At 63.2% G+C, this 56,101-nt stretch carries 56 protein-coding genes and 1 pseudogene; 25 read left to right on the top strand and 32 right to left on the bottom strand.

Annotated features, from left to right (window positions below; translation table 11 throughout):
• The first annotated feature begins 99 nt into the window (after positions 1–99).
• Positions 100–1,110: an Lrp/AsnC family transcriptional regulator gene (locus J2X98_RS11110; RefSeq protein ID WP_307307913.1), complete on the top strand. Its 1,011-nt coding sequence runs from the start codon at positions 100–102 to the stop codon at positions 1,108–1,110.
• Between the two features lie 265 nt (positions 1,111–1,375).
• On the opposite strand, the gene J2X98_RS11105 is transcribed toward J2X98_RS11110, so the two are convergent.
• Positions 1,376–4,300: an NACHT domain-containing protein gene (locus J2X98_RS11105; protein ID WP_307307911.1), complete on the bottom strand. Its 2,925-nt coding sequence runs from the start codon at positions 4,298–4,300 to the stop codon at positions 1,376–1,378.
• Positions 4,301–4,637: 337 nt separating this feature from the next.
• Between J2X98_RS11105 and J2X98_RS11100 the strand changes: the two genes are divergently transcribed.
• The gene (locus J2X98_RS11100; protein ID WP_307307908.1) at positions 4,638–5,021 is read left to right on the top strand and encodes a hypothetical protein; all 384 of its coding nucleotides are present in this window, start codon (positions 4,638–4,640) and stop codon (positions 5,019–5,021) included.
• An 83-nt stretch (positions 5,022–5,104) separates the two neighbouring features.
• The gene (locus J2X98_RS11095; RefSeq protein WP_373460869.1) at positions 5,105–5,782 is read left to right on the top strand and encodes a hypothetical protein; all 678 of its coding nucleotides are present in this window, start codon (positions 5,105–5,107) and stop codon (positions 5,780–5,782) included.
• A gap of 40 nt (positions 5,783–5,822) precedes the next feature.
• Here the strand turns inward: J2X98_RS11095 and J2X98_RS11090 are convergent, their stop codons facing one another.
• Both J2X98_RS11090 and J2X98_RS11085 read right to left on the bottom strand, forming a co-directional pair.
• Complete coding sequence (locus tag J2X98_RS11090; RefSeq protein WP_307307903.1) at positions 5,823–6,047, bottom strand: hypothetical protein; 225 nt, start codon at positions 6,045–6,047, stop codon at positions 5,823–5,825.
• Between the two features lie 119 nt (positions 6,048–6,166).
• Positions 6,167–7,366, bottom strand: a complete 1,200-nt coding sequence (locus J2X98_RS11085; protein ID WP_307307900.1) for a hypothetical protein — start codon at positions 7,364–7,366, stop codon at positions 6,167–6,169.
• 242 nt (positions 7,367–7,608) lie between these two features.
• Between J2X98_RS11085 and J2X98_RS11080 the strand changes: the two genes are divergently transcribed.
• Positions 7,609–8,811 carry an IS110 family transposase gene (locus J2X98_RS11080; protein WP_307307897.1) on the top strand — a complete coding sequence of 401 codons (1,203 nt, stop codon included), beginning with the start codon at positions 7,609–7,611 and terminating at the stop codon, positions 8,809–8,811.
• Positions 8,812–8,851: 40 nt separating this feature from the next.
• On the opposite strand, the gene J2X98_RS11075 is transcribed toward J2X98_RS11080, so the two are convergent.
• Positions 8,852–10,489, bottom strand: a complete 1,638-nt coding sequence (locus J2X98_RS11075) for a relaxase/mobilization nuclease domain-containing protein (RefSeq protein ID WP_307307894.1) — start codon at positions 10,487–10,489, stop codon at positions 8,852–8,854.
• A 2-nt stretch (positions 10,490–10,491) separates the two neighbouring features.
• On the bottom strand, positions 10,492–10,881 hold the full coding sequence (locus J2X98_RS11070) for a MobC family plasmid mobilization relaxosome protein (protein WP_307307890.1): 390 nt from the start codon (positions 10,879–10,881) through the stop codon (positions 10,492–10,494).
• 238 nt (positions 10,882–11,119) lie between these two features.
• Here J2X98_RS11070 and J2X98_RS11065 point away from each other — a divergent pair, with 238 nt between their 5' ends.
• Positions 11,120–11,437, top strand: coding sequence for a hypothetical protein (locus tag J2X98_RS11065; RefSeq protein ID WP_236803188.1), 318 nt, complete (start codon positions 11,120–11,122; stop codon positions 11,435–11,437).
• Between the two features lie 195 nt (positions 11,438–11,632).
• Positions 11,633–12,514, top strand: coding sequence for a hypothetical protein (locus J2X98_RS11060; RefSeq protein WP_236803187.1), 882 nt, complete (start codon positions 11,633–11,635; stop codon positions 12,512–12,514).
• A 121-nt stretch (positions 12,515–12,635) separates the two neighbouring features.
• Here the strand turns inward: J2X98_RS11060 and J2X98_RS11055 are convergent, their stop codons facing one another.
• From J2X98_RS11055 to J2X98_RS11040, 4 genes are all read right to left on the bottom strand, one after another.
• On the bottom strand, positions 12,636–13,715 hold the full coding sequence (locus tag J2X98_RS11055; protein WP_236803186.1) for a hypothetical protein: 1,080 nt from the start codon (positions 13,713–13,715) through the stop codon (positions 12,636–12,638).
• A 142-nt stretch (positions 13,716–13,857) separates the two neighbouring features.
• Positions 13,858–14,748 (bottom strand): hypothetical protein, encoded by an 891-nt coding sequence (locus tag J2X98_RS11050; protein ID WP_307307886.1) that lies wholly within the window; start codon positions 14,746–14,748, stop codon positions 13,858–13,860.
• A 414-nt stretch (positions 14,749–15,162) separates the two neighbouring features.
• Complete coding sequence (locus J2X98_RS11045) at positions 15,163–16,176, bottom strand: zeta toxin family protein (protein ID WP_236803184.1); 1,014 nt, start codon at positions 16,174–16,176, stop codon at positions 15,163–15,165.
• 17 nt (positions 16,177–16,193) lie between these two features.
• The gene (locus tag J2X98_RS11040; RefSeq protein WP_236803183.1) at positions 16,194–16,676 is read right to left on the bottom strand and encodes a helix-turn-helix domain-containing protein; all 483 of its coding nucleotides are present in this window, start codon (positions 16,674–16,676) and stop codon (positions 16,194–16,196) included.
• 71 nt (positions 16,677–16,747) lie between these two features.
• Here J2X98_RS11040 and J2X98_RS11035 point away from each other — a divergent pair, with 71 nt between their 5' ends.
• Positions 16,748–16,897: a hypothetical protein gene (locus tag J2X98_RS11035; RefSeq protein WP_307307879.1), complete on the top strand. Its 150-nt coding sequence runs from the start codon at positions 16,748–16,750 to the stop codon at positions 16,895–16,897.
• A 470-nt stretch (positions 16,898–17,367) separates the two neighbouring features.
• Here the strand turns inward: J2X98_RS11035 and J2X98_RS11030 are convergent, their stop codons facing one another.
• From J2X98_RS11030 to J2X98_RS11000, 7 genes are all read right to left on the bottom strand, one after another.
• Positions 17,368–17,805, bottom strand: coding sequence for a GNAT family N-acetyltransferase (locus tag J2X98_RS11030; protein ID WP_336885653.1), 438 nt, complete (start codon positions 17,803–17,805; stop codon positions 17,368–17,370).
• 151 nt (positions 17,806–17,956) lie between these two features.
• Positions 17,957–18,547: a recombinase family protein gene (locus tag J2X98_RS11025; RefSeq protein WP_307308152.1), complete on the bottom strand. Its 591-nt coding sequence runs from the start codon at positions 18,545–18,547 to the stop codon at positions 17,957–17,959.
• Between the two features lie 121 nt (positions 18,548–18,668).
• Positions 18,669–19,250: a recombinase family protein gene (locus tag J2X98_RS11020; protein WP_236803180.1), complete on the bottom strand. Its 582-nt coding sequence runs from the start codon at positions 19,248–19,250 to the stop codon at positions 18,669–18,671.
• Between the two features lie 137 nt (positions 19,251–19,387).
• Positions 19,388–20,200 (bottom strand): AAA family ATPase, encoded by an 813-nt coding sequence (locus tag J2X98_RS11015; protein WP_307307874.1) that lies wholly within the window; start codon positions 20,198–20,200, stop codon positions 19,388–19,390.
• Complete coding sequence (locus J2X98_RS11010; protein ID WP_307307869.1) at positions 20,197–21,669, bottom strand: Mu transposase C-terminal domain-containing protein; 1,473 nt, start codon at positions 21,667–21,669, stop codon at positions 20,197–20,199. Before J2X98_RS11010 ends, J2X98_RS11015 begins: the two co-directional genes overlap by 4 nt.
• Positions 21,666–22,277 (bottom strand): recombinase family protein, encoded by a 612-nt coding sequence (locus J2X98_RS11005; protein WP_307307866.1) that lies wholly within the window; start codon positions 22,275–22,277, stop codon positions 21,666–21,668. Before J2X98_RS11005 ends, J2X98_RS11010 begins: the two co-directional genes overlap by 4 nt.
• Positions 22,278–24,025: 1,748 nt before the next feature.
• Positions 24,026–24,214, bottom strand: coding sequence for a hypothetical protein (locus tag J2X98_RS11000; RefSeq protein WP_307307863.1), 189 nt, complete (start codon positions 24,212–24,214; stop codon positions 24,026–24,028).
• Between the two features lie 403 nt (positions 24,215–24,617).
• Between J2X98_RS11000 and J2X98_RS10995 the strand changes: the two genes are divergently transcribed.
• Positions 24,618–25,079 carry a cysteine hydrolase family protein gene (locus J2X98_RS10995; RefSeq protein WP_307307859.1) on the top strand — a complete coding sequence of 154 codons (462 nt, stop codon included), beginning with the start codon at positions 24,618–24,620 and terminating at the stop codon, positions 25,077–25,079.
• Positions 25,080–26,003: 924 nt separating this feature from the next.
• Here the strand turns inward: J2X98_RS10995 and J2X98_RS10990 are convergent.
• The gene (locus J2X98_RS10990; protein WP_307307857.1) at positions 26,004–26,738 is read right to left on the bottom strand and encodes an IclR family transcriptional regulator domain-containing protein; all 735 of its coding nucleotides are present in this window, start codon (positions 26,736–26,738) and stop codon (positions 26,004–26,006) included.
• A gap of 129 nt (positions 26,739–26,867) precedes the next feature.
• Between J2X98_RS10990 and J2X98_RS10985 the strand changes: the two genes are divergently transcribed.
• From J2X98_RS10985 to J2X98_RS10955, 7 genes are all read left to right on the top strand, one after another.
• Positions 26,868–28,160, top strand: a complete 1,293-nt coding sequence (locus tag J2X98_RS10985; protein WP_307307854.1) for an aromatic ring-hydroxylating dioxygenase subunit alpha — start codon at positions 26,868–26,870, stop codon at positions 28,158–28,160.
• Positions 28,160–28,624, top strand: a complete 465-nt coding sequence (locus J2X98_RS10980; protein ID WP_306971195.1) for an aromatic-ring-hydroxylating dioxygenase subunit beta — start codon at positions 28,160–28,162, stop codon at positions 28,622–28,624. The genes J2X98_RS10985 and J2X98_RS10980 overlap by 1 nt, the downstream gene beginning before the upstream one ends.
• Positions 28,621–29,601, top strand: a complete 981-nt coding sequence (locus J2X98_RS10975; protein ID WP_307307850.1) for a PdxA family dehydrogenase — start codon at positions 28,621–28,623, stop codon at positions 29,599–29,601. The genes J2X98_RS10980 and J2X98_RS10975 overlap by 4 nt, the downstream gene beginning before the upstream one ends.
• A complete protein-coding gene (locus J2X98_RS10970) occupies positions 29,598–30,611 on the top strand; it encodes an FAD-binding oxidoreductase (protein WP_307307847.1) in 1,014 nt (337 codons plus the stop codon). The genes J2X98_RS10975 and J2X98_RS10970 overlap by 4 nt, the downstream gene beginning before the upstream one ends.
• Positions 30,612–30,630: 19 nt before the next feature.
• Positions 30,631–31,977, top strand: a complete 1,347-nt coding sequence (locus tag J2X98_RS10965) for an MFS transporter (protein WP_307307844.1) — start codon at positions 30,631–30,633, stop codon at positions 31,975–31,977.
• Positions 31,978–32,281: 304 nt separating this feature from the next.
• Positions 32,282–32,854: a recombinase family protein gene (locus J2X98_RS10960; protein ID WP_307307841.1), complete on the top strand. Its 573-nt coding sequence runs from the start codon at positions 32,282–32,284 to the stop codon at positions 32,852–32,854.
• Between the two features lie 336 nt (positions 32,855–33,190).
• The gene (locus tag J2X98_RS10955; RefSeq protein WP_307307837.1) at positions 33,191–33,817 is read left to right on the top strand and encodes a CG0192-related protein; all 627 of its coding nucleotides are present in this window, start codon (positions 33,191–33,193) and stop codon (positions 33,815–33,817) included.
• Between the two features lie 184 nt (positions 33,818–34,001).
• Here the strand turns inward: J2X98_RS10955 and chrA are convergent, their stop codons facing one another.
• From chrA to J2X98_RS10940, 3 genes are all read right to left on the bottom strand, one after another.
• Positions 34,002–35,360, bottom strand: a complete 1,359-nt coding sequence (chrA, locus tag J2X98_RS10950) for a chromate efflux transporter (RefSeq protein WP_236803179.1) — start codon at positions 35,358–35,360, stop codon at positions 34,002–34,004.
• Positions 35,361–35,716: 356 nt separating this feature from the next.
• Complete coding sequence (locus J2X98_RS10945) at positions 35,717–36,727, bottom strand: DUF1259 domain-containing protein (RefSeq protein ID WP_307307832.1); 1,011 nt, start codon at positions 36,725–36,727, stop codon at positions 35,717–35,719.
• A gap of 44 nt (positions 36,728–36,771) precedes the next feature.
• Positions 36,772–37,098, bottom strand: a complete 327-nt coding sequence (locus J2X98_RS10940; protein ID WP_236803178.1) for a PepSY domain-containing protein — start codon at positions 37,096–37,098, stop codon at positions 36,772–36,774.
• 127 nt (positions 37,099–37,225) lie between these two features.
• Here J2X98_RS10940 and J2X98_RS10935 point away from each other — a divergent pair, with 127 nt between their 5' ends.
• The 3 genes from J2X98_RS10935 to J2X98_RS10925 all read left to right on the top strand — a co-directional run bounded on the left by J2X98_RS10935 (position 37,226) and on the right by J2X98_RS10925 (position 39,788).
• A complete protein-coding gene (locus J2X98_RS10935) occupies positions 37,226–37,915 on the top strand; it encodes a response regulator transcription factor (RefSeq protein ID WP_307307830.1) in 690 nt (229 codons plus the stop codon).
• Positions 37,912–39,285, top strand: coding sequence for a sensor histidine kinase (locus J2X98_RS10930; protein WP_307307827.1), 1,374 nt, complete (start codon positions 37,912–37,914; stop codon positions 39,283–39,285). The genes J2X98_RS10935 and J2X98_RS10930 overlap by 4 nt, the downstream gene beginning before the upstream one ends.
• A 134-nt stretch (positions 39,286–39,419) precedes the next feature.
• On the top strand, positions 39,420–39,788 hold the full coding sequence (locus tag J2X98_RS10925; protein WP_307307825.1) for a hypothetical protein: 369 nt from the start codon (positions 39,420–39,422) through the stop codon (positions 39,786–39,788).
• 129 nt (positions 39,789–39,917) lie between these two features.
• On the opposite strand, the gene J2X98_RS10920 is transcribed toward J2X98_RS10925, so the two are convergent.
• Both J2X98_RS10920 and J2X98_RS22215 read right to left on the bottom strand, forming a co-directional pair.
• Complete coding sequence (locus J2X98_RS10920) at positions 39,918–40,598, bottom strand: LysR substrate-binding domain-containing protein (RefSeq protein WP_307307821.1); 681 nt, start codon at positions 40,596–40,598, stop codon at positions 39,918–39,920.
• A gap of 15 nt (positions 40,599–40,613) precedes the next feature.
• Positions 40,614–40,802: pseudogene (locus J2X98_RS22215) on the bottom strand (helix-turn-helix domain-containing protein); the annotation flags it as partial.
• Between the two features lie 98 nt (positions 40,803–40,900).
• On the opposite strand from J2X98_RS22215, the gene J2X98_RS10915 reads away from it, so the two are divergent.
• Positions 40,901–42,385 (top strand): malate:quinone oxidoreductase, encoded by a 1,485-nt coding sequence (locus J2X98_RS10915; RefSeq protein WP_307307819.1) that lies wholly within the window; start codon positions 40,901–40,903, stop codon positions 42,383–42,385.
• Between the two features lie 56 nt (positions 42,386–42,441).
• Here the strand turns inward: J2X98_RS10915 and J2X98_RS10910 are convergent, their stop codons facing one another.
• The 4 genes from J2X98_RS10910 to J2X98_RS10895 form a co-directional block, all read right to left on the bottom strand.
• Complete coding sequence (locus J2X98_RS10910; protein ID WP_236803203.1) at positions 42,442–43,368, bottom strand: cytochrome b/b6 domain-containing protein; 927 nt, start codon at positions 43,366–43,368, stop codon at positions 42,442–42,444.
• A 219-nt stretch (positions 43,369–43,587) separates the two neighbouring features.
• Positions 43,588–43,845 carry a hypothetical protein gene (locus J2X98_RS10905; protein ID WP_236803173.1) on the bottom strand — a complete coding sequence of 86 codons (258 nt, stop codon included), beginning with the start codon at positions 43,843–43,845 and terminating at the stop codon, positions 43,588–43,590.
• Positions 43,846–44,393: 548 nt separating this feature from the next.
• The gene (locus J2X98_RS10900; RefSeq protein ID WP_307307815.1) at positions 44,394–44,825 is read right to left on the bottom strand and encodes a chromate resistance protein ChrB domain-containing protein; all 432 of its coding nucleotides are present in this window, start codon (positions 44,823–44,825) and stop codon (positions 44,394–44,396) included.
• The gene (locus J2X98_RS10895) at positions 44,822–45,331 is read right to left on the bottom strand and encodes a Chromate resistance protein ChrB (RefSeq protein ID WP_307307812.1); all 510 of its coding nucleotides are present in this window, start codon (positions 45,329–45,331) and stop codon (positions 44,822–44,824) included. Before J2X98_RS10895 ends, J2X98_RS10900 begins: the two co-directional genes overlap by 4 nt.
• Before the next feature lie 89 nt (positions 45,332–45,420).
• Between J2X98_RS10895 and J2X98_RS10890 the strand changes: the two genes are divergently transcribed.
• A complete protein-coding gene (locus tag J2X98_RS10890; protein WP_236803200.1) occupies positions 45,421–45,753 on the top strand; it encodes a hypothetical protein in 333 nt (110 codons plus the stop codon).
• A 16-nt stretch (positions 45,754–45,769) separates the two neighbouring features.
• Positions 45,770–46,786 (top strand): YncE family protein, encoded by a 1,017-nt coding sequence (locus J2X98_RS10885; protein ID WP_307307806.1) that lies wholly within the window; start codon positions 45,770–45,772, stop codon positions 46,784–46,786.
• A 121-nt stretch (positions 46,787–46,907) separates the two neighbouring features.
• Here the strand turns inward: J2X98_RS10885 and J2X98_RS10880 are convergent, their stop codons facing one another.
• Entirely contained in the window at positions 46,908–47,198 is a 291-nt protein-coding gene (locus tag J2X98_RS10880; RefSeq protein WP_307307803.1) for an antibiotic biosynthesis monooxygenase family protein, read from the bottom strand.
• Between the two features lie 69 nt (positions 47,199–47,267).
• Entirely contained in the window at positions 47,268–47,786 is a 519-nt protein-coding gene (locus J2X98_RS10875; protein WP_307307800.1) for a peptidase, read from the bottom strand.
• A gap of 128 nt (positions 47,787–47,914) precedes the next feature.
• Here J2X98_RS10875 and J2X98_RS10870 point away from each other — a divergent pair, with 128 nt between their 5' ends.
• From J2X98_RS10870 to J2X98_RS10855, 4 genes are all read left to right on the top strand, one after another.
• Entirely contained in the window at positions 47,915–49,201 is a 1,287-nt protein-coding gene (locus tag J2X98_RS10870) for an MFS transporter (RefSeq protein WP_307307797.1), read from the top strand.
• Positions 49,161–49,535, top strand: a complete 375-nt coding sequence (locus J2X98_RS10865) for an ArsR/SmtB family transcription factor (RefSeq protein ID WP_307307795.1) — start codon at positions 49,161–49,163, stop codon at positions 49,533–49,535. Before J2X98_RS10870 ends, J2X98_RS10865 begins: the two co-directional genes overlap by 41 nt.
• Positions 49,536–49,539: 4 nt before the next feature.
• Positions 49,540–50,214 carry a hypothetical protein gene (locus J2X98_RS10860; protein WP_307307792.1) on the top strand — a complete coding sequence of 225 codons (675 nt, stop codon included), beginning with the start codon at positions 49,540–49,542 and terminating at the stop codon, positions 50,212–50,214.
• Between the two features lie 89 nt (positions 50,215–50,303).
• Positions 50,304–50,942: a copper resistance CopC family protein gene (locus J2X98_RS10855; protein ID WP_307307786.1), complete on the top strand. Its 639-nt coding sequence runs from the start codon at positions 50,304–50,306 to the stop codon at positions 50,940–50,942.
• Positions 50,943–51,460: 518 nt separating this feature from the next.
• Here the strand turns inward: J2X98_RS10855 and J2X98_RS10850 are convergent.
• The 4 genes from J2X98_RS10850 to J2X98_RS10835 form a co-directional block, all read right to left on the bottom strand.
• Positions 51,461–52,159 (bottom strand): HAD family hydrolase, encoded by a 699-nt coding sequence (locus J2X98_RS10850; protein WP_307307784.1) that lies wholly within the window; start codon positions 52,157–52,159, stop codon positions 51,461–51,463.
• 119 nt (positions 52,160–52,278) lie between these two features.
• Positions 52,279–52,671: a transposase gene (locus tag J2X98_RS10845; protein WP_307307781.1), complete on the bottom strand. Its 393-nt coding sequence runs from the start codon at positions 52,669–52,671 to the stop codon at positions 52,279–52,281.
• A complete protein-coding gene (locus J2X98_RS10840) occupies positions 52,658–54,169 on the bottom strand; it encodes a tyrosine-type recombinase/integrase (RefSeq protein ID WP_307307778.1) in 1,512 nt (503 codons plus the stop codon). Before J2X98_RS10840 ends, J2X98_RS10845 begins: the two co-directional genes overlap by 14 nt.
• The gene (locus J2X98_RS10835) at positions 54,166–55,293 is read right to left on the bottom strand and encodes a site-specific integrase (protein ID WP_307307775.1); all 1,128 of its coding nucleotides are present in this window, start codon (positions 55,291–55,293) and stop codon (positions 54,166–54,168) included. Before J2X98_RS10835 ends, J2X98_RS10840 begins: the two co-directional genes overlap by 4 nt.
• Positions 55,294–56,101 lie beyond the last annotated feature (808 nt).

Here is a 56,101-nt window from a genome sequence, read left to right as displayed (position 1 = left end):
TAGGAGGAGCGAAACGAACATCTGCGAGGATGCATTCTTCTGAAGTGGCAAAGCTCTTCTCTGCATGATCTCGAAATTCCGTGGGTTATTTTGAGTCTCATGACTAAATGGAAACGCCCCGACGAGCTGGATCTGGAACTGGTGGACGCTCTACAGCTCAACGCACGCGCACCGTGGCAGGACCTCGCCGGCGCCCTCGACGTTTCCCCGATGACACTCGCCCGCCGCTGGGACCGTTTGACAGGGGAAGGGCTCGCGTGGTCCAGTATTTCCGTTGCGGCGGGAGCCTCCCAAGGTGCGGTCCTGGAACTTGACTGCGCCCATGGATCGGCGCTTGAAATCGCGCAACTTCTCGCGCAAAAACCCAACGTCATTACGGTTGCCCTGACGAGCGGTGACTTCGGCATTTACGCCCTCATGCTCACAACTGATCTCTCCCGCTTGTCAGCTGCCCTCGACCAGACGATTCCAATGGATCCACGTATTCTTCGCTCACGTGTCAACGTCTTCGGCAGCATTTTGGGAGGCGTTACGTGGCGCGAGGGCATAATGTCCCGCCAACGGACAGAACAAGTCCGCCCCAAAGCCGGCTCGAGCGCATCCCGGGAATCGTTGCTGTCAATCCAGGACCGGCCACTCTTTCTTGAGCTGGCCGGTGACGCACGGATGTCGTACGTCGCCCTCGCAGAAAACTTAGGTACTTCCGCCTACGCGGTGAAACGTCGGGTAAACCGGCTCATCAGGGCCGGAGAGATCAACTTCCGATGCGATATCGCCCGTCCGCTCTTCGGCTATCCGACAGCGGCGTTCCTGAAACTAACTGTTCCGGACAGCAATACCCGAAGGTTCGGCACATTGGCAGGGGCTTGGAAGGAAACCCGCTTCTGCGCAGAAGTAACGAGCGCCGCCAACATGATACTGATCGTCAGCGTCCGATCTTTGGAACACCTCCACAACGTTCTCCAACGAATTTATGCAGCGGACAGTGCCATCGAAGTTGCTGACCGCCGGTATGTCCTTAATCAGGTCAAGGTGTACGGGCGGCTCCTTCATCCCGACGGGCGGCCAGCGGGCCATGTTCCCGTGGACCCTTGGTTGGACGGTTCATGAGGTACACCCAAACCTGACGTCAGACTGTCGCGCCGAGCCCGTAAGAATAGGGCCGCAGCTCGACATACCGGACACAAGGGATGCAACTTCTTAGAACTGACCCTAACACAGGCGGCTTGAGCTCAAGGCTGATCGCGGGGAATGTGAAGTGGCTCGTTCAAAGACTGCGCTAGTAGCAATCGCTGCGCGTACCCGATCGCCTTAAAAGTGGTTCGCTCACGTACCCCGGCGAACATGGCGCCTTGTTTAGATTTTTGAGCCGGCACTAAGGTCGTGGCGGAGTTCTATCTCCTGCCGCCGGCGACGGGACTTGCGGCCTTCGAGGACCCAAGCCGAATTGGGCGTCGAAATTCACAGGAGGAATATGCCGATACTTAACTCCCAATGGATCATCGTCGAAGACGCTGAAATCGACTAGATCGGTCCCTCCGTTAACCCAGTCCTGTAACCGGCTAGGCAGGTTCGAGAGAGCTGGGCCGCTCATGATCGGGGATCGCAGCTTCTTTCTCCGTCGCTGGGATGAGGCTCGCCCTGTGAGGATCGTGGTTAGCTCAGGCCAACAGCGTGCCACTGCTGTTAGGAGTTCTGACTCACCCTCGCGCTCCTCCGCTAAGGCGAAAACGATATATGCGAGCAGAGTTCTCGCCGTCTTTTCGAAATCACCTGGTCGATCAAGAGGGATCCAAGGCCTTCTGTGTGCTTGAACGTCCTCCAAGGCCCCCCGGAGCCGTGCAATAACTGACTGCGGGATTGCCGCTCCCCCGTTTAGTTCATCGACGAGGCGCTCGACTACGAGCTTTGTGGAAGCACTTGGCGCGACTGGGATGTCTGTATTGAAAACCCCGTCAACCAGCCACCAGGCGATGCCAGGAGCCCATCCATAGAGAGTGAAACAAACGAAGTACTCCCATATATCTGAAGTATCTCTTGCAGGGACACCCGTACCAAGAAGCCAGTTCATGACGACAGGGTCTGGAAGCTCTGCGAGTTCCTCAGCGTATGTCTGCACCATTTCATCAACAATTGGTGACCACATGCTGTTAAAACGGGTGCTCGACCCGGCGAGCTGAAAACTTGCCCACCCGTAGAGGAACTTCCTTCGCGCAAGCACGCTCTCAGCGGGGAGGAGGTATTCTGACTGAAATTGATCCCTGGCGGGGCCGCTTACTTGAAGCAAGGCTGTAAAGACTTCGGAATCCAGCGTGAGATTCCAGCCGTGCATGATTAGTGCAAACCCCTTTGACCGAGCGAACGAGGCAAGGTTGGCTCCGTCCATCAGCCGAAGAAGAAGCGCAGGGGGCGCTCCATTGTCGCAAAGACTGATGAACACGTTTGTAGCCCCTCGCGCCCGCGTCTGGTCAAAGCTTTGAATGAGAAGCTCAGGGAGCAGTGAAGTGCTGTCTCGTTCGTAGGCTTTCCGCAGCAGCGCTGCCATGTCCGTTGCATTTTCGGCATTCCGCGCGAACGCTTCAGCGGCGAAGAACTCGTAAAATGTCCTGTGCGTAAAGGAGAAAATTCGATTTCCTCCATGTTTACTCGTGCCGGTCACCCCCAAGAGCCAAGCTCGGCCGGCACAGAAGTCAAGAAAGTCCCTGGCCGTAGGTTCAGCCTTACTTGGCAAGAACCCGAGGTCCGACACCATGTACTGGGACATGGTCTTCACAATGATCTGTTCTTCAAGACCTGTCTGAGCGGAAGGTGAGGTGTAGATCCATCGTGCGATCTCTTCCATGAGACGGTCGGTGTAGTCGGGCAACACTTCGAAGTGCTTTATCTGTCGGTGTGCGTCCCACTTGTGGAACAGAAGTTGTGCACATTGACTGTAGATACCTCGTCTATTGGCAGGTATGGCGCCGCTGTCTCGATAGAGGATACAGAGCAAGGATAAGAGCAGTGGATTTGCTCTCAGATCGCTAACGGCCTCAGATTCTGCAACGAAATGCTCAACCAAATGATCCTTGCTATTCTTGGCAAACCATCGCTGGCAGTATTCTTCGACCTGTTCAAGACTGAATTCTTGAAGACGTACGCTTCGGAATACCTTCGCACTTAGTGCGGCACTGTTATATCCAACTTCTCTTGTCGTGACGAGTACAGATGTCGTCGGAAACTGGGAAGTGAATCGATGTATGCGCTTCACCATGTCTTGGCGACGAGGTAGATCCGTGATTTCGTCAAGGCCATCGAGTATGACTGCTATCTTCCCAGTAAGCAGCAAACCTTCCAGGTCTGCATCCGACACCGGTCGGAGATCTGCTGTCAACTGCTTGGAAGCGAAGCTGACCAAGGAGCCCGAGAACCCCTCCCGGGCATATTCGCGACATTTAATAACTACGCTCGGTAGAGTAGGGCTTCTTAATTCGGGGTTGGATAGGCCAGCGGTCAAGAATTTGACGAAGGTTGATTTACCTGCACCAGGAGAACCCATTAACAGGACCCGGAAAGGGATCCCGGAAGACACTAGTCCGCCTGAGTCCTCTATGGATTCAGAACTAACATCTATGAAGTCACGACTCACATAGAGATCGTCAAAAGTGACGGGACTATCGACTTCGGCGTGCCCGATTATCTGTTCTCCATCACCGGCGCGGATTGCTTCGGCTAGCTCTTCCGACAGCGTCGAAGTTTGCCTTAGCGCGTCCAGGTCTGTGGTAAGAGCAAGTAGACGACCAACGTAGGTTCGGTGCGCCCCCTCATTCTCCTTCCCCTTTAAGGGTGTTCCGATAAAATCGGAATAGGCCTCAATCTCTTCAGTGAGTTCCTCGGAATGGCTTGCGTTGGGCAGGACACCATGGAAAAGCTTAACGATGGAATCGAAAATCGTATCACTCTTGGCCGCCCAGGTGGTTTTGGACTGAATGGCCCAACGCCGGCTCTCATTGAGGAATGCCGTACGCGCACCATCTATTACCTCGTCAGCATCGCCAAGGACCGTGCCGAGGGCAAGAAGAGCGAGAATTGGTTTGACTGCGTCGCTGGCGAGGAACAGATGGACGTCGCTAAGTTCGGCAGCCGTAAACGATGCATTCTGACCTGAGAGAGCGTCTAGCGTTAGCCATTCCTGGTCTATCGTCCCGCTCAAGCGTGCCCGACGGTAGGCTGAGCGAACACCCTTATTAGCGGCCTGCAGAACTGCAGACGTCCCGCTGGCTATTGAGACGGATGCCGCAACGGTGGAGATCGGTTCCATACCGAAACTCTATACAGCCCAAGTCCCACCTATAGACATGCCACTGCCTGCAAGAGACTTTTCGTTAATCAATCTAGCGGGAGGCCATAAATATATCGTCTATGCCCAGCCACACCCTTGCGAATCTCTTATGTTTTCGCCGAAAGCATCTGTTCTGCTGTTCACAGTCGGGGACGTTCCCGATGGGTTATCCAGCGCTACTGCTGCTGACGAGGGACCCTTGCAGCAGACGCGCCAGATAGAAGTGAGGACAGTCGCTATCCAACTAGTGCTTTTTTAGTGGCTTTATAGTGGTCTTACCGTTAGAATGGACAGGTACCGGAAGGAGTGAGCCGTCATGAGTATCTCGATTGACGTTGGAACTGCCCACAGCGGCACGGCTCGTCTGGGCATTCGGGAGATCGTCCGACAGCTCAACAGCGCGCTCGGCGCCACGCTGGTCGCGGCATTAGCGGGCAGCAAGGACCCTAAAATCAGTTATCGGTGGGCCCGCACCGATGGACCGGAGCCCCGACCGGAGGCCCAAGCCCGGTTGCAGCTCGCCCACCGCGCGTGGACTGCTGTGTCGAGCGTGGAGGGAGAACACGTGGCCCGGCTGTGGTTTGTCGGCGCGAACCCGTGGCTCGATGAAGTCTCGCCCATCGAAGCGATCAAGGACATGCGCGCCAAGGAAGTCATGGCAGCCGCAACTGCGATGACTGAAGACAGGTTTGCGGGTTGACCGGAGTCTGTTCCAGTACCGGCCTGGCCTACGTGGAAGGGCCGATTACTGGATACCGGATCGCCAAGTCATCATACGGACCTGTGAATCCGCTGCCGCGAAGTGCGGGAGCGGTGGATCGGTCGTCCTGGTCGCGCTTCGACACCCCAGGTTCGACCGTGTACCTGGCCGGGGATCGACGCACCGCGTATGCGGAGACGCTGGCGATGGCCCGGGTGGGTAAGGACTTCCGCGACGCGGTGGCGTTCGCCGCTCGGCAGTTCGGCCTCCCCGTTGAGGTGGCTCAGAAGATGATTCAGGATGACTGGACCAGGAACGGGAACATGATTCCTGGCTGGCTTCCGGCAAACTGGCGGGACGGGCGTCTTATGTACACGCTGCGGATCAGCGAGCCGATCAGGTGGGTCGATCTGACGGCAGCCGAGTCGATCGCAGCTCTGAACCGTCACCTCGGGCAACAGCTTGACGAGTCCTTTGGCATTGGCACTGTCACCCTTGGCACCCTGGCCGGAGATGACCGCGAAGCAACCACGGCCATTGCTGAATGGCTCCGTGAGCAAGTCCTGGATGACGGGAACTACGCTGCCGGCGTCCGCGCGCACTCTAAATACGGTGGGGGACTGTGTTGGGCTTATTGGCTGCGGCGGCAGGATGACCGGCTCGGTCCCGACCCGGTGCAGGTCCAAGCCGAAGCGGAGATCCATCGGAACGATGCTGATCTCAACTATGTTCTCTCGCTCTATGGGCTCGAGTGCAGATAAAGATGTGGCGGGTTAGTGTTTTCTGGTTCGACGCCCACAATTACCGTGGATTCTGAGCGTCAGGGTCATGCCCCAGAATCCGGAGCAGGTCACGGGTGATCATCCGTAACTCTTCGTACCCGTGCTGGTAGAACAGCGGGGTCATATCCAGCAGCGGCGTGTTGTCGAAGTCGGCCAGCAACTGCAGGGCCTCTGCAATGACCTCATCATCACTCCCCCGGCCTGAGTTCTGATGGAAGTCGGCCTCTCCGGGTTTTTGTTTCAAGGTAATCTTCCTTGCAGGCCGGCGCTGAACCGCGACAGCCGCGAATAGGCTTGGCGGTCAATCTTGGGTAGCTTGCCGGCCCGCGGTACACCCGCCGCCTTCGCGTACCTTCATTTCGTTTATCTGCTGAGGCCGCTTTTGCCACGTTCGGCACCCAAGGATTTGCCTGGACGGCTCTTCCTGGCCTTCGCAACCCCTAGGCCGGCTGTGACGGCTGCGTTGGGGTGTGTGCCTTCGCTGCGTGCTGCGGTGAGGCGGCCGCGGATCTGCGTTTCTGTCGCACCGCTGGTCCTCAGGGTTGCGGCGAAATCTTCGTGGTGTTCGGCGGAACCGTACCCTGCGGCTGAGGCTGTTTCTGCCTTCAGGCCCTGATCTGTGAGGCGCTCGTTGTCGTTGCCGCTGACGCGGTCCTCGATTTCACGGCCGAGGCCTTCGATACGGGCGAAGAGCTCCCGTTCGGCCCGCTCATACCGCTGCTCCACGGACTCCTGACCTGCGCCGGTGAAGCCGGCTTCGGCGAGGAGCTTGGCTTCATGCATCTCCTGGGCGGCTTTCACGAATGCAGGGTCTTTGAAGTGGTCGTCTCCGGCTCCATTCACGGCGGCTGTGGTTTCGTCGCGGAGCTGGTCGATGGTGGGGCCATTGATGCCGTCTTTGCCGATCAGGTACAGCCGTTCCTTCACGTCCGCGTCGGCGGCTTCGACGGCCTCCGGGGTTCTGGCGTCCTGGGACTGCTGGAGCGCTGCCGCCAGGGCCTCGTTGCTCAGGTATTCGACGGGGACCTGATGCCTTTCCATGGCCGGCGCGAGCCTCTGTGCCCGGGCCCGGAGTTCTTCTGCCTGGGCTGCAGCGATCAGCGCCACGGCTTTCTCATGTTCCCGGGCGGCGTTGAGGCGGGCCTGTTCGACGGCGACCGTTTCGATGCCGGATTGCAGGTAGGCGTCGTCTGCGCCGACCTCGTGCGTGTCGATCCCGTACCTGGTGTACACCTCGTGGCGAATCCGGTCGGCTGCGGTCAGGGCGGCGGGGTCGTGGTCCTTCCAGGCCTCGCTCAGCAGGTAGGCGTTGGTGATATCTGCGGGTTGTGCTTGCTGCCACCATTTGACGTCGTGGACTGGCGCGAGTGCGCCCTGCATCTGCGCACGCTCCGCGGTGTAGCGGGCGTGAGCTTCGTGCGCTCCCTGGGTGTCCTGGTGTTCCCGTTCGCGGAGGAACTCCTGCCGGCGCCGTGCCAGGGTCTCCCCGACGCGGGCGGCAAGCATCAGGGATTGCCGCAGGCCGTTGTCGAGTACGTCGTCGATGCCGTCTGATTCACTCATGGTGTTCCTTACGTTGTTTGGTGTGTGTTTGGTGGGCTTTGTATGCTCGCCATCACCCAGGGGCACCGGGTATGGCTCATTAGTGTTTCTCGCCCTGTTTGTGGCTGAAGGGGATTGGCCGCTCGGTGCCCCGCGACAACTCGACCTCTGATTGAGAAGTGCGGCATTGATCGCTGTGTAAGGACACGACGGCGAGGTTGTCGATTGGGCAAAGCACATCCCGACGAGCCAAGGAGGTACCCGTGTCGCGATTGTGGGCGGGAATTGATGCTGGAAAAGCTCACCATCACTGTGTGGCGATCGACGAAGAAGGGCGCCGGCTCTTCTCTCGCCGTGTGGCTAATGATGAAACCGAGCTGTTGGCCATGATCGCAGACGTACTCTCCCTGGCGGCGGGCGGCGAGGTGGTCTGGGCGACAGATCTGAACGATGGAGGGGGTGCTCTGGCTATCGGCCTGTTGGTCGATAACGGCCAACAGGTCCTCTATATCCCTGGCAGAACTGTCCATCATGCTTCCCGCACATACCGGGGTGACGGAAAGACCGATGCCAAGGACGCCGCCATCATTGCCGACCAGGCCAGGATGCGACGCGACCTGCACCCCGTCCGGGCAGCCGATGAGCTTTCGGTCGAGCTTCGGCTCTTCTCGGCTCACCGAGCTGATCTGGTCGCGGACCGAACCCGGGCGATCAACCGGCTGCGCGCCACCCTGTTGGGGTATTTCCCTGCTTTGGAAGCAGCCTTTGACTACTCCCTGCGGAAAGGGGCGCTGGTGCTGCTGACGAAGTACCAAACCCCCGACGGGATCCGTAAAGCAGGCCAGGCCAGAATCACGAGCTGGCTGCGCAAACAAGGAGTCCACCGGTCCGACCTTCTTGCGATGGCCGCGGTGGAGACAGCCAACCGCCAGCACACCACCGTGAGCGGGCAAGCAGCAGCTGCGATGCTCGTGGGAAAGATCGCGGCTCAGGTCCTTCGCCTGCGCGAAGAGATCGAGGAGGTCGAGGCACAGATCGAGGCCCGGTTCAGTAAGCATGAATACGCCGAGATCCTGCTGAGCGTCCCTGGATTTGGTGTGCAGCTCGCCTCCGAGTTCCTCGCTGCGACCGGTGGAACTATGGATCACTATGAGAACCCCAACCGGCTTGCCGGCGTCGCAGGGGTAGCCCCTGTCCCGCGTGACTCCGGCCGCGTCAGCGGAAACCATCACCGTCCCAGACGCTACGACCGAAGACTGCTCAGAGCCTGCTATCTCTCGGCGCAAACCGCGGCCGTACACTGCCCAACGTCGAAGGCCTACTACAACCGGAAACGCGCTGAAGGAAAGAACCACAAGCAAGCTATCCTCGCCCTGGCCAGACGCCGCATCAACGTCATCTGGGCCCTTCTCAGAGACGGTAAGCGCTTCGAGCACCGGACGATACCGGTTACTCAAGCCGCTTGACTTTGTCATTGAGAATCCCCTTGCACTGGTGGTGTGATTCTTATCGGTCGAGTCCCGGCCGAGTCTCGCGGCTGGGCTGATAGGTCCTTGCTGGTGTGGCCGGCGTGGGTGTCGTGGGAACGACGGAACCGGGGCGGATCGGGGCCATGCCGCGCCGTGCGATATCGACCGCCCGCGGCGGAGCAGTTGCCGCAACTGCTGGCTGTCGTTCCGCTCCGACAGGTACGGGTTTGGGCATGGTCGCGGTGAACGGGGCGAGCTGGTTTTCGACCACGGCGCGGATGCGCTGCGCTTCCCGCGCCCGGCCCGCCTGTTGATGCATTTCGTACACCGCGAAGGCGGTGTTGATCAGCTGCACCATCAGCGCGGTCTGCGCTGCTGTCTTATTCTTGCTGGAGGCGGCCATGAACAACATCGCGGCGCCGGCGATCGACGGCAACGGGACGGGTTTGCTGTGTTCGCGGGGTGTGCGGAGCTGTGCGGTCCGGGCCAGTTCCGCGGCGGTGGCAGCCAAGGGTCCTGGCGTCCCTTCGAGCCGGTGCGACCAAGCGGCGAACGCTCCCGACACTTCCCGTGCTGCCTTGGCCCAGGTTGCGTGATCGTCGCGTGGAACGTTCCGGAGCCGGTCGGCCAGCTCGGTGGCGTTTCGGGTGTAGTCCACCCACAGCTGCGGGGCCGGTGCGGTCTTTTCCGGACCGCGGGTGTTGGCTTTGCGTTTGTTGCGTGCGGCTGCGTTCCACTCTGCCGCTGCTTCTGTTGCTGCATGTGGGGTGTCGGTCCATTCTTGGCGCAGTTGTCCGAGGCGGAGGTCGGTGGCGAGGGTGCCGCCGCCGAACCAGATCGGCCGATCCCCCGGCTTCGGTCGTTCGGCCACGGAGTAGCCGACGATGACGCCGGTGGTGTTCTTCGCGTACCTGGGCCGGACCAGCAGACCGCAGTCCCTGGCTCGGCGAACGAACTCCGCCTCGCTGCCGGAGGCGGCAGCGCTGGCGCGCACTTTGCGGGCGAGGGAGGCCCGGTGCATCTCGCGCTGGTCGCGTGCCGCGGTGGCCTTCTCGGCGCGTTCGTAACCGCGGGTGGCGTGCACGGTGAAGAGCTCTTCCAGCCCGTACCTGGCCTCCAGGGCGCGGCAGGTTTTCTGGGCTTTGGCGTAGTCACCGTGCGTGGAGGCTTTGGTGCCGTCTTCGCGGACCAGGGACACGGCGATGTGGATGTGGTGGTTGCCGTTCTCACTGGTTCCGTGGTTGATCGCGGCCCACCGGCACTGCGCTTTACCGCTGGCTTCGGTGAAGCCCATCGCGTCGACGAAGTCGTTGGCGATATCGCCCCACTGCTGGTCAGTCAGCGCTCCTTCTTCGGCGCGCAGACTCAGGGAGCAGTGCCACACGCTGGCGTCCTTGTATCCGGCGAAAACCCGCTGCTTCTTCACCGGATCCCAGATCATGTCCTTGACCCGGACTTCGACGCCGAACGCCTTGCGTGGCTGGTCCAGGTGCTTCGCGATCGCGGCCGCGTCGTCCTTGTCCAGGACACCGTCGTCGTACCAGGCCATGATCGCGGCGTCCCCGGCGATCAGGTGCGGGTCGGTGTGCGCGTTCTTCGTCTTATCCGCATCCGTCGACACCAGGTACACCATCAAACCAGCCATCCTCGAGCCGCGGGTAATGTTCGGCATCATCCCTACATCAACCCCTCAATGGTGCGGTCGATCCGCATCGCAACCTCACGCACATAAGCCAGAGCGGCTTTGGCGTCCTGGGGGAACTCGTCGCCGGCGTTGGCATGCCGGGCGATCTGGTTCACGTTGTTCGACACCCGGGCCAACAGCGTGTGGATCGCCATGAGTTCAGCCATCGCCGCCCGCCGCTCCGTCGGGCTCTCCGAGCCTTCCGACAGCGCAGCGGTCAGGAGCAGGTTCGGGACCGTGACTTTCTGTCGGGCAGCCTTCGCGATCAGCGCAGCCTCTTCCTCCGCCGTGACCCACACGTCACGGCGCTTCTTTGTCCCCGCAGGCGAATTCGCCCGCCGCCGCCGGGAAAGCCGGGAGTACGGCACATCTTCGTCAGACACGCACTCCCCCAATCCCTCAACGACCCAGCACCTCAAAAGCCCAGCGCAGCGACCCCGAAACCCGGGGACCCACAAGCCAGTGTGCCAAGTAAACAACCGCAGGGCGTGCAGCGACACGCCGTTTACACCCGTGTAAACGTATAGCTTGCTGCGGCGCCGATGCTAGAGGCGGTATGGTGTACGGCATTCTTCGGCGCCTAAAGGGGGCAGAAAACCTGCTCCGCTAAACTTGGGGGTCATGGCTACCAACATTGATGCAGAGAAGATCGAACGCGAGCTTCAGAAGCGGCTCAGCAACCGCATGGACTCGGTGCGGGAACTGGTCAAGTCCAGGCAGAAGGTGGCCGACGCACGCGATGCCCTTAGCGTGGCCGAAGACGAAGACGTGCGCCGCTACCAGGCGGCACTCGCTGCTGGCTGGACCGCCGACGAACTCCGCTCGGCAGGCCTCAGCGAGCCGGAGAAGAAGCTGCGCGTTCGCAAACGCGCGGTACGTCGGACCACACCAACACCGGAGTCACCTGAACAGACGGAACAGCCGCAACACCACGTGTAGCCTCTCGCCCACATGTGCACAGCAAAAGCGATTTCCTTCGGGCTTTTCCTGCACACATGATGGACGACAGGAACCAGCTGACCGCCTGCACACAACCGCCAGGTCACCACACACAAACAACCTCACCCAGGAGGGCCGGCGGATGTGCACAACCTCCTGCACCGGATGCCTATCGTGCCGTGCAAAGGACATGAAATGAAGCTCACGACAACGCCCAAGGGCTCTAGAGGCAGGGTGTCCGATCCGGCAAGCGAGCAAGAGTATGCACAAGCACTGCTGAGACTGTTGGATGCGAATCTGTCCCTCTATGACGATATGAACCGTTGGCCAAAATCGGAGCCAGGGTCACTACTCTTCGAAGACGATCAAGCAACGTACCCTTTCCCTATATCAAATGATGTTCGCTACCTGCTCCTCGTCGCGGCAGACAATCTAAACGGCTTGCGCAGCATGATTCTTGAGGCCACGGAGAACGGCCAACCGAGACTGAACCTTCACGTCTTTGCGCCCTACACACTCATTAGAAATGCCATCGAATGTGCCAGCACAGCGCTCTGGATCATGACGCCCGCTGAGCGACATGAACGCGTCCTGCGCTTGGCACAGTTTGAGCTAGAGGACGCAAAGAAGAACAAGGCAGCACTAACTGCTTTCGGTGGCAGTGGCGAAGAGACCTTCAACCGGAAGAAGGGCATCATCGAAGGGATTATCAGACGCTACGCAGAGTTGTCCTGGAAAGGTGTTGACGATGGCTTCCGGATTACGGGGCTACTGAGAACCATCGGATCCCTCCCTGGATTGGAAGGTCTTAACCCCTTGGGTAAGTGGCAGATTGCCAGTGGCATGGCCCACGGCAAACGATGGGTGGGAACTCTGCTCAGCGATCTCAAAGAGGATGCTCAGCCAACGACAAAGGGAGACAGTACCTTCCTGCTGTACGGCAGTTTCGAGAGGGTTTTTTGGCTTGCCCAATGTGCACAGACATTGCTGTACGAAGCAAGCAACCAAGTCATTGAAAAGTCCCAGGAGACAACAGGCGATCAAGCACAGGGGAACAACGTTGAAGACCCCCGCTAGCAGAAGGGGAAACAAAGGAGATGACTGACGTGGCGCGTAACCATCACGGTTCCGCAGTTCTCCTTAAGAGGTTTCGCGGCAGCGAATTGCCAGGTAATTTGTGGAGCCTCCCGTACGGTTTTCACGAAACGCGGTTGAGAAACTCCCTCATAAACTCAACCACCTGACTTTTGCGAGCGGCATCATATTGCCCGTATTCGATGGAGAAATTCTGTTCTTCGCTGATGCCATGGGCATTCATTTGCACCGTAAAAAGTCCGAGTCGGTTATTCTCGGCGGCACCGCAACCTGGAACGTCGAGACTCACGTCGTAAGGCTTTCCCCAACTCACAAGTTCGCAGTCCCTAACCAGGAACACGGGTGGCCCCGGGAATGCGGACGGGTTGCTGCGCAGTTCCTCCGGACGAAAGAATCCCACTCTTAGCCCGGCGGTGATGAGATATCCATCCGAACGACGCCCGGCAGGATCGAAACTGCTGCCCCACGCTGCGATCGTTTCTGGCAGGTGGGAAGGGTCGTCATACTGCCGAAGCCGCGCGAACGAGGCTACGACCAGCTGCAGATCCTGGAGGGCATCCTTGGGTGACATCCCGGCCTCCACCGGTGACTCGTCCTCTTCTTCCTCGTCTTCATAGTCGTAATCGTCCTCGTAGTCATCATCTTGATATTCCTCCTCCTGATCTGCGGCCGCCCCGTCATCGACGTCGGCGGACTCATTAGAATTGGCCGGGAATGGGTGTTGAGGGCCATGCACGGATGGCTCTGAGATGATTTCCTCTTGCAGATGCGCGGCCGGTCCCGGTGACGTACGCGGAACCCGGGACGCTGCTGGATCCGGCGCCATGGCATGCCGAAACTCCGGGAGGACAAAGTTGTGGACCAAAGTGTCGAGCACAATCCCGTGGGGAGTCCTGGAAGTCAGATCGGTGAAGCCGGCCCTTAGTCGATACCGATCCTGGACGATCTCGCCGACGTTGCTGTGATGCCAGCCCCCAGCAAGCTTGATCCAAGTGTCGAACGTCCAATACCCGCTCCTGATGTACAGGTCCACTACCGTGTCGCTGCAAACGACCCGGATGGTTCTGCTCTCCGGCGAGTCCTTGGTCGTGTCCTCCTGCATGCTGGCCGTATATCCCCGACGGTGCAACTCGGACTGCATCGTGTTGAAGGCGCGTTTCCAAAGGAAATTTTCGAGTCCCATGTACTGCCTTTCCGATCACTGTGCGGGCGAATGAATGCAAGATTACTTAGGGCCGGCAGGAGGTGCCACAGCTTCTACCCCTGGGTCTTTGGTTGTTCCAGCTCGGTCCAGACCAGGCCGAAGCAAAGCTGACTCGGATACGTCACTTCTCGATGCCCATTTCATCGAAGTCATCTTCGTCCATTTCCGCCTCGCGCACGTTGATCCGTTCGTACACCTCCGCCAGCTCCTCCTCGATAACAGCATCGTCGGAGAATCTGGCGATGTTGTAGTTGAAGAAGTCAGCAGACGTATGGACGAAGGTTGGGGAGAGAATTTCCCCAAGGATCGGGAGATCCTCACTCGTGTAGTAAGTGGCAACATCAAGGGTTGTTGAAACCCACCGAACCTTTCGGAACAGGCTGAGCACCACACCCACCGATGGAACGTACATGGGAAGCTCCAAGTCTTCCATCATCATTCGCGCGCTTGATTCAAGACCGTCGTCGGCCAGTTCAGAGCCAATGGCGCGTGCCATAGCATCCTTGAGCGAGATTAGCCGGCGCACTTCCTCGGAAACTGACGCTCTCGCGGCGAGGGCAGACCAATCGTTGTATGTGTTGACCTCGGCGTCGTCGTTCCACAGGACATCCAAATGCTCGTACCGTCCAGCTCCGCTGGCGAACCGCTCGACCGTCCCCATCAGGTCGGGGTCGAGGTCATCCAACGGACGGACGAGGTACTTTGCCTCCCGTGCTGAGGGGCCAGGGCTCGACGGAGGCGTGGATAACGCTTCAACCGCGTCAAGCAGGGCCCCGATCTTGTGCGAGTATTTGCGGAGGTTGGGGAACTTTCCGGTGGTCGCGTACCCGTTGCAGGCGATAGTCAGCTTGCAAAGGCGCTCCAAGCCGGACGCATAGGAGTACATCCCAACGTGAAGTGCGTAGTTGGAGTCTTTGCTGTCCCACGGAAACAGGTCAGGGACGGTAGGGACAGAGCACAACCTTCTTAGCCCGGTCAGAGTCAGCTCTGTGGCGAACTGGGTTTCGCCCACCAGGCTCTCCCAGACGACCTGGGGCATCCTCCCATTCACGCCGTGCCACCTCGGCCTGCATGGGGGGCCCCGATTGTTTGAAACGACTATCCGTGAACTGCGGCTGACCATAGAAAAACTTCATGCGCAATGGTAATGCCAACTCTGAGCAAACGGCGGTCCTCGTAGCGTAGACCTGCCCGGGCCGCGAAATGCCCACGGTAGAGCGTACGGAACCGTTTCGCATGTTTTCCCGGGCCGGTATGTTTGTGGCAGAAAGAAGCTGCACATTGAACACCACCGGCTATGCACGGGTGTCCACGCTGAACCAAGATCCGCATCAAAGCCGAGATCCGCAGGGGAAATCGACTCAGGAGCAGCGGAAGAAGTCACCCAGTTGGAAGACTGGGTCTGAGAATCTATGCTCCGATGTCGTCACCTTCCAAAGTCTTTGCCGGTCTGAGGCCGGTTGTTATGGCGCGGTGTAGAGGCAGCGTGAACGGCCGCCAGGGTGTCGCTATCAACGAGCGGCCCGCCCGCCTTGACGCGGCCCTGTGTTGTCTCCAACCTCGGGCCGGCGTCCTTGTCCGCGACTCGATAAACCTGATACTCACTGACGCATCCGTAGTCTGCGGCAATGGCCGCTGCGTTGGCTGCGCAGACGGATTCCATGTCGCTCGGTTCGTTGAACAGTGCTGCCGGGAAAGACTGTGGAACCCAGCGCCCGCCCAGCTCGGCGTCGAGGCCGGCGGACGCTCCGTTTTCGGCGTCAAGGTACCCGCGCTCCCAGCGGCCCATGGTGCGGGCCTCGCTGACTGCCTGCGTTGTCTCGACGTCGGCGATCAGGACGTCATAACCCGCCATCTGGAGTCGGTCCAGCAGAATCCTGGCCTGCTTCTCGTTACCTAGGGTGCCGTCGATGATGACATTCATCCCTGACTCAAGTGCCTCATTGCGTGCCTTCTTGGCGAGGATGGATGACTCAGTGTGGACCAGGGCTGCCAGCTCGCGCGGATAGAACTTCTCCCCCGCCGCTTCGAGCATGCGCACTTCCTCCGGCACCAGGTAACTGCCGTAGCTTCCGTCCTGGCGGGCCTGTTGCAGCAGCTCGTCCTTGAAGTCGTCCGCGTTGATCGGCAGCCAGTGCTCGGGCTGCGTCCGGGTTGCCTGGATAAGGGCGGCCTGTGCGGTGGACTTGCCAGCACCGGGAGGGCCGGCGAGCACAATCGCCTTCTTGTCGCGGCGGACCTCGGGGCGTGACTCTATGAAGCGTGCAAGGATCTCGTTGTGCAGCCGGCGGCGGTCCTGGCGTGGCTCGCCTCGACGGACGTTGAACCACTCAGGGTTCTGCGTGGTCGCGGTCCTGCTCTGGGCAGTCAGCGGTCCCCCGTCTGCGCTCAGGCGCTCCAAGGTCGCGCGGTGCGCTGCTGCCTGGTCTTCGGTAATCACGCTTTACAGCGTAGTCATCAGGCATCGGCAGCCTCGTCGGAGGCGTCTAGAATCTGGTCGTAGGCGTCGCCGTCGATCAGTCCTTCATCAAAGGCCCGGCCGACTTCCGCGAACGATCCCGGAGTGTCCAGGTACGGCGTGGACTCCCACTCTCCAGCCGCGGCGGCCGCGCCCTCGTTCTTGGGGTAAGGCCATGCAGACAGCTCGCGGATCATAGCGTCCCGGTCTATGTCACCCGCGGCGTAGCGCTCTGCGATCTCGTAAGGGCTGGCACCGCTAAAACCCTCGGGAACGGGCTTCACTCCCCTAGCGTCGGCCTGCGAGAGCAGCCGGCTAATAGCCGGCTGGCTGACACCCAAAGCACGGGCGACCACACGCTGATCAGCAGTCTCCACGGCCGCGCGGACATTCCTGATGTAGTCCAGGCCGCCCAGCTCACGCCGTGCACGGGCGCGGCGGGCATTGGCGATTGCAGCCTCGGGACTCGTCGTAATCGACATATCCGAACCTCCTCTATATAACGAATGTTATCACCGTTATAACCAAGGCTATATGATGTCGAATCCAAGGCATGCCGGACAGCTTCCTCCAGTATGGGGCCATGTCGAAGCAGCGGACGAAGAAGAGCGTGGCCCTGGCATACAAGCGCGCCAACGAGATGGGTGTGCTCGTGCAGGAGGAGCCGGGCAGAGGGTACCACCCGGCCGACAGCGCCCCCTGATCAGCCCCGGGCAGGTCTACGCTACGAGGACCGGCGTGATGTTCCATCCGGCCTGGTGCAGTCAGGTGGGGAGCTATGGGACTCGAACGCGAGGCGGATTTTGGTCGTCAACGAGGCCAGCGTAGGCACGCGGCGAAGGTGCGGCGCATGCGACAAGCAACCGCTCATGTCTTTTTCGATTCAGAGTCAAAGCCAAGAGCAGCAGTCCACGGACGCGAGCTCCTCCACGATCCCCTAGAAGGTCCCGGCAGCTTCACCAGCACCTGTCTCCTGAGCCAGGCTTCTCGAACCGCTCGTTGGCGGCGTATTCCAGCCACCGTGCTCAGATCGAAGAAATGACCGGGGTGTTCGAAAGCCAGCGAACAGGTCCCTCCTGACATCAGCAAGCTCCAACCAAAACGTCCAGGTGTGACTGCCGGCGAAGCCCGCCAGGAAGAGCTTGGCATCTCCGGATAAACAATGCTCCGCTTTCATGATTCAACCGGTGGACGCTGGATGATCCAAGCCCGATAGCCCAGACCGCGTTGGATACCGAGATCGCTGTCCCGATAATTGCCCAGGTTGATTTTTCGAATTCTTCCACCTATTGATTTAGCAAACTTCTCGTTCAGCGACCGTGCCCCCTCGTTGTCGGGTTGTGTGGCAAGCGCGATATCACGCCGAGGCTCCCGCTGAGCCGCTGTGGTGAGCAGTGCCAGCCCCACTCCGCGTCCCTGCACATCCGGAGCAACCGCGACTACCTGTACAAACAGCGGATCCGAGTCCTGAACTCCGGGTGATGAAACGCAGAAACCGACGTGAATGTCATCGATTTCAGCCACGAGCACACGGCGCTCAACAATTGTCGAGACGTTTTCTCGAACGCCTTGGACAGATATGGGAGGGCATACGAATTGCAAATCCTTCATTCGACGGCCATCGAGCGGAACGGCGGTAGCTTCCCGGATCGAAACCGCGGAGGATGAAATAGCTTGCACTCGGGTAGCCCAGCTGAGGAAGTCGGGGTCGCGACTGAGGCCAAGAGGCGGTTCTAACCTCTCGTACTCGAGATCCTTAGCGCTATGCAGCTGCATCTGCGACTTCCGACAGGTCATTGCGACTGAGAGCACGGGTCAGTGAAGAAACACTGACGCTGAGTATCTGAGCTGCCTCCTTTAGCGTCTTTCTCTCGCTGCGCAGCTGCCTGGCCGCCGCCGTCTTGGCTGGGGTCATGGTTCGAGGGCGGCCGCCGAGCCGGCCTCGGGCTTTCGCAGCCGCAAGGCCAGCCTTTGTCCGTTCAGACAACCGGGACCGTTCGTACTCGGCCAGGGAGGCGAACATATCAAAGATGAGCTTTCCATGGGCGCTGGTGGTGTCGAGCCACGGTTCAGCCAGAGAACGGAACCCTATCCCCCGCCGGCCCAATACGGTCACAATATCGGCAAGGTCTGCGGTACTACGGCCCAACCTGGTTAGATCAGCAACCGTCAGAACATTTCCGGGCTGCAGGTAGCCCAAGCATTCCTTCCACCGTGTTCTTGCTTGGGTGGCTCCGGAGGCGTACTCCTGAAAGACACGCACGGCCCCGGCAGCGACAAGCGCATCCACCTGGGAATCCAGGGACTGCCCGCGGGTACTTACCCTCGCGTACCCAATTACGTTGCCCGACACGTCAAAAAGCCTCCATCCCAGGTTTTGACCAGCTTTCATTTCGAAAACCAGTTCTGACCCACGATATGTGTGAATGTTGGCGGTAAATGGCGGTCTTTTTGCGGCGCTAAATGTCGCCCTGCTAGTCGGCCAGCGCTCGTGAGCGCCGGTAGAACGTCGCTCGGGACATACCAAGGTCCCGGGCGACCTGCGCCGCGGGCTCGCCACCTTTGACTAGGCGAACGGCGCTTTTGATCTGACTATCAGTCACCCTGCGGGGTCGGCCGCCAAGGTCCTTTCCGGCTTCTCTTCGTTTGATTATGGAATCAGTGATGCGTTCGCGCTTGATCTCGTGTTCCATCTGCGCGAGGGCGGCCATGATTGTGAACAACATGGAGCCCATGGGTGTTGCTGTGTCGACGTCGCCTCCGCCCAGGTTCAGGACGCGCAGGCCGGCGCCTATGCTGCGCAGTTCATCGGCAAAGGCAAGCATGTTCTGAGTGGATCGCCCGAGCCTGTCCAAAGTGGTGATGACGAGGGTGTCACCCTCCACGAGCGCGTCGAGCGCTCGATCGAATTGGGGTCGCGACGCGCGCGCCCCGGAGACACCCTGGTCGACGTAGAGGTCATCGCGTCGAACGCCGGCGGCCAGTAGATCCGCCTGCTGCCGGTCCGTGGACTGCTGCCGCGTCGAAACCCGTGCATAGCCGATAAGTTTCGACACGCCTGCCTCCAATGTGTCTCATAACTAATGATTAGTACGCCAATTCAAGCAGAGGGTTTCGAGACATAGTTATGAGAACCGCCGGTGTGACTGTTAGTTGGGATTGGCGGTTTTTTCACAGCTCGGTTTGGCGGTTTCTAACTGATTCCGATGACGAGGGTTGAGCGTGCGGCTTCGATGACGTCGTCGGTGATGGTGCTGAGTTCATTGATTTTCATGACCCGTTCGATTTGGGTGAAGAGCCGGTCGATGAGGCGGAAGTTCCCTCTGGTGATGCGGGCGACGGCGGCGATGGCCTGGGCGTCGGTGAAATCTTCGGGGTTCAGGGTCTGGCCGAGTTTGTGCCATCGGCGCTCGAGGACGAAGTTCAGTTCGTCTTGGGCGAGTGGGCGGTATTCGTGGGCGAAGCCGACCCTGCTGTAGAGCTGCGGGTAGCGGCTGAACCATTTTTCAATCCCGGGCATGCCGATGAGGATCAGGGCTATGTTGTCCCGGTCGTAGCGGTCCCGCAGCAGTTCCAGGGCGGTGGCGTTGAGCCGCTCGGACTCGTCAATGATGAGCAACTCGACGTATTTGTTGACTCGGGTGTGGGGGCCTGTCCCCTTGCCGATGTCTGAGAGGTGTTGGTCTACGCAGATCGATAGGCGTGTGTTGGTGTGCTCGATGTCCGCGTGGATCTGTTTGGGCGTCGTGAGCACAGCGGGGGTGTAGAAAACGGTGCGGGAGCGGGCCAGTGCGGCGTAGATCTGGTGATCGGATTCTTCCCGGGGTCCCCACTCTTCCAGTAGCTTCTGCGCCTTGTGCCAGTTGGCGTAGCGTCTGGCGGAGAGCGTCTTTCCGATCCCGGCCTGCCCGTAGCAGATGCCGATCGTGTGCTGGCGGCGCACCGCGTCCGCGAACTCCACAAACCGGCGGTGCTCTTTGGTGGCAATGAAGCTTTGTGTTGTCATCGGTCGTCCTCCAGGTAGGTGCGTAGCTTTGGGCGCTTTTTCGGGTGCTCGACAGGGGCCGGGCCGGGAGCCGGTTTCGCTGATGCCAGGTCCGGCAGGTGCCGGGCCACGATAGCGATGCGCTGGTTGATTTGTCCGCGCAGTTCCCGGCGGCGGGCAGATCGTGCGGCCTGGATGTCCTTGAGGGTGAGGGTGGAGGTTTCGTGGTCGGGGTCTACGGCTTTGCAGATGAACTGGTTCTTGTGGAAGACGCGGATCTCGGTCACGTCCCGCGGGTCGTAGCGGACAACGACGGGTTCGCGGACGTAGGCGGCCAGCAGGGGCGAGACGTATCTGAGTCCCTGGAAGTGCACGCCGTCGCGGTGGACGATCCGGGGTTTGGCTACGGTCAGCAGGAGCAGGTTCAGTTCGTCCATGGTCGCAGGGAGCCGGGGCAGCCAGCCGTCACTTACCCAGGCATCATGGGGTGTGGCCCCGATCTCGGGGTGCTCGCGCTGGTGGTAGTTCTCGACGATGAAACGGCTGATTGCCGTGTCGAGCTCTTTGAGTGTCAGTACCGGCGCCGGGGGCGGGTGCCCGCGGGCCAGGCGTCCGGGCAGTTCGGCCAGCAGCTCCGTATTAACAGTGCCGTAGAACCGTTCGATCTTTCCCCGGCCCTGGGGTCTTGCGACCGTTGAGTAGGTGATTTCGAAGTGCAGGTCCTTCGCGGTTTGGGTCAGGTGGTGGCTGGTGAAGTCTGCGCCGTGGTCGACGTAGAGGACGTCGGGGATCCCGCACATCGGCCACCCTGCACCGGCTTTGGGCCAGATTCCCTGCCGTAGTGCCAGTGCGGTGTTCAGGGCCGATGGTGCTCCCAGGAAGAGCATGTAGCCGCAGATAGCGCGGGAGTAGTCGTCCATGATCGTGGTCAGCCACGGACGCCCGGGTTTCAGGTTTGCGTCCAGGACAAGGATGTCCAGTTCGGTGTGGTCTGTCTGCCAAATGGCGTTGGGGCGCTCGGCCCGGTGCCGCCAAGCCAGTTCAAAGGTGTCCCGGTACGCGGCCGTTCCTTTCTGGGCAAGCATGATCATGCCGGGGTCCAGGCCCGCGGTGATGGAGCGGACCGTGCTGTAGGAGAGGGGCGGCCAGTCGTGGTCTGCGGCGACGCGGTTGGCTTTGCGGGCGATCGCAGCTATGGGCAGGGGCGGTTTCACCAGGGCCAGGCCTTCGATGAGTGCGACGAGTTCGGGGGTGCTCCTGCGTCGGGTGGTCCCGCGGTTGGCTGTGGCCAGTCCGGCGATGCCGTCGCGTTTGTGGGCTGCATGCCAGCGCTGCAGCGTCCGCAGTCCGATGCCTTCGTGTGCCGCGAGGGTCCTCAGCGGCACGCCCTCTTCGATGTGCCGGCGCAGGATCTGCCAGCGCACCACCACGGTCTGGTCAGGCGTGGAGGCAGCATCCCCCGCTAGGGGACCGCTGCCTCCGGCCGTCACCGGACTGTCTTCTGTGTGGCTGTTGAACGCCGCCGTGCCGCCGCGGGGACCGGTTCGCGCCGCAGGGCCCGATACACGGTGGTCCGGCTGACGCCCAGGACTTCACCGATCTTCTCGACCGTCATATCCTTCTGCTCATACATCCGGCGGGCGGTCCGGAGCTTGTCCTTCGTCAGCAACGGGGGCCGGCCACCAACGCGCCCGCGCGCCCGCGCAGCCTGAAGACCTGCGTTGGTCCGCTCACGAATCAGATCCCGCTCAAACTCCGCGAGGGCCGCGAACACGTGAAAGACTAGCCGCCCGCCCGAGGAGGTCGTGTCGATTGCCTCCTGCAGGGACCGGAACCCAATGCCACGGGCCTGAAGATCGGCCAGCTGGTCAATCAGATGCCGGATAGACCGGCCGAGCCGGTCCAGCCGCCACACAACCAGCGTGTCCCCGGGACGGAGCTGATCCAGAACCTTCGTCAGTTCCGGGCGGGACTCCAGAGACCCGGAAGCCGTGTCGGTGAAGATCCGGTAGCAGCCGGCCGCCTTCAACGCGTCCTGCTGCAGGGCGGCGTCCTGGTCCCCGGTCGATACCCGGGCATAACCCAAAAGATGTCCCATGCATCCAAATGTACCAATACCCGTCAACCAGCAGCAGAATCGGCACATAGAAACCGGCACTGGGTTTTGCTACGAAAATTGAGGGGCCATTGAATCTCTTTCGAGGTGTCATTTTCCGAAGTCGTCTGCACGGAATGTCCACACTCGTCTGCACATGTCAGTTTCAAAAGTCGCCTGCACGGAATATCAGAAGTCGTCTGCACCCACCGACTGCCGGAACCAAAGGCCCCGTGCACGTAGCGCCCGTCTAGCGATTTCTGCCGAAGATGCGTGCGATGGCATCGTCGATGCGCAGATCCTCGGCGACGTTGGTGCCCCGCTTGTAGAGGATCGGGGAGACATGCCGCTGTGAGGGGGTTTCGGTTGGCCGCGTCGCTGCCTGCCGATGCGCCTTGGGTTGTGCTAGCTAGCTGGGCCAACTCGGGCTTATCCCCGATGTACTCGGGCAGACCGGGCGGCGGCACAAGGGCGCCCGAGGGCCGAGATGCTCCACTCCGACAGCGGGGCGGACGCGTAGTGAGTGGGGACGCGCACCTGCCCCTCGGCCCCGGCATGGGAGCGCCTCGATGCCTTGGGGGGATGCATCGAGGCGCTTGGGTGAGCATATTAGGAGGCATTTTTCAAGTCAAATCGTTACGGCTGTCCCTGCGGAACCCCCAGACGCTACAGGTCCCTAAGCGGGGCGGCCCGATTTTCCGAGGCCTACGATAGGACAACTCACGGCAATTCTTTGCATGGGATGTGGCTCGATATCCGATTTCTTGACCCGGACTTCCCTTTCCAGTTTGATGCTGGTGACCTTTGGCGCGGGCTTTGGAATCATTGATGATGTATTGGGAAGCCAGGATCGGCGTCACTCTCGCAGGAGACCCGGCGCCCGGTAAAGGGAGCCATTGTGGAAGATCCACGACGAACAGCACGACACCTGCTTGGCCGGGGTGGGATAAGCGTCGGAGAGTTATGGTTGCGGTACTGGGGCGATGGCGGTGACGCGGAGCCGTTCGAGTTTGAGGCGTACATACATGGGATGCACGAACTAAGAGCGATCGATCACTATCTTCTTGCCCTTGTGATGGAAGAACTTGAAAACTCCGAGAACCGTTCGGGGTAGCCCTGGGACGCATAGTCCGCTGGTAGCGCGGACCGCCCGTGGTCGTTTACCCGCCTGTCGTGCCATGGGGTGTGGACTGTTTGACCGTTAGTTTCATTTCCTTGAACCAGCGTGAGCGGTTCGGACGCAGCGGCGGCCCTTATGGTGCCGGTCTGCGGCTGAGTACAAGTGCTCTGTCCAGGGCTTGTTGGCAGGCCTGGACGAGGTGTTCTCGTTGCCCTGTGCTGCGGTAGAGGTCGCGGGCCCATTCGAATTCCTGGGCCGCTTCGCGGTAGCGTGCTTCGTCGAACAGCCGGCGGCCGATCTGACGACGGACCAGTGCTTCCCGTGGCCGGGTATGGGCCAGTCGCAGGGCTTCTTCCTGTAGCCTCGCGGCCTCGTGCCAGGAGTATTGCCGTTGGTATGCCTGGGCGAGTGGCGAGTAACGGCAAGGGATGGAGCCGGTCCGATGAAGCGTCCAGCAGTTTCTGTCCTTCGGTGATGGCTTCCTCGGTCCGGTCCAGCAGGCACAGGATCCAGACCCTTTCCGGCGCCGGGCACTGGGTCAGGCGGGCCTCCATTGCGTCCCGGTCCAGCACGATGTCCCGCAATGTCGCGGGATCTGTCCGCCAGATATCCCCGGCCGCCCGGTCCGGGGTCACAGCCCTGGGCCGTCCCCCGGTTCAGAGGACAGATGGCTGACCGGGCGGTGCCAGCGGTCCTTTTCCCGGATGATGCCATGCGGGACATCACTGCTGGCTTCCACGGTGAACAGTGACCGGGACCGGCGGGTAACGAGGATCCCCCGCCGGTCCCCGGACACAGCAGCTGCACGGATCTGTTCCACGGCCCGATCCAAATCATCCTGCAAAGACCTCGGGTCCTCAGCCACGATCTGAAGGATTACGGGAACAGGGTGGGAACCAGGGGTAACGGCCACAGGCATAGGTCAACGGGGCCCTTCATCTCTCCGGCACAGGCGCAGCCCGCGCTCACGATTCTTTATCTGCCCTCATACCCGGTGACGGTGCCTACCACTATCCCCAGCTCCGGATGGAATAACGAGGATTCCTGCAAAAAGGGGGCCGGGCCAACCTGGGCCTTCACCAGCATAAACTCTTCCGGAACCGTCTACCAGCCCCCGGACCAACCCTCGGTTTCGTTCGCGCTGAAGCATGTCCGAACCGATTTCATCAGCACGAATCTGTAGGACAAGGGCTGTGTAAGGCGTATGTTAGGCAGAAGCAAAAATGAGCACGTGGTCACCGCTGACCCTGGGGGACGAGCAGGTCGACTCGTACGTCTGGAACACACGAGGCGGCGATGTCGACACAGCGCCGTACCTGCCGAACTGTTACACGAGATCGTGGGGAGCCGAGTTCTACGGCGTGGCACCCGAGACGGGTGAGCGGGTTGTGAACAAGCACCGCTACTCGGCATTTGCGGGTACCGACCTCGACATGGTTCTACGCACCGCGGGAATCGAGTCGCTTCTGGTTACGGGTGTCGCGACCAACGTGTGCGTGGAGTCCACGCTGCGCGACGGGCTGTCTCTCGACTACCACGTCACGCTCGTCGAGGACTGTTGTGCCGCCTACGCACCCGACCTGCACGAGGGGACCGTGAAGAGCGTGCGGGGCACCTTCGGCGCGGTGGTCACGGAAGTTGATGTCGCGAAGATGTGGAAGCGCATCGACGCGAAGGTGGCGTGAGTCGCCGTAAGGGACCCCAGCGAAAGTGGTACGGCAAGAGGCACTCCCAGCGGAGCAACCGCAGATTCAAGCCCTGGTGGCGGGATTGGAGCCGGGCAAATAAGGCAGTGGCGCGGCAACACCCATCACTCAAACGCGGGGCTAAAGCAGGGGTGGCTTGTGAATTCGACGAATATCAGACGCTAAGCCTGCGGCGTTTGGTCGGTTCGACACGGTTTAGGGAGATCCGCTGTGCTCGGGCCGGAGCTGAGCGGTGACCTCCCGTGCCGATGGTGGGTCATCCTGAGCGAGGAGTTGCTGCAATCCTTTGACCATGGCTGCGTAGCGCTGCGGCCCGAGCACAGCGCTCAGGTTTTTTTCGCTGGCCGCAGCGCGGTGGGCGGCGATCTTGGCAAGCCGGTTGCCCTCGGCGGTGGGTGCAGGGGGCGCCGACGGGCGTCGGCCGGGTCCTGGGTGGTCACACACAGGCCGGCGGCGATAAGGGTCCCGGCGATCCGCTGGACGTTCATGACGTCGGTACCGAGCGTGCGGGCCAGGTGGCGCACACCTGACCCGCGCCCGGTGAGCTTTGCCCAGGAGAAAGCCAAAGCCCAGCCCCCTGCGGCGCTGGACCGCCGCCCGAGCAGTCGGTCACCGGCACCTGCATCCCCAGGCAAGGACGGTCACGTCCGCGGGAGCGTAGGCGCTAGTACCGATGTCCCCTACGGCACCACGCTTCCGGCGGTATGCTCCGATGCCTCTGTCATCGGAGCAGATCGGAGTGTTGCGCGCTGGCGTACGCGCAGCATCTTCTCCGGTTCGATGAGGCCGGCGGATCGAAGCTCGTGACCATGCATCCCCAGCGTTGTGGGTGGGACTATCTCATTTTTGACAGACCCTCGATGGTCCTTGGCGTTCGGCATCGCCGGTCGGACACCCGCGTCGTCAGAGCTGTCGCCCCAACGCCGTTGCGTGACGCTGCATGACGGGGGCGACGCGGTCGCGGAGTTCGTCGACGGTGACGCGTGAGGTCGATGCGCTGACCGAAATCGCGGCGACGATGTGGCCGGCCGGATCCAGGACAGGGACCGCGATGGAGAGCAGGCCTGGCTCGAGTTCCTCGTTGCTGATAGCCATTCCGTCGGTGCGCGCCGCCTCGATGCGCTCCGCGACGGCATCGGCAGTGGTCGGCGTGTGCGAGGTGCGGGCCGTGAACTCGGTGGTGGCGAGGTAGTCGGAGAGCTCCGAGTCGGTCAGGGAGCCGAGCAACACCTGGCCGGTTGACGAGGCGTACAGCGGGAGCCGGGCGCCGACGCGGACGCCGGTGTTGAGCAGCCGCGCGCCTTCGCTGCGTGCTACGAACAGAGAGTCGGTCTCGTAGCGAACCGCCAAAGAGGTTGATTCGTCGATCGCCTCGCGTATCGCCGAGAGGTGCGGCTGCGCCAGCTGGGGAAGTGCGGCTGTTTCGCCATAGGTGGCACCAATCCGGAGGACTCGTGGGGTGGGAGTGAAGAACTTCCCGTCGAAGGCGACATAGCCGAGCTCGGCAAGCGTGTTCAGGCATCGGAGCGCCGTCGCCCGGCTCAGCCCGGTTGCACGCGCGGCCTCACTAATTGAGAGCCGAGGAGCACTGGCTCCAAAGGCCTCGAGTACAGCCAGGCCCTTCGCTAATCCTGCCATTCCTTCAGTCGCCACGCAGGCCTCTCTTGACAGATGTGACTAGCGGCACATCTAATGGGCGGTGTTCGATTATAAAACATATGTTCGCAAAACGAACAGTGTTTGTCAAGCATCGTCAAAGGAATACGCATGAGTGAGTACAACCCAGTCGTGACCGCCATATCGCCGGACACGGTGTCTGAGCGCCGCTGGCCGAAGTCGCTGACAGAGGTGCCTTACTGGGTCTTTCAGGACGAGGATGTCTATAAGGCCGAGCAGGAGCGGATCTTTCACGGTCCGATGTGGAACTACCTCTGCCTGGAGGCCGAGTTGGCTGCGCCAGGTGACTTCTGCGCCACTTTCATCGGTGAGCAGCCGGTCCTCGTGACCCGCGACCACGACGGTCAGATTTACGCCTTCGAGAACCGCTGCGCCCACCGCGGCTCACTGATCGCGATGGAGAACTACGGGCACGCCAAAGACTTCACTTGCGTCTACCACGCCTGGACTTACAACCTTCAAGGTGATTTGACCGGCGTCGCCTTCGAGGATGGCATCAACGGCAAGGGCGGGATGTCGCCGGACTTCTGCAAGGCCGCCCACAGCCCGCGCCGTCTCCGGCTGGCCAATGTGCATGGTCTGATCTTCGGCAGTCTCAACAACGACGTGCCCGAGATCGAGGAGTACCTCGGTCAGGAGATCCTTGACCGGATCGAGCGTGTGCTCGGTGGACGTAAGCCGGTCGTGCTGGGCCGCTTCACTCAGAACCTGCCGAACAACTGGAAGCTCTACATGGAGAACGTCAAAGACTCCTACCACGCGAGTATCCTGCACCTGTTCTTCACCACGTTCGGACTCAACAAACTGAACCAGAAGGGCGGCATCATCGTCTCCGAGAACGGCGGCCACCATGTCAGCTGGTCCGCCATCAACCGAGAGGCCGAGGCCAAGGCGGCCGGGCACTACAAGGACCAGAAGATCCGCTCAGAGTCTGACTACCAGCTCGAGGACCCGTCCCTGGTCGATAGCTTCTCCGAAGTCGGCGACGACATCACCCTACAAATCCTCTCGGTCTCGCCAGGATTCGTCCTGCAGCAGATCCAGAACTCGATTGCCGTACGCCAGGTGCTGCCGACCGGAGTCGAGTCCACCAACCTCAACTGGACCTATCTCGGCTTCGAGGACGACACCGAGGAGCAGCAGCTCGTCCGGATGAAGCAGTCCAACCTGGTCGGCCCCGCCGGCTACGTCTCGATGGAGGACGGCGCGATCGGTGGCTTCGTCCAGCGCGGCATCGCCGGCGCCAGCGGCGAGTTCGCCACCGTCCAGATGGGTGGGGATCAGGCGGTCTCGAGCGAAAGCCGGGTCACCGAGGCCTCGATCCGGGGCTTCTGGAAGGTCTACCGCGAGGCGATGGGCTTCGACATCGAGGAGAGCAAGTGATGGACGTCTTCAACCTGATCAGCCGCGCTCAAGGCAGCTACGTCCGCTCGATCGACGACGGTCCGATCGAGGACTGGGCCGAGCACTTCACCGATGACGCCTTCTATAAGGTCACCACGGCTGACAACCACCGGCGCGGCCTGCCCGCAGGGGTCATCTGGGCCAACAACAAGGCGATGCTCAAGGACCGGGTCTCCGCGCTCAAGGAAGCCAACATCTACGAGCCGCACAGTTATCGCCATCTGCTCGGTCAGCCGGCAATCCTCGAGGAGAGCGACGGTGGGGCCACCAGCGAGACCTCCTTCCTGGTCATACGCGTCACCGGCAACGGCCCCACCGATGTGTTCGCCAGCGGCCGCTATCTCGATGAGTACGTTGTCGAGGACGGTCAGGCGCTAATCAAGAAGAGGATCGTCGTCTGCGACAGCTCTCGAATTGACACCCTGCTGGTGCTGCCGCTGTGAGCGGGGTTCCCAGGCTTCTTCTCGCCATCGGGGATCCGAACGGCATCGGCCCGGAGATCGCTGTGAAGGCGGTCGCAGAACTCGGCACCGCGGCGCCGGTCGTGGTGGGCGACCGGCACGTAGTCGAGCCGTACGCCGCTCGTGCCGGTCTCACCCTGCGCGAAGCAGCGCCCGGTGCGACCGCAGCGCCCGGGGTATGTGACCTAGTCGACGTCGGCGCGCTGGCCCCCTCTGAGCTGGCTGTCGGTGAGGTGAGTGCGGCCGCCGGTGCGGCCACCATCGCGTATGCCTCCGCGGCTATCCGCCTAGCAGTGGGTGGCGGTTATACCGGCGTGGTCGCCTGCCCGCATTCGGAGACCGCGGTCCACCGCGCGGGGATCTACTTCGCCGGCTATCCGCCGCTGATCGCAGAACTCACCGGTACCCGGGCCGACCAAGTCTTCTTGATGCTGGTCGGCGGCGGGATGCGGATCGCTCACGTCACGCTGCACGAGCGCTTGGCTGGTTCGCTGGCGCGGCTCACCCCTGAGCTGGTCATCGAGGCCGGACTGGCGCTCCATCGGACCCTGCTGGCGATGGGCGTCACACATCCTCGGATCGGTGTCTTCGGCATCAACCCGCATGCCGGTGAGGGCGGGCTCTTCGGTGAGGACGACAGCCGGGTCACCGAGCCCGCCGTGGCTGCCCTCCGCGACCGGGGGGTACGCGTCGACGGGCCAACCGGCGCAGACATCCTGCTCGGCGGCGACCGCGATGCCGACGCCTACCTGGCGATGTACCACGACCAGGGGCACATCCCGATCAAGACCCTGGCCGGGCGTACCGCTGCCGCGGTCACCATCGGCGCAGGTGCCCCATTCGCCAGCGTGGGCCATGGGCCCGCCTTCAACATCGCCGGGCAGGGCATCGCTGATCCGAGCGCCGTTCTTGCCGCGCTCCGGCTCCTCGCCCCGACCCCTCAGGAGGCCCTGAGATGACCTTCACCATCAGTGTTCGCGACTCCGAAGTCGCCTTCGGTTGCGATGCCGGACAAAATGTTCTCGATGCGGCCGAGACGGCCGGCTGGGCAATCCCGTACTCCTGCCGCAAGGGTGTCTGCGACAGCTGCCTGGGCTCCCTGACGTCAGGCTCAGTCGAGGGCCTCGGCAGCGGGCCCGTTTGTGCGCCCACCGAGGTGCGGCTGTGCCGGGCGCAACCAGTCGGAGACATCGAAATTGCGCCGCGCCGGATCGAAGCACGCACACCGCCGGTACGCAAGCGGTTGACGACGGCCGTCTTCCGGCGCCGCCAAGTCGCGCCCAGTGTGACCATCCTCGATTTGCGCTACCCGATTGGTCGGCGTACGCCGTTCAGGGCCGGCCAGTTCCTCAACGTCATCCTCGATGACGGCGACACCCGGTCGTACTCGCTGGCCAACGCACCGCAACACAACGATCTGGCTCAGCTGCACATCCGCCACGAGCCGAACGGCGTGTTCTCTGCGCGGATCCTGCAGCAATTAGAGTTCCATGACACTGTCGAGATCGAGGCGCCCTTCGGCGAGTTCTTCGTCGCGGATCCCGATGGCGCCGAGGACCCGATCATCCTGCTCGCCACGGGCACCGGGTACGCCCCGATGCGATCGATCATCCTCGACCACATCGCCCGGAGGCTGACCCGTCCCGTGCACCTCTACTGGGGAGCACGCACCGTCGAGGACCTGTACGCCCTCGACACCATCAACATGTGGACCCAGCGTCACCCCTGGCTCCGGTTCACGCCCGTGCTCTCACGCCCACATCCCGGGTGGGACGGCGCCACTGGCTGGGTCCAGGCGGCCGCGATCGCAGACCACCCTGACCTCAGCGGCCACCACGTCTATGCCTGCGGCAGCGAAGCCATGACACGAATCGCGGCCGAGCAGCTGGCACGTGAGTGCGGCGTCGCCCCCGACCGGTTCCACTCCGACGCGTTCGTCTCCGCTGTGGCACCCGTCGTTGTCGACTAACCCCCCTAGGAGCACCTACATGTCCGGTACCACTTCACTCGACTCCAACGCCTCGCTGCGGTTACCCGCCTTTATCGACAGCCGCCGTCCCGGCCGGTTCCAGCTCGGAACTGTTCTGCTGTGCGGCCTGGTCATGCTGCTTGACGGGTTCGATACGCAGGCGATCAACTACATGGCCCCTGCCATCACCCATGACTGGGGGATCTCCAAGGGCACGATGAGCACCATCTTCTCGGCCGCCCTGATCGGTCTGATGGTCGGCTACCTGCTGTTGGCCCCGCTCTCGGACAAGTTCGGCCACAAGCGGTTGGTCATCACCGGTGTCGCAATCTTCTCGATCGCAACGCTGCTCTCGGTCTGGGTGCAGAACACCGACCAGCTCATAGTGATGCGGTTCATCACCGGCGTGGGGCTCGGCGCCGCAACCCCGAGCACGATCGCGTTGACCGCCGAATACAGTCCCAAGCGGGTCCGGGCCAGCTTTGTACTGGCGATCTACGTCGGCTTCTCGCTCGGTTTTGTGCTCGCCAACTACGTCGCCGACTGGCTCATCCCCGTACACGGCTGGCGCTCGGTGTTCGTCGCCGGCGCGGTCCTGCCGTTGGTCCTGTTGGTCGTCCTGACCTGGCGGCTGCCCGAGTCACTCACCTACCTCTTGCGTCGCGGTCAGAGCGACAAGGCGTACGCACTCTGCCGCCGCATCGACAGGACCCTGCCTGCCGGGAGCGCGCTGCCAGTTGAGGCGGAGAATGCCGAAGCCGGCAAGCGAGTTAAGCTCAGCAAGATTTTTTCCGGAGGAGAGCTCCTCGGAACGATCCTGTTGTGGGTCGTCTTCGCAATCAACCTGGCGATGTTCTACGGCCTGCAGAGCTGGCTCCCGACCATCCTCCATGAGCATGGCTACTCTGCCGGAACACTGGCAACAGCCGCGTCCATGACCACCATCGGCGGTATCGTGGTCGCGTTCATTGTCGGGCCGGCAATGGACCGGCTGGGCGCCTACGGCGCGCTTGGGACGCTTTACCTGCTCGGGTGCGGCTTCCTTGTACTGATGAGCTTCACGCTCGGCGCCTCGATTTGGGTCGTGCTGGTCGCGACCTTCCTTATCGGCTGCGCGGTCAGCGGGGGCCAAAAGAGCGTCATCGCCCTCGCAACGACCTTCTACCCGGAGGAAATCCGCTCCACGGGCGTCGGATGGGCCCTTGGCGTCGGCCGATTAGGCGGAATCGCGGGCCCTCTCATCCTCGGCGGCATGCTCTCCGCAGGGTGGACCCATCAGCAGCTCTTCGTGACCCTCGCGATCCCGTCTGCTCTGTGCGGCCTCATCGTCCTCTACCTCGGCAGACGAGCGAAGCAATTGGCCTAGTAGTGCTTTGTTAGGTTGGGGGCGCGTTGGCAGTAGGGGCAGCGACTGAGTTCTCGGATGAAGACCCGTTGGAGTTCTTTGGGGACCCGGAAAGACTCAGGCTGCCCCTGCTGCTTTTTTCGATGGGGAGGCGTTTCTTGGTGATGAAGCAGGTGTGTGGATGCGCTCGTCATGTCAGTAACGATCGTTCACGAGACATACCCGGAGCTTTTCAACAGACCGCGCCAACCCAGTGCTCAATTTGTAAAGCTTGCCGCGTACGCGCCAATGTAACGACTAATAGGGTTGGTGATACATTATGGGGATGCGGATTGGCTATGGGCGGGTCTCTACCCGCGATCAGCACCCCGAAGCCCAACATGATGCCCTGGCTGCAGCCGGGTGCGACCAGGTGTTCGTTGATGTGGCCTCAGGAAAGCTAGCCCGCCGACCTGAACTGGACAAAGCGTTGCTCTCGGCCAACCGGGCCGGGGACCAACTCGTCGTCACCAAACTCGACCGACTTGGCCGGTCACTGGAAAACCTCATCGAACTCTCCAAAACACTCCAGGAGCGCGGGGTCGACCTGGTGGTCCTGGACCAAAGCATCGATACATCCACCCCGATGGGGCGAATGTTCTTCCAGATCCTGGGCTCAATTGCCGAATTCGAACACGCCCTCATGTCCGAACGCACCCGCGACGGCCTGGCCGCGGCCCGGGCGCGTGGGCGGACCGGCGGGCAGAAACCCAAGCTCGGCCCGCGCCAGGTGAAGCTGGCCCGGGAAATGTATGAAGAAAAGGGCACCGACGGGAAGCGGGCTCACACTGTGGAACACATTGCCCAGGAATTCGGCGTCACCCGGCCCACGATCTATCGGCACCTCGCGAAACCATGACCTGCCGCCCGGTTGTGGAACACGATGCCGGCATGTCCGTGGGGCGAGAGCCCTGCGCAGATCGTGCAGGTTAAACAACTACGAATTGCGCAGAGGAGTATTGAGCGGAATACGGTTTCGTGCAGGCGACTTCTGACACTTCGGTATCCATACTCGGCTGCACAACCCCGGAAACACGCAGCCAGTTGTGCAGACGGGTACTGAAAACGACACGAGGAGTTGGTTTCTTTGTAGCAAATACGGTCGATTTAGACACGCAGTCACCCCAGAGTTACTGGAGTGTGCAGGCCTGTGCCGAATGTCATTCCTGATTTCGCAGGGCCCTACGCTGGGTCCATGGCAATTGTTCACAGAGCAACTCTGACTCCATCGAAAATGGAGCTCCTCAAACAGTGGCTGCCGAGCCAGCCGTGGTTCAGGGGCAATGCGCTAACGGATCTGGCGCGCGTCGGCTCCTTCCGTTTTGACGATCCGGACGGCGAGGTCGGCATCGAAACACTTCTGGTTGCAAGTGAGAGCGCAGTTTTCCAGGTTCCGCTGACATACAGAGGTTCGCCTCTTCAAGGCGCCGACCTGATTGGCACGATGGAGCACTCTTTTCTCGGAACGAGATGGATTTACGACGCTGCCAGCGATCCCGTCTACGCATCCGCCTTGGCTACTACCATCTTGACCGGCCAGCCACAGGCCGACCAGTCCTTCGAGGTCGATGGGGGGTTTCAATTAATTCCCGAATCCGTGCATTTGCACAGCACGGGGACGCCCGGCACAGGAGTTCCTGTCATCGACTCAGTAGTTCCCAACACCGTGGGTCACGTGACAACCATCAGTGCGGGTGACCTGGAGCTGTCGATTAAGCGGTCACTCAATCGCGTCGAAAGGTCCCTGGAACAGAGGATCCTCGCAGCCACTTGGGACGAACAAAACACCCCCGTGCAACTCGCAGCGGCAGCCCGGATCTGAAGGCTGGCGGCCATGAGCCGCCAATCAGAGCCGCGATTTAACCGCCATTCTGAACTAACAGTCACACGCCGGGCGCAGAGAAAGCCGCTAGATTTCATGGGAGTCAGCATCTTACGGTCCGAAGCCAGTGAGACGTCTCGTATCCCAAGGGTTACGAGACGACTATTAGTTGCCCCGGTCGGGGTCAGCTGTTCAGCATGGTGACGATTCCGACTCCGAGGCCGATGGCGGAGCAGAGGCCAAGAGTTCTCATGGTGGGCCATTTGAGCCAGAAGATCAGTAGGCATGCCAGGGCGGTGATAGCAAGAGCGACGGGGTTCCAGGACGCCCAGACGGGGACGTCGAATTGGATCGGTCCCCATTGGAAGGGCCTGACGTCGTTGAAGAGTGTGTGTTCGGTGAAGTAAAGGGAAATGTCGGCGATGACGCCGACGACGGCGGCGGTGATGCCGGTCAGGGCTGCGGCCACGTGCTGGTTTCCGCGGAGCCGTTCCAGATAGGGGGCTCCGAGGAAGACGAAAATGAAGCAGGGGACGAACGTCACCCAGGTCACCAGGAGCGAAGCCAGCACGGCCGCCACCCACGGGTCCAAGCTGCCTGGGTTGCGGTAGGCGCCGACGAAGGCGACGAACTGGACGACCATGATCAAGGGCCCGGGCGTGGTTTCGGCCAGGGCGAGGCCCTTGACCATTTCCCCAGGGGCAAGCCAATGGAAAACGTTCACGGCTTGCTGGGCCACGTAGGCCAAGACGGCGTAGGCGCCGCCGAACGTCACGATGGCCGCTCCGGAGAAGAAGAGTCCCTGGTCCACGAACACACTCTGTGGTGAGAAGACAAGTGCCGCGAGGCCGACGGGGGCGAGCCAGACCATGGCACCGAGCAGGATGATCAACAGAGAACGGCGGTGGCTGGGCCGGTCCTGGTGGAGTGCGTCGTCGCTGATCAACGGTGCGGGGCCGTTATCGGAAGGGTCGGCTTTCACTCGCCGCAGTTCCGGTATTTTCCGGCTGAGGGCCCAGCCCAGGGCTCCGGCGGTGAGCACGACCACCGGGAACGGGATTTTGAAGAACGCAAGTGCAATGAACGCTGTCACTGCCAGGGCGACAAGGATGGGGTGACCGAGGGCGCGGGAGGCGACCCGCTGGAGGGCATGGGCGACGATCGCGACCACGGCGGGGGCGACGCCCGCGAACAGGCCCGTCACGACCGCCGTTGAGCCGGCCGCGATATACAGCGCTGAAAGCCCGAGGATGGCCACGGCGCCGGGGATGACGAAGAGGATCCCGGCGATCAGGCCGCCGATCCATCCGTTCAGGAGCCAGCCGGTGTAGATGGCCAGCTGCTGGGCCTCGGGTCCGGGCAGGAGGTGGCAGAAATTTAGGGCATGCAGGAACCGGCGCTGGCTGATCCAGCGTTTGTCGTCCACGAGCTTGTGCTGCATGACAGCGATCTGTCCTGCGGGCCCGCCAAAGGTCTGCCAGGAAATTGAGAACCATGCCCGCACCGCCTCCTTCAGGGGGATGACGTGCCCTTTATTCGGCATTTTCGTTCCGACCTCCGACCCTGTCGGGAACCTGCCCTCATCATCATTTATCTCTCGTGCAACCACGGTTACATCATACTGGCAGTTGTGCCGGACTTTTGACCGTTCGTGCCGTTATGACTCCCGGAGACAATTCAGACGCGTTCCCAGCTAAGGATGAACCCGCGCGCTTTTGAAGAAGTCATAGAGGCTGTTGAAGAAGCGGTGGCGCCGGAAAAATGATGATCGTGGGCCTCCCCCCGATCGTCAGTACGTCATGGCGCGGGAGCGGGGGGTATCGCCCCAGGCGCCTGGTGGGAGGCCACGGGTGACGGGACTCCCCGGCCCGGGATCTGGGATTCCGGGCCGGGGGATGTCTAAGCGGTGGGCTTGAGGCCGTTGGCGTCAAGGGCGGGGCGGAGGGCTTTGGCGAGGGCGGTGGCGTCGTTCACTGCCCAGAAGTGCAGGTAGAAGAGGCGTGGCTGTTCGGTGAGGCTGTGGCTGTGCAGTTCGACGATGTCGATGCTGCCCTTGCGCAGGGCTTGCATGACGGGCTGGACTTCGGATTCGGTGAGGGCGAAGTCGCCGTTGATAGCGGCCTTACCTCCACCGAGGGGCTGGAAGTTGACGGCTGTGGTAATCCCGAAGGTTGGCGGGAGGATGTCGTTGCCGTCGGTGATGGTCTCCTTGCGGGCAAGGCTGTACTTGTAGATCCCGCCGTCGGCGGTTCCCTTGCGTCCGAGGGCAGCATCGATTGCCGCGGTGTCCAGGTCGACGGGCGGCTGCGTGGCCGCCGGGGCGGCCGGCGCGGGGATCGCGGTGGCGTCGAGTGCGGCTTTGATGCCCTCGGCGATCTTGACTGGATCGCCCATGGCATGGATGTGGGTCCACCACACGGCGGGAGACTGCTCCAGGAGGTGCTTGTGCACCGCGGTCTGCTCGATGCCGTGGGCCTGGAGTGCGTCGGTGACCTTGGGCAGTTCGGCTTCGGTGACGACGAGATCGCCCATGAGCATGACCCCATCGTCATATTTGGCGAACGCAGCGTAGCCGCCGAGGGAAAGCCCGGGCTTGATGTCCACACCCTGGGAGGTGACGTGCAGGTCGGTGCGGGGCAGGGGGATCCGGTAGACGGTGTTGTTGTCGCCGAACTTGCCGGTGCGGCCGAGGGCGTCGGTGACCGGCTTCCAGTCCGCATCCGAGGTCGCCTCGGGTTCGCGTTCGCCCTGTTCAGTGGCCGGCTGCATGGCGCCCCCTTCGCTCATCGCGCCGGACGGGCTCGGGCCGGCTGGTGTGGGGGCGGTGCAGGCGGTCAGGGCTGCCAGTATGAGCAAGAGCACGGGCGGCAGGAGTCGGCGCAAGCGTGCCTCGGTGGTTGGGGTTTTCATCCTGTTTTTCTTCCTCTCGGGTTGGCGGTATTCGACGGCGGGGCTCATCGGTCCTCACCTTCCTGGTCCCCGTCGACGGGTCCGGTCCCGAGGACCTGATAGGCCTTGTCGAGGCGCACCTCGAGTTGGGTTCCGTCGGGTTTGGTGACGTCCACGCTGTAGCTGTCGGTGCCGGATTCGTTGTCTGCCTCGACCTTGCCGGCGCGGCCGCCCGGGACGGCCTGCACGGCAGCGGCGCGGGCCTGGTCCGCGGCCGGGCCGGTGATGTCGCCGCCGTCTCCGTCGGCGAATGACGCGATTCCGGCCCCGGTTGCGCCGAGGGCGAGCACTCCGGCGGCGATGGCCATTCCGATCTTCGTTCTGCGGTTCATGTCTTCCTCCTTTGGAAAGATGGATGCAACGCTGGTTACAGCGATATGCCTATCGCGGGAAGATGAAGCTTCCATGAAGCCGTCTCGGGCCCGCGCTAAACGGAGGGATGAGCGAAGGACTGTGCGGGTGCTGGTTGTCGAGGATGAGCCGAAGATGGCGGGTCTGCTGCGCCGCGGCCTGGCCGAGGAGGGCTATGGGGTGGATGTTGCAGCCGACAGCCCGGCCGGCCTGTCGGCTGCCTCGGGCGGGGGATATGACGCTGTGGTGCTGGATGTGATGTTGCCGGGGTTTCCCGGCTTCGAGCTGTGCCGCCGGCTGCGCGAGCGAGGGATCGAGGTGCCGGTGCTGATGTTGACCGCACGCGACGCCGTCGATGACCGGGTCCGGGGCTTGGATAGCGGTGCCGATGACTATCTGGCCAAGCCGTTCCACCTCGAGGAGCTTCTGGCGCGGCTTCGGGCGCTCACGCGCCGGGGCCCCCTCGTCTCCGCCCGGGGACTGGTCGCCGGGAACCTCCGGCTCGACTCTGAGGGCATGCGCTGCTGGCGCGGTGAGGCCGAGGTGAATTTGACCGCGAGGGAGCACGCCCTGCTGGAGTTCTTCATGGAACAGCCCGGGAGGGTCCTCACGCGCGAGGTGCTCCTGGAAAACTGCTGGGACCTGGCCTTCGAGGCGAACTCCAACGTCGTGGACGTGCACGTGCGGGCGCTGCGGGAGAAGATCGACCGCCGGTTCGGTGTCCGCTCGATCGAGACCGTCCGCGGGGTCGGCTACCGGCTGCGGGCCGACGGCGGACGCAGGGCGGCGCAACCGTGAACCGGTGGCCGATCCGGATCCGGCTGACCGCGGCGTTCACCCTGGCGATGGCCCTGGTCCTGTCTGTCGTTGCCATCGTGACCGTGCTGAGCACGCGGGCCTCGCTCGACGAGTCGATTGCCTCCGGTTTGGAGTATCGCCTGCGCGGCCTGGAGGCGGTCGCGGCGGTTGACGCCCCCGTCCTGCCGCAGGCCGGGAAGGACACCGCCTCCCAGATCCTGTCTTCCGGCAGCCAAGTCCTGGCCAGTACCCCGGAGACGCGCGGGCAGCCGCTTCTGGGCGCCGGCGAGGTCCTCGTGGGCGAGCACGCCCCCACTGTCGTCGAGCGCCAGGGCATTGGGTCGCTTCCTGGGCCGGTCCGGGTCGCGGCGATCGCCGCCCCCGATGGACGGTTCCTGGTGGCGGCCGTGAGCCTGGCTGACCGTGACGCGGCCGTGGGCGATCTCAGCGGCGAGCTCGCGGTGTCTTTTCCCTTGGTGCTGGTCGTGGCGGCCGCGGGAGCCTACCTGCTTGCGGCGGGGGTCCTGCGCCCGGTCGAGCGGATGCGGGCCCGGGCGGCGGCGATCACCGCGGACGACCCCGACCAGCTGCTTCCGGTCCCGCCGGCGCGCGATGAGATATCCCGGCTGGGGGCGACCTTCAACGAGCTCATCAACCGCCTGCACGCCTCCCTGGACAGGCAGCGCCGGTTCGTCGCCGACGCCAGCCACGACCTGCGCACGCCGCTGAGCCTGCTCACCACCGAGCTCGAACTCGCCCTGCGCCGCCCACGCAGCGCCGAGGAACTCGTCGCTGCCCTGCGCTCGGCCCTGGAGGAGACCGAACGCCTTTCCCGTCTCGCCGACAGCCTGCTCTTGCTCTCGAGCGCAGACCAGGCCCCGCGCGCTGCTTCGGCGACCGAGCTCGGCCAGGTCCTGGAAGCTGTGGCCGCCAGATACCTCGCCCTTGCCGGGAAGGAAGGTCTGCGGGTCCAGTGCCCCGCCGGTCTCATGGCCCAGATCAACCGCGACGATCTCGAGCGGGCCGTAGGCAACCTCGTTGACAACGCCCTCGTGCACGGGAAACCTCCCATCACGATCGTGGGCCGCACCGCCCCAGAGTCGCAAGGACGGGCCATGGTCGCCGTGGAGGTCCGGGACTCCGGCGCCGGCATCGACCCGGGCTTCCTGCCGCACATCTTCGACCGCTTCACCCGGGCGGACTCAGCGCGCTCGGTGGGCGGAGCAGGCCTCGGGCTCGCTATCACGTCGGCCCTCGCACACCGGAACCGCGGACAGGCGGTCGCCGCCAACCACCCGGGAGGGGGCGCCGTACTTACTCTCCTCCTACGCGCGACGCCCGCACCGGTCTCGCCCTCGGGACGGCCATGACATGCTTCCTCGTCGACCAAGGCAGCGGTGAACCGCGGCGGAATGCGACTTCACGTCAGCTTCATCTGAAAAGGGTAAGCAGTGTGTGCGGAGCCTTCGTGTTCCACATGTTGATAATCAAGAAAGGAGGACCGATGCTCAGTCTCGGTCAGATTGTGCTGGGGGCGCTCATGTCCGCTGTCGCTGGCGGTGCGCTCGTTGCGCTCACTGTGCGTGGGCGGCGGTACGCGACGTGGGGGGCGGGCGCGGTAGCGGCCTTCGTCGGGCCGTTTGCCTGGAACCTCATTCTGGCCGCGGCCGGCGGAGCGGGATTCTTCGTCGACGCGCCGATACCGTTCTTCCCCGTCTCGTGGCAGGACACCGGCAGCGGCGTGTTCACCCTGGCCGCTGCGGGACTCATGCTGGGCCTGGGCCCCATGGCACGCGAACCCGGAAGACGCGTGGCTGTTGCCGCGGCCGCGGCGGCAGCCGCCGCCCTCCTGGTAGACATCTTCCTCTACTGACCAGCCTCCATTAACTCCTGGTCTTCCACCCGATGGGAGATCTGCAACGCTGGGTACACGAACGGTTCTACCGCGTGATGATGAAGAGCTGGGACACGTGTAACCCCAGGCACTCCATCTGCCGTATCGTCAGGCTTCGCTGAAGCGCGCCAACAGGTGGTCCCGGAGCCTGGCTGCGGGTCGCGTCAGGCCTGACGGGGTCTCAACGAGGCCTATGACGCGGTGCCTGGAGGCTCCCTCGAGGGGGATCTGGCGGATCCCGGGTACGGGCGACTCGCTCGGCGGCATCAGGGCCACGCCCTGGCCTTGGGAGACGAACGCGTGCACCGTGGAGAATTCTGTGATCTCAAGCGCGATCGCCGGGACGAACCCTGCCTCCTCGCACCATTCCTCGGTCAGCTGGCGCAGGTGGTAGCTCGTCGGGTTCGCGATGAACTGCTCGCTCCGGAGTTCCTCGAGGGGGATCGAGGCCTGCCCGGCCAGTCGATGGGACTCGGGCAGCATCGCGATGATCTCCTGGACCCCGAGCACCGCGTGGGGCACGGCGGGACCCGGCGGGATGACGACGGCCAGATCGAGCTCCCCCCGGTCCAGCCCGTCCAGGAGCTCGGAGGCGTGCGCCTGCCTGAGCACGAGGCGGACCCGGGGCGCCTCCTCGCGGAATCGAGCCAACAGTCGTGGCACCGTGACCGGACCCATCGTGAGGGGGAACCCGAACCTCACCGTGCCGGCCTCCGGGTCGGCTTCCTGGGCGACCGCAGCGAGGGCCTCCTCGAGCGCGCGCAGGGGCCCCTGAAGCCGGTCGGACAAGGCCCGACCCGAGCTCGTGAGCTCCACGCCGCGACCCACGCGCGCCAGCAGCTGCCTCCCGAGGCCGTCCTCCAACGCCTGCACGCGGCGGGTCACCGAGGACTGCGGCATCCCCAAGGCTTCGGCCGCCCCCGTGACGTGGCCCTGCCGGGCAACCTCGGCGAAGGCTGCCAGCTGAGGGGCCACTAGCGCCACTTGAGGCATCTGGTCATCCATATTCGGATCATAAACGGCCAAACGTTCATTGGACTGATCGAATGTCCCCTCCCGAAGATGAAACGGAAGAAGAGAGGAAATACGTCATGTCGATCGGAAACACTCCCGGCAGTAATCAGAGCGAAGAGTTCGGCGCCATCCTCATCGGTGGCGGGATCATGTCCGCCACCCTCGGAGCGCTGCTCGCGACGCTCAAGCCCGAATCGCGCATCCTGCTGCTCGAGCGCCAGCCGGGTCTCGCGCGTGAAAGCAGCGGCCCTTGGAACAACGCGGGAACCGGGCACGCCGGCTACTGCGAGCTCAACTACATGCCTGATCCGACCGACGCGGCCAAGGCCGAAGCGGTCTCCCGGCAGTTCCTGCTCAGCCGTGAATGGTGGGCCCACCTCGCCCGGCTGGGCCTGATCGACCCGGCCCGCTTCATCCACACCACACCCCATATGGACATCGTCTTCGGCGCCGCCGACGTCGACTACCTGCGCCGACGCTTCACCACCATGAAGGAATCCGCGGTGTTCGATGGAATCGAATTCACTGACGACCCGGCGAGGATCGCCCAATGGGCGCCTCTGGTCATGCGGGGACGCTCCGCGTCCGAGCCTGTTGCGGCCACGCGTTACCCGTACGGAACTGACGTCGACTTCGGGAATCTCACCCGGGACCTGGTGAAAGTATCGACCGACCGCGGGGCAGCGGTCCGGTTCGGGCACGAGGTCCGCACTCTGCGGCAAGGCCGCGACGGCATATGGATCGCCGCGGGGCGGGACAGGGCGTCAGGAGCCAAGTTCTCTTTCCGGGCCCGGTTCGTGTTCGTCGGCGCGGGAGGCCAGGCGCTGCGCCTGATGCAGAAGGCACGCGTTTCGGAGGTGAAAGGCTACGGCGTCTTCCCCGTCGGCGCGGCGTTCCTGCGCTGCTCTGCACCGGGGCCGGCCGCGCAGCACACCGCCAAGGTCTACGGCCAGGCCCCCCTTGGGGCCCCGCCCATGTCGGTGCCACACCTCGACAAGCGCATCGTCGACGGCGCCGAGCACCTCTTGTTCGGCCCATACGCGACCTTCAGCACCAAACTGCTCAAGCACGGAACCCTCCTGGACTTCTTCACCACCCTGAGGCTCGCCAACCTCCACGTCCTCGCCGCCGCCGGACTCCAGAACCTGCCCCTGATCGCCTACCTGATCCGGCAGCTCTCAGCGAGCAAATCGAAGAAGTTCGCCCAGCTCAAGCGCTTCTACCCCGAAGCCGACCCGTCCGAATGGGAACTCATCCAGGCCGGCCAGCGCGCACAGCTCATCACACCCGACCGGCGGCGCATCGGCGTGCTCCAATCCGGCACCGAACTCGTCACCGGACATGACCGGACGATCGCGGGACTGCTGGGTGCCTCCCCGGGTGCCTCGACCGCGTTGCCGATCATGCTCGATCTCCTCGAACGCTGCTTCCCTGAACGATGGGTTCAGGATTGGCGCCCGCTTCTGACCGTCGCCATACCGGGCCTCGAACCCGGGCGAGCCTGGAACCACTCAGACGTCGAGAAGAGCCTCACTGCCACCGGGCTGGCGCTCGGCCTCTGAACCCCAGATGCAGGGTCTGGGTCCATAAGTGGCACGTTTCCCGAGGGAGTCTTCCGTCAGTTCCGGGTCACGGAGCCCGTGAGCGAGGCGATCGGCCGCAGGAACAGCGGCCGTGCGAGGAACCAGGTCGCCACGATGACCACGATCGCAGCCACGAAGAATCCGAAGCCAAGCCAGCCCTCGCCGTCGTTCGAGGCGAACATGTTGTTGAGGTTGCGCAATGCACCTGTGGTGAGCACGAGGAAGACGTGGAGGACGACGAACGCGACGAAGTAAATCGCGACCGGGAAGTGCAAGGCCCGGGCGGCCTCTATCGGGTAGGCCCTGTTAAGCCGCGGCGCCTTCGCCGGCCACGCACCCGACATGCGCAGTCCCGTCAGGACCGCGAGCGGGGCCGCGATGAACACGGTCACGAAGTACGCCAGCAGCTGGAGGGCGTTGTAATTGACCCAGTTGTTCTCGAGCGGCCAGTCGAGCGAGGCGTACTGGATCGCCACGGACGCCGCGTGAGGAAAAACATCCCAGCTGGTCGGGACGATCCGCCTCCACTCCCCCGTCGAAAACAGCAGGATCCAGTAGACGAGCCCGTTGAGCACCCACAGTGCGTCCAGCGTGAGGTGGAACCACAGGGCCAGGCTGATCTTCTCCGGCTGGCCCTTGGTCTTGATGAGGCCCTTGTTGTTGCGCTTCCAGTAGCCCTGGGGCCGCGTCGTGAAGCGGACCTGTATCCCCGAGCGCACGATCAGCACGATGAAGAACATGTTGAAGAAGTGCTGCCAGTTCAGCCAGGCCGGGATCCCGACGGAAGCGTCACCATGGAGCGTCGCGTGGCCGGGATACGTGGCGATGAAATGCGAGACCTCCCCGTTGCTGCGGAGCCACCTGGCCAACAAGACGAGCAGCCCGAGCACGATGACCGCCCCGACGGCGGTCACCGTGGGCTTGAACCACGGCGCCTTTGTCCAGGCGGGGGCGGGCGACATCAGCATCCGCTCGGGTCCTCTCGGTCAGGCGGACCCGGTTTCCCCGGGCAGACCAAGACGGGCGTTCGGCGGCGCAATGGATGCGAGCAGGGCTCCGGCCCCGCGGACGTGTCCGAAACCAGGGTCACATCTGTTCGGGGCGCAGCATGGCCAGGACTTGCGGGCCGCCCGCTATGGCAGGGGAAACCCACTGCCGGCTTGTCGAGGGGGCCCGGGAGGTCATCCGCCAAGGCCGGGGATGAACTCTATAAGCGCGAAGAGCACCACAAGCCCGATCAGGACCAAGGCAATGATCATCGGGATCCTGCTCCACCGGTCACCGGCGCGGTGGTAGGGGTTCGCTGCGTCGTCGAGGACGGCGCGCGTGCTGCTCTCGTCGTCCTCCCGCTCCCCGTCTCGGACGATAGAGGGCCCCTGTTCCTCGTGCGGTTCGCGGTCCTTGCGGGACCAAGGAGTCCGTTTTCCGAATCGGGACATTGAGGTTCCTTTCACACGAGGCCCCGCCCGTGCGCATGCATGCACGCGAGGCAGAGAGTTCGGGCCTGACGACCGGCGGCGGTGGAGCCGTTTCGGCTTCCGCCGACCGCTTGCGGGTCTGGGGTTTCCACTCACCCCAACTACGGCAATTGTAGCGTAACCGTGGTTGCAAGGTAGGGATGGCGTACGAGGCCACGGTCACAGACATGCGGCCCCTCCCCCACTGTCGCTGAAATCGCGGCGACCAGAACGCCCCGGCGCCCCGGCGGCTACCACCAGCTCATATTCGCGTCACGATCCCACTGGTCGCGGGCGTCGCGACGGTGGTCCTGCAACCGCAGATCGCACTGCCCAAACAAGGGCTTCAAACGCCAACTCGTTATCGGCCGCGACCGGGCCTGAACCGGGTCTACGTCTAATCCATGCCCGATACGTTGCTCCACCGCGTGACTTTGCCCAAGCTCAACAGGCACCCATAGGCGGCCAAAAGCTCGTCAATACGCCACTTTCGAATATGGCATCTACCGGCAGCTCGTTGGCGTGGCGCGTCAGGCGGGGTCGCGGCCGAGGATGAGGCCCCGTTTGAAGTATTCGTAGAGTCCGTTGAAGATCGGGTCGGCCGCGGCCAGGATGGCGTCGTCGTCCAGGGTGAGGGACAGGCCCCGGATGATGACGTCCAGACCCGGCGCGGCGGGGGCGTCGAAGCGGTCATCTTCGATGTCTGCCTCGTGGACGAGTTCGGCGATTGCGGTCAGGACCGGGTCGTGGATCTCGTATCTGTCCAGGATGGTCTCGAAGCTGCAGTCCGCCCCGTGGTGGCCGAGGTCAACGCCGGGCATATCGAACGGGGTCGCGTCGGCAGGGACGTCAGCGGCGTCGCTAACGTAGATGAAATCCGCCTGGGGGTCGATGGCCCGGCGGATGAGCCAGGCGCAGGCGGCGCGGTCAACGTGCACGCCCGGGCGTGTGGCCCACTTCATTGGCCCGCTTGGAGTGCTACGGGCGGTAGTGCGGACGCCGGTTGGAGGATGGATTTGACTGCGGCGCGGGCGGTCTCGCGTTCGGCGGGCGGGAAGTAGTCCCGCCGGCCGATCTTCCGGTGCTGCTGTTGAAGGCGTTTGGCGGCGCGGGCACGTGCCGCATCCGGCAGGGCCGCCGCGTCGCCGGCGTCCTTGGCCAGGGCGAGGTATTCCTTGCGGCGCTCATCCTGCATCGCTGCCACGATCCGTCGCTCCCCGGCGGGGCTGGACGGGCGGCCGACCCACACGGTGGCCGTCCCGGAGTTGGCCTCGACCTCGGCGGCGATCCACTCCAGATGTTCCTTTGTCCGCGCGTCCGCGGGCAAGGCGACAAGCCCGTCTCCCAGCTGGGCAACGCCAAGGGACTGAAGACGCCGCCAGACGGCGACCCTCGGGCTGGAAGGGGTGCGTGGCATCCGGTAGTTCAGCAGCACCCAGGATCCCGCGGGAAAAGACTCATTACTCACCTACCCATGGTAATCGTGCAACCATGGTTGCACTAGACTGGGCGTGGGGGTAAAGCCGATGGCCGCCCGGCCTGAAAGGGGGAGGGAGCATGGTCCCGCCCGCACTGATCCTGGCCGCCGCACTGATCTCCGGTTCGGCGGTGGCTGCTGCGGCCCGGGCCTGCCACTGGCAGCCATTGCCTTTGGCTGCTGCCACTGCCGGAACGTTTGTCGCCGTCCTGGGGTGGCGGCTGCTGGCAAACCTGTGGTCCCTGAATGATGACTTCATGCCGGCCGTCAGCGCCGGAGACATCCTCTGCCTGCTCGCAGGCGGCCTGCCCCCGGCCCTGGCCGCGGCCGCGGGGTCCCGGCTGTCCCGTCCGTACCTGGTGATCGCCGCCGGCGCGGTCACCGCGTTCGTTGTGAACGTCGTTATCCTCTGAGCGACAGGAGACACCCATGCCGTTCCCCGCGATCCTTCGCCGTGCTGTCACTGCCACGGTGTTGCCGGCGGCCCTGATGCTGGCCGGCTGCTCCGGCCCGGCACCCGCCTCGGCCCTGCCACTGAGACAGGTGCAGGACCTGCCGTTGCCTGGCGGGGCGACACGGCTGGATTACCAGTCGATTGACCCCGCTGCCCGGCGGCTTTACATCGCCCATATGGGAGACGGCACGGTCGATGTCGTGGACCTCGGCAAGCCGGCAGTGGACGGAACGGCCCAGGGTACGGCCTCGGTCCACGGCGTGATGGTGGCCCCTGAGCGGCACACGCTCCTGGCCGCCGCCGCCGGTACCAACGAGGTCGCCCTCATTGATACCCGCACCCTCCGGGAAACCGGCCGGGTGAAGTCCGGCGACCTTCCCGACGGGATAGCCTATGACCCGGCCCATGGGAAGGCCTACGTCTCCAACGAACATGATCATGCCCTGACCGTCATCGACCTCGCGACCGGTCAGGCCCGGTCGCCGATCGAGGTCGGCGGCGGGACCGGAAACGTCATTTACGACCCGACGAGCGGGAAGGTGTTCGTCAACGGGCAGGGCCGCGGCGAGCTGCTCATCATCGACCCTGCCACCGACGCCGTCACGGACCGGCTTAAGGTCGATGGGTGCGACGGACCCCACGGTCTCTTCATCGACGGGGCGAAGCAGTTGGCGTTCATCGCCTGCGAAGGCAACGCAAAACTCCTCGTCCTGGACCTGCGCAGCAAGGAGATCACGGCCCGGTTCGACACCGGCAACACCCCGGACGTTCTGGCGTTCGACCAAGGCCTGCACCGGCTCTACCTCGCAGCCGAGGACGGCACCGTCAGTATCTTCGACGAGCACGACCGCGCCCTGGTCCCGGTGGCGTCGGCCAAGCTCAATGACCACGCCCACACCGTCGCGGTCGACCAGGTCACCCACCGGGTCTACTTCCCCCTCCAGGACATCAACGGACACGCCGTCCTGCGAATCATGGAGCCCGCCAAATAACAGCAGCGACCCCGCAGGGTCCGTTTCGACCGGACGGTTGCATCGTGGCCCTGCCGCCTCCCGAAGGAGCAATGGCGTCCGCCCTTGAGGACGGCCGCCATTCAGGGAAAAGACCGCCCGGTCAGAATTCGACCGTTTCGAATTCGAGCAGGTCAGCGCCCGTCGCGACAGGCCGGCGGTCGCCGCCGTGGTGCTCGCCGGCCTTGCCGTCACGCCAGTTCCGGTAGTCCCCTTCAGTAGCCCAGGTCGTGACAACGAAGTAGCGGTCATCGCCCTTGACTGGGCGGAGCAGCTGGAAGCCTTCGAATCCGGGCTGCCCGTCCACCGCGTGGGCCCGGGCCGCGAAGCGCTGCTCCAGCTCGGGGCCCTTGCCTTCAGGGACGTGGATGGCGTTGATCTTCACAACAGACATGGGATTCCTTTCATGGTGGGTTGGGTTTGGTGCCGCGGGCGCCTGTTCTGCAGGACCAGCGGAGAGTTTCTACAGGTCGGTCAGGCCGATTCCTGCGTCATCAAGGCACGGGGATCGCTTGCCGGCCGGGACCCCGGTCGAGCGAAGACAGGTGCATTGCGGTCCTTTCACCGCAGGCAGGGACGCCCAGACGAAACGCTGCATCTTGTTGTACTGCCCAAAATCCAGGACGGCACCGTCCAGCTTCGGGGCAAGATCATGGCTGACGCTGATTTCCAGCCGCGATCCGATGACCCCGAAAGTTTTGTCATCGCCCCTGCCGGTCCGTACTTCACACAGGAGTGGTTTTCGGGGCAGTGTCCGGGAGAAGTACAGGCCCTGCTTCCGGCACCCTCCCGGTCCCAGGTAACAGTGCAGCGTCCCGCCGAACACCCCGATCATTTCCAAGGCCGCATCGGTGAGGAAGAACCGGCCATGGCCCGGGACATCGACGACAGCAAGGACAGCCCGGGAGCTCTCATCACCTGCGGGATGCCCGGACGCGTCATCAGGCGCAGCTGTCCGCGCCCGCCGGCGGCTACCAGCCACGGCCCAGCCCATGGCCGTCAGTAGGAGGGGTCATGACGAAGCCTTTCAGTGTCGCGGAGCACGCGATTCAAGGATAACCTTATTAGGTGCATAGACATGCACATATGCACACTGAGGGGTTTGCTGGGATGTTATCGGTTTTGCGGGATGTGACATACCGGCGGCTGTTCGCCGCGCAGATCGTCGCACTTTTGGGTACGGGTCTGTTGACGGTCGCGCTGGGACTGCTGGCTTTTGACCTGGCCGGCAAGGACGCCGGCGCGGTGATGGGCACCGCGTTGACGATCAAGATGTTCGCCTACGTCGGTTTCGCTCCCGTGATCAACGCCCTGGTGGCGCGGCTGCCGAAGAAGCCGGTACTGATCGGCGCAGACCTGATCCGGGCGGGCATGGCCTTGTGCCTGCCGTTCATCACCGAGACGTGGCAGATCTACGTGGTGATTTTCCTGCTGCAGTCGGCCTCGGCGACGTTCACCCCGGCGTTCCAGTCCCTGATCCCGGCCGTCTTAAGGAACGAGAAGGACTACACGCGGGCGCTGTCACTGTCCCGCCTCGCCTACGACATGGAAGCCCTGGTGTCCCCGGCGATCGCCGCGCTGCTGCTGGGGGTGCTCAGCTACAACAAGCTGTTCCTCGGCACCGTCGGCGGGTTCCTGTTCTCGGCGTTCATGGTCATCATCACCACCCTGCCCGCCGGCCCGGCCCAGGCCGCTGCGCCGTCGTCGTTGTGGCACCGCACCACCCTCGGCGCCCGGATCTTCTGGCGGAACCGGCGGCTGCGGTCCCTGCTGGCCCTGAACCTGGTCGTGTCCGCCCCGACCGCGCTGGTGCTCGTGAACACCGTCGTGGTGGTGAGGGAGGTCCTGCACCGCCCGGACACCGATCTGGCCCTGGCCCTGGCCTGCTTCGGCGTCGGCTCCATGATCGTGGCCGTTGGGGCCCCGCGGCTGCTCGACCGCCTCGGGGACCGGACCGTGATGCTCACCGGCGCCGCACTCATCCCGGCAGCCCTGGCCGGGGCCACGGCCCTGCTGTTCCTGCCCGCCGGGGATGCGACCTGGTGGTGGTTGCTCGGGTTGTGGTTCCTGCTCGGCGCAGGGAACTCGACCATCCTGACCCCGTCGTCGCGGCTCCTGCGTGAAGCCTCGACCGAGGAAACCCGGCCTTATGTGTTCACGGCCCAGTTCTCCCTCTCCCACGCCTGCTACATCATCAGCTACCCGCTGGCCGGCATCGCCGGCGCGGCGGCCGGGCTGGGCACGGCAGCCCTGGCATTGACAGTTCTTGCGATGATAGGGGCTGCAGGAGCATTCCTGTCCTGGCCCCGGCACACCGCCGCGACCACGGACACCGTCGAGAGTTTGGAGCAGGGTGATGAGCAGCCAGCCGGAGACCGCGGCCGCGCACGCCGCTGAGCCCTCGCTCGTCCACGACGTCGCCCCCGGCCCGCAGCTGCTCGAAGCAGCAGCCGGGACCCTGCGGATGCTCGCCGAACCCACCCGCCTGCACCTGCTCTGGCAGCTCGCGGACGGCCCCAGGACCGTCACCGAACTCACCGCCGCCTCCTCGGCACCCCGGACCGTGGTCAGCCAGCACCTCGCCAAGCTCCGGCTCAGCGGCCTGGTCGACACCCGCAAGGACGGCCGGCACGTCATCTACTCCCTGCACGACGGGCACCTGATCCGGCTGATCCGCGAAACCATCAACCACGCCGACCACCAACTCACCGGCGAACCCACCCACGACTAATCCCATGCCCGCCACCAGAGCCCGCACCGGGGAACCGAGCCAGAACGGCAGTCCCGCGCCCGCGCAGGCGCCCCTGACGCTCCCACGCGCGCTCACCATCACCGGGCTGATCCTCGGCCTCGCGGCCGCCGCGCACACCGCCGGCGGCGGGCACCTTCCACCCGCCCCGGTGCTCGGGCTGTTGGCGGTTCTGGTCCTGCTCCCGGTCACGGTCCTCGCCCGGCGGCGGCTCAGCCTCGCCTCAATCGCTGCCGCCCTCGGCGCCGGACAGCTGGCCCTGCACACCGCATTCACCTCCTTGCCAGGACCGGTAGGCCACTGCGGCCCGGCCGGGATCGCGGCGCACGGCCACCACCAGGCCCAGACCATCCCGGACTGCGCCGCAGGGACCGGTGCCCTGACCCTGCACGTCCCTGCTCTCCCCGGCCCTCTCATGGTCACCGCTCACGTCCTCGCCGTCGCAGCCACAGCCCTGCTGCTCGCACATGGCGAAACCATGCTGTGGCGCGCGCTGGCATGGCTCGCCCCACAGACCATCGACCTGAACCCCAGCCCGCTCCCTCAGTGGACAGCACCCGCACCGCCGCGGGCCTCCTGGATCCCGGGACTGCACCCGGCGGTGGGGACCCGGCTGCTCCGCGGCCCACCGGCGTCTTCTCCCGGCACTGTCAGCGTCTGACGCCGAGCGGCGCCGGCTCTATGCATCCCCCACTTTTCTTGTTGCCTGCCCGAAACCGGTGGCAGGCTGTCCCGAAAGGACACCTTTCCTTGAAATTTTCATTCCGTCGCGCCCGTGCAGCTGCCGCTCTCACCGCGGTCCTTGCCCTGAGCGCCCTCGCCGGAACCGCCCCGGCACAGGCCCACGACGCCCTGGCCTCCACCAGCCCCGCCGAGGGCCAGACCATCACCACCAACCCCGGCAAGGTCTCCATCACCCTGAACAACCCGCCGAACACCCAGCTCAAGGGCTCGAACATCATCAAGGTCACCGCACCTGACGGTCACACCGTCAGCACCGGCGAGCTCACGGTCAACGGAGCCACGCTGACCACCGCAGCTGACATCGACCACCCCGGCAAGCACACCGTCGAATGGCGCGCTGTTTCCGCCGACGGCCATCCGATCGATGGAAAGTTCACCTTCACCTTCGCCGGCACTGACGACCACGCATCATCGGAGGCGACCACCGCGTCGGCCCCGGCGACTGCAGCTCCGCCGGTCACCACGCCGGCAGCCGTGGCAACGGAAACGCAGACGCCCGAAACCCAGGCCGCGGAACCGGCCTCATCCCAGACCCCGGACAACACCGGATGGTTCATCGGGATCGGCGTGGTCCTGCTGATCCTCGTCGGCGTCGGCGCCTACCTCGTCGGCCGCCGCGCCAAGCCAGGAACCGGCAACAACTAGCCGCACCACAATCCCCGAAGGCCCGTCCGCACAGAAACCGGGCGGGCCTTCGGCCTTCCACGACAATCCTGCCCCTGCTTGCCTGCTTTTGACGCGGTCAGTACAGGAAGACATCCACCACGAGTGCTGCGATGGCACCGAGCCCTGCGAGGAGGACCAGACGGCGGGAAGCCACTGCCCGCAGCGGCCCCGCACCCAGAACCAGAGCCAACGCCGCGAACGCGAAAACAGCCTGCCAGCCCTGGAACGTGATCCGACGGCGACACGGAGCGGCGCTAAAACACCGCCATTTATCGCCAACAGTCACACACGATATGAGTGCTTTTTCGTTTTTTTAGGAGGCATGCCGATGGCGGGTCAGAAACGGTCGATATCTTTAGTCGCGCGCGTTCGACCCTGTGATTACGGGGCACTTGCGCTCTGGACAATGTCCAGGACGTGCATCCGGGGACTCTTTGGTTCCCGGAGTCTGTCCGAAAATCGTGATTCACTCGAGATGGTTTCGCCCACGGGACCACCTAGGTGACGAGAGTTCCTTCGATGAGAAGTGGAAGCAATTCCGCGAGACTTTGGATTGTCCCCTTACCTCTGGTGCCCTCCCGGTTGAGATGGATGGCTTGTAGTCCCGCGTTCCGGGCTCCTTCGATATCAACTCGGTAGTTGTCCCCGACGTACAGGGTCTGGGCAGGCGATAATCGCATGCTTTTGCAGGGCTCGGCGAACGCTTCTGGGGCCGGTTTGGCGTGGCTTGTAAGTTCCGAGCTGAAGATCCGGTCTATCAGCGGTTCGAGGCCTATCCTGTTGATTTTCGAGGTTTGCTGGTCGTGGTTCCCGTTGGTGACGACGCCCACCGGTATGCCGGCGGCCCGTAGATCCAGCAGGGCGGGTGCCGCGTCCGGAAACGCTATCCACGCTTCCTCATATTTCCTGAGGTAGACGGCGAAGAGATCGTCGAGCTGTGTATCCGTTTTGGGAACGGCAAGCCCGGTTTGAGGGAGGAAGTCGCGGAGCCGCTCACGGCGCTGTTCGTGGAAAGAGAGTTCCTTGGTGAGGAACCGGTCGTAGTTGACTTGCTCGATCTCAAACCACGAACGCGTCAGTTCGTCGGACTGCTCTGTTCCGAGATGTCGAAGGAACGCGTCGACTCCGGTGCGGGCAGATGTCGGATGATCGAACAGGGTGTTGTCCAGATCGAATAGGACGCCTCGAATTTCCACTCGCCAAGCGTAGCGGCCCATCATGCTCCATCGCGCAGGCCCTGGAAAGTCAGCATGCTCCATCGCGCAGGCCCTGGAAAGTCAGCTGTACATCTTTGCGCCGGACGACGTTCGCCCAGTCACGCTTCCTCTGAGCCCGCTGAGTTCCGACGCCTTGCGTGTCCCAATGCGAGTGCGAGTTGGTGTCTGAGGCGTTCAATTTCTGCGGTTAGCTCGCGGTTCCGTTCAAGAGAAGCGGTGAGGCGGGCCCGAACGGAGCCCGTGCTTGCGCTGCTTCGGCTTGCTCTGGGTTGGGGTGGACGATCGTCGCGCAGTCCGATGATGTCCGCGCGCAGGTCGGTTTGCGTGTAGAGCCAGGAGCGGAATACTCCCGCGACCGCGGCTACGGCTTCGAACGTGACGGCGTCGCCTTGGTTTTCTAGTTCACGCAGTGCCGCTACGGCTTTGGAGCGGGTGAGCTCGTGCCGGCGTTCCGCGGCCTGCCGGATGTAGCGGCTGTTATCTGCCCGCACGGTTGTCCTCCTCGAGTAAGTGGCTGGGGCCTTCTCGCGTTCCGTTGTCGAGTGTTTGGATGATGCGGTCCAGGTTGCCGAGGACCCGGGTGTTCATTTCGGCCAGCCGCTGCTGGCCTCGGGCTTCGGCGGCGGAGATTATCTGCACGACCTGCGTCCGGTGTTCGCGGTGTTGCGGGAGGAAGTCGGCGGTGGTGATGAACATGGGACAGGTCAGGCAGGCGTTGGCGTGCGGGCAGGTTTTCTGGACCGGGAGGCCGCAATAGCCATTGGGAAGTGCCTGGGTGGCCCTGCCGAGGCGCTGTTTGGACCAGGCGGCCTCGGCGAGGGGGCCGTCGGGATCAAGTTCGACGACGCTGCCGGATGCGTTGACTTTCCGTGCGGCTTCCCAGTGCCGCCGGATGGTCGTATCGCTGAGTCTGGCGTAGTGGGCTGTCATCTGGTGGGAGTCGTGGTCCAGGATCCGGCGTACGACCTCCTGAGGGACGTCGAGGTTGATCAGTCTGGTGCCCAGCGTGTGGCGGAAACGGTGCGGGCTGACCACCGCAGGGCTGCCGTTTTCATCGGTGACATCGCACTCCCTGACCCATGAGCGAAGAGCGTTAGTGTACGAGCTTGCGCTGATGTGTCCGGCGCCGTAAACGTCCACCCTGTCATGGGCGAAAAGCAGGCGTGTCCCGGAATTGCCCGTGCCGTTGACGTAGCTGATCTGCTCCGCGATGGCCCGTTCGAGGTCCTCATCGATGGGGACGAGCGCCTCGCGTTTCATCTTGTGGTTCAGATACCGCAGATACGGGGCGCCGTCCTTGTCCCGAGTGATGCAGTCCTGGGTCAGGGCCACCGTATCGCTGATCCGCAGCCCGCACCGGATCAGGATCACGGTGATCAACCGGTGATGCGGGCTGGCCATTTTTGCCAGATTTTCCGGGTCTTCCAGCTGGGCCATGACGTATTCACTCAGCGCCCGGGGCTGCCGGACCGTCTCTTTGGGATAGTCCTCGGTGTAGATCTGGGCCGTACTGGGCAGATCAGTCACCCATCCGTGGCGGCGCATGGTGAGGAGGAAGGTGTTGAACTGGCCGATCCGGATCCGGTGCGATGGTGCTCCGGCGCTGTGGGTGTGCAGGTAAGCCAGAAACCCTTCGATCACCTCCCGGTCAATGTCGGCGGTGCCGGTGACTGTGATCCTCGTTGAATCCAGAAAGGCGTTGAAGCTTTCCACGGCTTTGGTTCCCAGCACCGCGGATTCAACCGTCAACCCGGTCGTCAGCCGCCAGCGGGCCCATCGTTTGGCTAGCTGCTTCAACCAGGGCCGGGTGATGTTTTCGAAGTGGACCGTAACCTGGCTGCGGGCGGAGATACCGAGGGCTCTCGCATGCCAGACGTCCTTGGGGAACTCGTTCTCCCACGGCGCGGCGCCCGGTCCGGCCTTCCCCGTGGGCCCCGTCCGGCCCGCCGGCTGGTCGTTTCGTGAGGGCACGGGATGCAAGGTGGTCATATCGTCACCGTCCTGGAGGCGAACCAGCCCGCATCGGCCAGTGCGCGGCGGGCGTCATCGCTGGAGATATGGGCATAGGTTTTGACCGTCGTTGTCAGGCTCGCATGGCCCAACAATTTAGAGACCACCTCGACCGGGACGTTCTCCCGAAGCATCCGGGTGGCATAGGTGTGTCGGAACCAGTGCGGGTCGAACGCGATGCCCGTCTGCCGCCGGAGCCGCCGCACCAGGTCATGGACGGCGGCATATGTCATTGCTTGCCCGTGGGGCCGGCCCCACAGGTTGACGAAGACGTAGTCGGAATCCAGGTCACCGTATTCGACGTCGAGGTAGTCGGCATACAGCCGGATCAGTTCGGCGGTAATGGGGATGGTTCGCGAATGGGGCGATTTCGCGCGCGCACCGTTGGTATTGTCGCGCCGGCGGACCGTGATTTCCCGTTCGGCCACGGCGATGTCCTCATGCCGGAGTCCCAGGGCCTCACCGATCCGGATACCCGCGTCATGGAGCAGTGCGAAGAGCAGCCGGTCCCTGAGGTGCCCGCACGAATCCAGAATGCTTTGGACCTCGTCGGGGGCCAGCAGGCGGGGAATCCTTGCCGTGACGGGAAGCTTCACCACCCGGCGCTGTTTCGCGGCGCCCTTGCTGATGTGGTGCAGGAAGGGTTTCCAGCCACCCTGGCGGCCGGACGGGTCCCAGCACGTGATCAGCTCGCCGAGGTCAAGGCCATGTCGGGCGGCATGTTGATAGAAGATCGATACGGTGGAAAGCTTGCGGTTCACCGTCGCCTCACCGCAATGGTGCCCGATCGTGGGAAGCACCGAGAAGACCTGGCCACGCACGTCCGGCGGACGTCGCAGCCACCGGATGAAGGCCCCGACGTCTTCCAGCTTCACCGACTGCCAGTCGAGACCGTATTCGTCCAGGAAAACGAACCAGTCCTTCAAATCGTGGGCGTGAGCCTTGATCGTGTTCGGTGACCGCTCGGTCTCGGCCAGATACCGCAAATACCGCTCCGCCGGTTCCACAACACCGGCCACGCCGACCACTGTGTACGACACCGCGTTGCTTGCCGGATCCAACACCTTCGATATCCGCATCGCCGCTCCCGTCAGCTGCCTCATGGACGGACAAGACGCTAACCCATCCACAACGAAGCAACCAGAGCCTCAAACTCCAGTGAACTACATGACGGACAGCCCGCGCGCGACTAAAGATATCGGTCGTTATTGATCCGTTCCGGGACCCCCTGCAATCAGATGAAGAAGTGCACCCCTAAGCGGCCCTCTCCCTTATCGCGGCCACTGTTGCGTCTCAAAAAACGATGTTTTTGCCTACGGAGATGCGATTTCACTTCCACGCATCCAAGCAAGCTATCCCCTGTCGCCCCCCACGCACATCGTTCCCCAGAAAGGTTGCCTTTCCCCGCGCTAACCTCAACCAACCTAAGCAGAGGATTTTCGTCAGGACTACGTCATCGTGCAGGCCAGTGCGCGTGCCGCACTGGTACTATACTGGTACCATACCAGCACGGTACTTTAGGCCGCTCCGGCCAAAGTGGACAGCATCAGCTGAACATCGACACCGCACCGCAGACCACGCCATTGCGGTACCGCCGCGGCTCGACCACACCAACACCACACTGGTACGGCGCCAGTCCGCGGCCAAAGCCCGCACAGCCACGAGAGGAACGGGAAGCCAGGCGCGCCCCTGCGGGCCACACCAGTACCGTACTGGTACCACACTGGTAGGTCCCGGCCCCGCGCATCCCAAGACCGGCGCCGTCAGCTCAACGCGCCCGGCAGTACCACACTTGTACCACACCAACGCCACGCCCCGGCGCCAGTCCGCGGCCAAAGCCCGCACAGCCACGAGAGGAACGGGAAGCCAGGCGCGCCCCTGCGGGCCACACCAGTACCGTACTGGTACCAC

Origin of the sequence: Pseudarthrobacter enclensis (genome assembly GCF_030811655.1) — a bacterium.
Lineage (GTDB): Bacteria > Actinomycetota > Actinomycetes > Actinomycetales > Micrococcaceae > Arthrobacter > Arthrobacter enclensis_A.
This window is presented reverse-complemented; position numbering and strand designations above follow the sequence as displayed.

Coding starts and splice junctions, on each gene's coding strand:
- J2X98_RS11110 (WP_307307913.1), top strand. CDS start 100: ATGACTAAATGGAAACGCCCCGACGAGCTGGATCTGGAACTGGTGGAC.
- J2X98_RS11105 (WP_307307911.1), bottom strand. CDS start 4,300: ATGGAACCGATCTCCACCGTTGCGGCATCCGTCTCAATAGCCAGCGGG.
- J2X98_RS11100 (WP_307307908.1), top strand. CDS start 4,638: ATGAGTATCTCGATTGACGTTGGAACTGCCCACAGCGGCACGGCTCGT.
- J2X98_RS11085 (WP_307307900.1), bottom strand. CDS start 7,366: ATGAGTGAATCAGACGGCATCGACGACGTACTCGACAACGGCCTGCGG.
- J2X98_RS11075 (WP_307307894.1), bottom strand. CDS start 10,489: ATGATGCCGAACATTACCCGCGGCTCGAGGATGGCTGGTTTGATGGTG.
- J2X98_RS11065 (WP_236803188.1), top strand. CDS start 11,120: ATGGCTACCAACATTGATGCAGAGAAGATCGAACGCGAGCTTCAGAAG.
- J2X98_RS11060 (WP_236803187.1), top strand. CDS start 11,633: ATGAAGCTCACGACAACGCCCAAGGGCTCTAGAGGCAGGGTGTCCGAT.
- J2X98_RS11055 (WP_236803186.1), bottom strand. CDS start 13,715: ATGGGACTCGAAAATTTCCTTTGGAAACGCGCCTTCAACACGATGCAG.
- J2X98_RS11040 (WP_236803183.1), bottom strand. CDS start 16,676: ATGTCGATTACGACGAGTCCCGAGGCTGCAATCGCCAATGCCCGCCGC.
- J2X98_RS11035 (WP_307307879.1), top strand. CDS start 16,748: ATGCCGGACAGCTTCCTCCAGTATGGGGCCATGTCGAAGCAGCGGACG.
- J2X98_RS11030 (WP_336885653.1), bottom strand. CDS start 17,805: ATGAAGGATTTGCAATTCGTATGCCCTCCCATATCTGTCCAAGGCGTT.
- J2X98_RS11015 (WP_307307874.1), bottom strand. CDS start 20,200: ATGACAACACAAAGCTTCATTGCCACCAAAGAGCACCGCCGGTTTGTG.
- J2X98_RS11005 (WP_307307866.1), bottom strand. CDS start 22,277: ATGGGACATCTTTTGGGTTATGCCCGGGTATCGACCGGGGACCAGGAC.
- J2X98_RS10995 (WP_307307859.1), top strand. CDS start 24,618: ATGAGCACGTGGTCACCGCTGACCCTGGGGGACGAGCAGGTCGACTCG.
- J2X98_RS10990 (WP_307307857.1), bottom strand. CDS start 26,738: ATGGCAGGATTAGCGAAGGGCCTGGCTGTACTCGAGGCCTTTGGAGCC.
- J2X98_RS10985 (WP_307307854.1), top strand. CDS start 26,868: ATGAGTGAGTACAACCCAGTCGTGACCGCCATATCGCCGGACACGGTG.
- J2X98_RS10980 (WP_306971195.1), top strand. CDS start 28,160: ATGGACGTCTTCAACCTGATCAGCCGCGCTCAAGGCAGCTACGTCCGC.
- J2X98_RS10970 (WP_307307847.1), top strand. CDS start 29,598: ATGACCTTCACCATCAGTGTTCGCGACTCCGAAGTCGCCTTCGGTTGC.
- J2X98_RS10965 (WP_307307844.1), top strand. CDS start 30,631: ATGTCCGGTACCACTTCACTCGACTCCAACGCCTCGCTGCGGTTACCC.
- J2X98_RS10960 (WP_307307841.1), top strand. CDS start 32,282: ATGCGGATTGGCTATGGGCGGGTCTCTACCCGCGATCAGCACCCCGAA.
- J2X98_RS10955 (WP_307307837.1), top strand. CDS start 33,191: ATGGCAATTGTTCACAGAGCAACTCTGACTCCATCGAAAATGGAGCTC.
- chrA (WP_236803179.1), bottom strand. CDS start 35,360: ATGCCGAATAAAGGGCACGTCATCCCCCTGAAGGAGGCGGTGCGGGCA.
- J2X98_RS10945 (WP_307307832.1), bottom strand. CDS start 36,727: ATGAAAACCCCAACCACCGAGGCACGCTTGCGCCGACTCCTGCCGCCC.
- J2X98_RS10940 (WP_236803178.1), bottom strand. CDS start 37,098: ATGAACCGCAGAACGAAGATCGGAATGGCCATCGCCGCCGGAGTGCTC.
- J2X98_RS10925 (WP_307307825.1), top strand. CDS start 39,420: ATGCTCAGTCTCGGTCAGATTGTGCTGGGGGCGCTCATGTCCGCTGTC.
- J2X98_RS10915 (WP_307307819.1), top strand. CDS start 40,901: ATGTCGATCGGAAACACTCCCGGCAGTAATCAGAGCGAAGAGTTCGGC.
- J2X98_RS10910 (WP_236803203.1), bottom strand. CDS start 43,368: ATGTCGCCCGCCCCCGCCTGGACAAAGGCGCCGTGGTTCAAGCCCACG.
- J2X98_RS10905 (WP_236803173.1), bottom strand. CDS start 43,845: ATGTCCCGATTCGGAAAACGGACTCCTTGGTCCCGCAAGGACCGCGAA.
- J2X98_RS10900 (WP_307307815.1), bottom strand. CDS start 44,825: ATGAAGTGGGCCACACGCCCGGGCGTGCACGTTGACCGCGCCGCCTGC.
- J2X98_RS10890 (WP_236803200.1), top strand. CDS start 45,421: ATGGTCCCGCCCGCACTGATCCTGGCCGCCGCACTGATCTCCGGTTCG.
- J2X98_RS10885 (WP_307307806.1), top strand. CDS start 45,770: ATGCCGTTCCCCGCGATCCTTCGCCGTGCTGTCACTGCCACGGTGTTG.
- J2X98_RS10880 (WP_307307803.1), bottom strand. CDS start 47,198: ATGTCTGTTGTGAAGATCAACGCCATCCACGTCCCTGAAGGCAAGGGC.
- J2X98_RS10870 (WP_307307797.1), top strand. CDS start 47,915: ATGTTATCGGTTTTGCGGGATGTGACATACCGGCGGCTGTTCGCCGCG.
- J2X98_RS10865 (WP_307307795.1), top strand. CDS start 49,161: ATGAGCAGCCAGCCGGAGACCGCGGCCGCGCACGCCGCTGAGCCCTCG.
- J2X98_RS10860 (WP_307307792.1), top strand. CDS start 49,540: ATGCCCGCCACCAGAGCCCGCACCGGGGAACCGAGCCAGAACGGCAGT.
- J2X98_RS10840 (WP_307307778.1), bottom strand. CDS start 54,169: ATGACCACCTTGCATCCCGTGCCCTCACGAAACGACCAGCCGGCGGGC.
- J2X98_RS10835 (WP_307307775.1), bottom strand. CDS start 55,293: ATGAGGCAGCTGACGGGAGCGGCGATGCGGATATCGAAGGTGTTGGAT.